54 protein-coding genes, 1 tRNA gene and 5 pseudogenes (1 of these 60 running past the window's edge) are annotated in these 57,671 nt (G+C 44.2%); 50 read left to right on the top strand and 10 right to left on the bottom strand.

Translation table 11 applies throughout. The features are described from left to right. Window positions 1–529, bottom strand: the 5' portion of a protein-coding gene (locus tag FC15_RS00730; protein WP_057822925.1) for an ABC transporter ATP-binding protein. 206 nt of this gene lie to the left of the window's left edge; only the first 529 of its 735 coding nucleotides appear in the window; its start codon is at window positions 527–529; its stop codon lies off the left edge, out of view. Window positions 530–697: 168 nt separating this feature from the next. Here FC15_RS00730 and lepA point away from each other — a divergent pair, with 168 nt between their 5' ends. The 4 genes from lepA to FC15_RS00710 all read left to right on the top strand — a co-directional run bounded on the left by lepA (window position 698) and on the right by FC15_RS00710 (window position 6,351). Continuing rightward, window positions 698–2,536, top strand: a complete 1,839-nt coding sequence (gene lepA, locus FC15_RS00725; protein WP_057822923.1) for a translation elongation factor 4 — start codon at window positions 698–700, stop codon at window positions 2,534–2,536. Window positions 2,537–2,622: 86 nt separating this feature from the next. Further along, entirely contained in the window at window positions 2,623–3,306 is a 684-nt protein-coding gene (locus FC15_RS00720) for a class A sortase (RefSeq protein WP_057822920.1), read from the top strand. A gap of 31 nt (window positions 3,307–3,337) precedes the next feature. Further along, on the top strand, window positions 3,338–5,812 hold the full coding sequence (gene recJ / locus FC15_RS00715; RefSeq protein WP_057822919.1) for a single-stranded-DNA-specific exonuclease RecJ: 2,475 nt from the start codon (window positions 3,338–3,340) through the stop codon (window positions 5,810–5,812). Between the two features lie 11 nt (window positions 5,813–5,823). Further along, on the top strand, window positions 5,824–6,351 hold the full coding sequence (locus tag FC15_RS00710; protein ID WP_057822917.1) for an adenine phosphoribosyltransferase: 528 nt from the start codon (window positions 5,824–5,826) through the stop codon (window positions 6,349–6,351). 115 nt (window positions 6,352–6,466) lie between these two features. Here the strand turns inward: FC15_RS00710 and FC15_RS00705 are convergent, their stop codons facing one another. Then, entirely contained in the window at window positions 6,467–6,877 is a 411-nt protein-coding gene (locus FC15_RS00705; RefSeq protein WP_057822915.1) for a hypothetical protein, read from the bottom strand. Window positions 6,878–7,011: 134 nt separating this feature from the next. Here FC15_RS00705 and FC15_RS00700 point away from each other — a divergent pair, with 134 nt between their 5' ends. The 13 genes and pseudogenes from FC15_RS00700 (at window position 7,012) to FC15_RS00640 (ending at window position 17,075) form a co-directional block, all read left to right on the top strand. Further along, entirely contained in the window at window positions 7,012–7,566 is a 555-nt protein-coding gene (locus FC15_RS00700; protein ID WP_057822913.1) for a P-loop NTPase family protein, read from the top strand. Window positions 7,567–7,578: 12 nt separating this feature from the next. Then, a complete protein-coding gene (locus FC15_RS00695) occupies window positions 7,579–7,782 on the top strand; it encodes a hypothetical protein (protein WP_057822911.1) in 204 nt (67 codons plus the stop codon). A 1,116-nt stretch (window positions 7,783–8,898) separates the two neighbouring features. Next, window positions 8,899–9,327: a GNAT family N-acetyltransferase gene (locus FC15_RS00685; RefSeq protein WP_057822908.1), complete on the top strand. Its 429-nt coding sequence runs from the start codon at window positions 8,899–8,901 to the stop codon at window positions 9,325–9,327. 226 nt (window positions 9,328–9,553) lie between these two features. Continuing rightward, window positions 9,554–10,030 carry an aminoacyl-tRNA deacylase gene (locus tag FC15_RS00680; RefSeq protein ID WP_057822906.1) on the top strand — a complete coding sequence of 159 codons (477 nt, stop codon included), beginning with the start codon at window positions 9,554–9,556 and terminating at the stop codon, window positions 10,028–10,030. A gap of 16 nt (window positions 10,031–10,046) precedes the next feature. Further along, window positions 10,047–10,361 (top strand): DUF960 family protein, encoded by a 315-nt coding sequence (locus FC15_RS00675; RefSeq protein ID WP_057822904.1) that lies wholly within the window; start codon window positions 10,047–10,049, stop codon window positions 10,359–10,361. Window positions 10,362–10,453: 92 nt separating this feature from the next. Further along, entirely contained in the window at window positions 10,454–11,320 is an 867-nt protein-coding gene (locus FC15_RS00670; protein WP_057822901.1) for a LysR family transcriptional regulator, read from the top strand. Between the two features lie 111 nt (window positions 11,321–11,431). Continuing rightward, a pseudogene (locus FC15_RS00665) lies at window positions 11,432–11,855 on the top strand (cupin domain-containing protein). Then, window positions 11,856–12,173 carry a carboxymuconolactone decarboxylase family protein gene (locus tag FC15_RS00660; protein ID WP_057822899.1) on the top strand — a complete coding sequence of 106 codons (318 nt, stop codon included), beginning with the start codon at window positions 11,856–11,858 and terminating at the stop codon, window positions 12,171–12,173. A 313-nt stretch (window positions 12,174–12,486) separates the two neighbouring features. Then, entirely contained in the window at window positions 12,487–12,633 is a 147-nt protein-coding gene (locus FC15_RS09080; RefSeq protein ID WP_157051233.1) for a hypothetical protein, read from the top strand. Window positions 12,634–12,672: 39 nt separating this feature from the next. After that, window positions 12,673–14,706, top strand: a complete 2,034-nt coding sequence (locus FC15_RS00655) for an HsdM family class I SAM-dependent methyltransferase (RefSeq protein WP_057822897.1) — start codon at window positions 12,673–12,675, stop codon at window positions 14,704–14,706. Continuing rightward, a complete protein-coding gene (locus tag FC15_RS00650; protein ID WP_057822895.1) occupies window positions 14,628–15,257 on the top strand; it encodes a restriction endonuclease subunit S in 630 nt (209 codons plus the stop codon). Before FC15_RS00655 ends, FC15_RS00650 begins: the two co-directional genes overlap by 79 nt. Window positions 15,258–15,396: 139 nt before the next feature. Next, entirely contained in the window at window positions 15,397–16,008 is a 612-nt protein-coding gene (locus FC15_RS00645) for a LemA family protein (RefSeq protein WP_057822893.1), read from the top strand. A 41-nt stretch (window positions 16,009–16,049) separates the two neighbouring features. Then, complete coding sequence (locus FC15_RS00640; protein ID WP_057822891.1) at window positions 16,050–17,075, top strand: M48 family metallopeptidase; 1,026 nt, start codon at window positions 16,050–16,052, stop codon at window positions 17,073–17,075. Window positions 17,076–17,203: 128 nt separating this feature from the next. Here the strand turns inward: FC15_RS00640 and lexA are convergent, their stop codons facing one another. Continuing rightward, entirely contained in the window at window positions 17,204–17,824 is a 621-nt protein-coding gene (gene lexA, locus FC15_RS00635; protein ID WP_057822889.1) for a transcriptional repressor LexA, read from the bottom strand. A 137-nt stretch (window positions 17,825–17,961) separates the two neighbouring features. On the opposite strand from lexA, the gene FC15_RS00630 reads away from it, so the two are divergent. The 4 genes from FC15_RS00630 to FC15_RS00615 all read left to right on the top strand — a co-directional run bounded on the left by FC15_RS00630 (window position 17,962) and on the right by FC15_RS00615 (window position 22,273). Then, complete coding sequence (locus FC15_RS00630; RefSeq protein ID WP_057822886.1) at window positions 17,962–18,210, top strand: DUF896 domain-containing protein; 249 nt, start codon at window positions 17,962–17,964, stop codon at window positions 18,208–18,210. Window positions 18,211–18,311: 101 nt separating this feature from the next. Then, a complete protein-coding gene (locus FC15_RS00625; RefSeq protein ID WP_057822885.1) occupies window positions 18,312–18,542 on the top strand; it encodes a YneF family protein in 231 nt (76 codons plus the stop codon). Between the two features lie 157 nt (window positions 18,543–18,699). Continuing rightward, window positions 18,700–20,466 (top strand): ABC transporter ATP-binding protein, encoded by a 1,767-nt coding sequence (locus FC15_RS00620; RefSeq protein WP_057822883.1) that lies wholly within the window; start codon window positions 18,700–18,702, stop codon window positions 20,464–20,466. Next, on the top strand, window positions 20,453–22,273 hold the full coding sequence (locus tag FC15_RS00615; protein WP_057822881.1) for an ABC transporter ATP-binding protein: 1,821 nt from the start codon (window positions 20,453–20,455) through the stop codon (window positions 22,271–22,273). Before FC15_RS00620 ends, FC15_RS00615 begins: the two co-directional genes overlap by 14 nt. Before the next feature lie 160 nt (window positions 22,274–22,433). Here the strand turns inward: FC15_RS00615 and FC15_RS00610 are convergent, their stop codons facing one another. Further along, entirely contained in the window at window positions 22,434–23,090 is a 657-nt protein-coding gene (locus FC15_RS00610; RefSeq protein ID WP_057822879.1) for a lysophospholipid acyltransferase family protein, read from the bottom strand. Between the two features lie 152 nt (window positions 23,091–23,242). Here FC15_RS00610 and FC15_RS00605 point away from each other — a divergent pair, with 152 nt between their 5' ends. From FC15_RS00605 to FC15_RS00490, 25 genes and pseudogenes are all read left to right on the top strand, one after another. Continuing rightward, window positions 23,243–23,977 carry a tRNA1(Val) (adenine(37)-N6)-methyltransferase gene (locus tag FC15_RS00605; protein ID WP_235803297.1) on the top strand — a complete coding sequence of 245 codons (735 nt, stop codon included), beginning with the start codon at window positions 23,243–23,245 and terminating at the stop codon, window positions 23,975–23,977. Continuing rightward, the gene (locus FC15_RS00600; RefSeq protein WP_057822875.1) at window positions 23,974–24,258 is read left to right on the top strand and encodes a GIY-YIG nuclease family protein; all 285 of its coding nucleotides are present in this window, start codon (window positions 23,974–23,976) and stop codon (window positions 24,256–24,258) included. Before FC15_RS00605 ends, FC15_RS00600 begins: the two co-directional genes overlap by 4 nt. Before the next feature lie 165 nt (window positions 24,259–24,423). Continuing rightward, the gene (rpsB, locus tag FC15_RS00595; protein ID WP_057822873.1) at window positions 24,424–25,215 is read left to right on the top strand and encodes a 30S ribosomal protein S2; all 792 of its coding nucleotides are present in this window, start codon (window positions 24,424–24,426) and stop codon (window positions 25,213–25,215) included. Between the two features lie 162 nt (window positions 25,216–25,377). Further along, window positions 25,378–26,256, top strand: coding sequence for a translation elongation factor Ts (gene tsf / locus FC15_RS00590; RefSeq protein WP_057822871.1), 879 nt, complete (start codon window positions 25,378–25,380; stop codon window positions 26,254–26,256). A 92-nt stretch (window positions 26,257–26,348) separates the two neighbouring features. Beyond that, entirely contained in the window at window positions 26,349–27,086 is a 738-nt protein-coding gene (gene pyrH, locus FC15_RS00585) for a UMP kinase (RefSeq protein ID WP_057822870.1), read from the top strand. Further along, window positions 27,076–27,636, top strand: coding sequence for a ribosome recycling factor (gene frr / locus FC15_RS00580; RefSeq protein ID WP_057822868.1), 561 nt, complete (start codon window positions 27,076–27,078; stop codon window positions 27,634–27,636). Before pyrH ends, frr begins: the two co-directional genes overlap by 11 nt. Before the next feature lie 67 nt (window positions 27,637–27,703). Then, window positions 27,704–28,429 carry an isoprenyl transferase gene (locus FC15_RS00575; RefSeq protein ID WP_057822866.1) on the top strand — a complete coding sequence of 242 codons (726 nt, stop codon included), beginning with the start codon at window positions 27,704–27,706 and terminating at the stop codon, window positions 28,427–28,429. Between the two features lie 25 nt (window positions 28,430–28,454). After that, the gene (locus FC15_RS00570) at window positions 28,455–29,249 is read left to right on the top strand and encodes a phosphatidate cytidylyltransferase (RefSeq protein ID WP_057822865.1); all 795 of its coding nucleotides are present in this window, start codon (window positions 28,455–28,457) and stop codon (window positions 29,247–29,249) included. Between the two features lie 74 nt (window positions 29,250–29,323). Then, window positions 29,324–30,592 (top strand): RIP metalloprotease RseP, encoded by a 1,269-nt coding sequence (gene rseP / locus FC15_RS00565; protein ID WP_057822863.1) that lies wholly within the window; start codon window positions 29,324–29,326, stop codon window positions 30,590–30,592. A gap of 28 nt (window positions 30,593–30,620) precedes the next feature. Continuing rightward, window positions 30,621–32,342: a proline--tRNA ligase gene (locus FC15_RS00560; protein ID WP_057822861.1), complete on the top strand. Its 1,722-nt coding sequence runs from the start codon at window positions 30,621–30,623 to the stop codon at window positions 32,340–32,342. Window positions 32,343–32,501: 159 nt separating this feature from the next. Continuing rightward, the gene (locus FC15_RS00555) at window positions 32,502–36,827 is read left to right on the top strand and encodes a PolC-type DNA polymerase III (RefSeq protein ID WP_083479011.1); all 4,326 of its coding nucleotides are present in this window, start codon (window positions 32,502–32,504) and stop codon (window positions 36,825–36,827) included. A gap of 141 nt (window positions 36,828–36,968) precedes the next feature. Beyond that, window positions 36,969–37,442: a ribosome maturation factor RimP gene (gene rimP, locus FC15_RS00550; protein ID WP_057822857.1), complete on the top strand. Its 474-nt coding sequence runs from the start codon at window positions 36,969–36,971 to the stop codon at window positions 37,440–37,442. 20 nt (window positions 37,443–37,462) lie between these two features. Then, window positions 37,463–38,617, top strand: coding sequence for a transcription termination factor NusA (nusA, locus tag FC15_RS00545; RefSeq protein ID WP_057822854.1), 1,155 nt, complete (start codon window positions 37,463–37,465; stop codon window positions 38,615–38,617). Window positions 38,618–38,640: 23 nt separating this feature from the next. Beyond that, window positions 38,641–38,940, top strand: coding sequence for an RNase P modulator RnpM (gene rnpM / locus FC15_RS00540; RefSeq protein ID WP_057823108.1), 300 nt, complete (start codon window positions 38,641–38,643; stop codon window positions 38,938–38,940). Then, on the top strand, window positions 38,937–39,251 hold the full coding sequence (locus FC15_RS00535) for a YlxQ-related RNA-binding protein (RefSeq protein WP_057822852.1): 315 nt from the start codon (window positions 38,937–38,939) through the stop codon (window positions 39,249–39,251). The genes rnpM and FC15_RS00535 overlap by 4 nt, the downstream gene beginning before the upstream one ends. Window positions 39,252–39,271: 20 nt before the next feature. Continuing rightward, window positions 39,272–39,364: pseudogene (locus FC15_RS09430) on the top strand (translation initiation factor IF-2 N-terminal domain-containing protein); the annotation flags it as partial. Window positions 39,365–40,330: 966 nt separating this feature from the next. Beyond that, window positions 40,331–42,130, top strand: a pseudogene (gene infB, locus FC15_RS09425) (translation initiation factor IF-2); the annotation flags it as partial. A gap of 18 nt (window positions 42,131–42,148) precedes the next feature. Continuing rightward, on the top strand, window positions 42,149–42,496 hold the full coding sequence (rbfA, locus tag FC15_RS00525; protein ID WP_057822848.1) for a 30S ribosome-binding factor RbfA: 348 nt from the start codon (window positions 42,149–42,151) through the stop codon (window positions 42,494–42,496). Window positions 42,497–42,647: 151 nt separating this feature from the next. Next, the gene (locus tag FC15_RS00520) at window positions 42,648–42,977 is read left to right on the top strand and encodes a PadR family transcriptional regulator (RefSeq protein ID WP_057822847.1); all 330 of its coding nucleotides are present in this window, start codon (window positions 42,648–42,650) and stop codon (window positions 42,975–42,977) included. Next, window positions 42,970–43,305, top strand: a complete 336-nt coding sequence (locus FC15_RS00515; RefSeq protein ID WP_057822845.1) for a DUF1048 domain-containing protein — start codon at window positions 42,970–42,972, stop codon at window positions 43,303–43,305. The genes FC15_RS00520 and FC15_RS00515 overlap by 8 nt, the downstream gene beginning before the upstream one ends. Then, window positions 43,302–44,228, top strand: coding sequence for an ABC transporter ATP-binding protein (locus FC15_RS00510; RefSeq protein WP_057822842.1), 927 nt, complete (start codon window positions 43,302–43,304; stop codon window positions 44,226–44,228). The genes FC15_RS00515 and FC15_RS00510 overlap by 4 nt, the downstream gene beginning before the upstream one ends. Then, window positions 44,225–45,085, top strand: a complete 861-nt coding sequence (locus FC15_RS00505) for an ABC transporter permease (RefSeq protein ID WP_083479010.1) — start codon at window positions 44,225–44,227, stop codon at window positions 45,083–45,085. The genes FC15_RS00510 and FC15_RS00505 overlap by 4 nt, the downstream gene beginning before the upstream one ends. A gap of 67 nt (window positions 45,086–45,152) precedes the next feature. Beyond that, entirely contained in the window at window positions 45,153–46,577 is a 1,425-nt protein-coding gene (locus FC15_RS00500) for an FAD-dependent oxidoreductase (RefSeq protein WP_057823106.1), read from the top strand. A 207-nt stretch (window positions 46,578–46,784) separates the two neighbouring features. Beyond that, a complete protein-coding gene (locus FC15_RS00495; protein WP_057822840.1) occupies window positions 46,785–47,411 on the top strand; it encodes a hypothetical protein in 627 nt (208 codons plus the stop codon). 34 nt (window positions 47,412–47,445) lie between these two features. Then, complete coding sequence (locus FC15_RS00490; protein ID WP_057822839.1) at window positions 47,446–48,147, top strand: hypothetical protein; 702 nt, start codon at window positions 47,446–47,448, stop codon at window positions 48,145–48,147. Window positions 48,148–48,654: 507 nt separating this feature from the next. Here the strand turns inward: FC15_RS00490 and FC15_RS00485 are convergent. The 3 genes from FC15_RS00485 to FC15_RS00475 all read right to left on the bottom strand — a co-directional run bounded on the left by FC15_RS00485 (window position 48,655) and on the right by FC15_RS00475 (window position 52,714). After that, window positions 48,655–49,335, bottom strand: a complete 681-nt coding sequence (locus FC15_RS00485; protein WP_057822837.1) for a polysaccharide deacetylase family protein — start codon at window positions 49,333–49,335, stop codon at window positions 48,655–48,657. A 234-nt stretch (window positions 49,336–49,569) separates the two neighbouring features. After that, a complete protein-coding gene (locus tag FC15_RS00480; protein WP_057822835.1) occupies window positions 49,570–52,125 on the bottom strand; it encodes a YhgE/Pip domain-containing protein in 2,556 nt (851 codons plus the stop codon). 22 nt (window positions 52,126–52,147) lie between these two features. Beyond that, window positions 52,148–52,714 carry a TetR/AcrR family transcriptional regulator gene (locus tag FC15_RS00475; protein WP_057822829.1) on the bottom strand — a complete coding sequence of 189 codons (567 nt, stop codon included), beginning with the start codon at window positions 52,712–52,714 and terminating at the stop codon, window positions 52,148–52,150. 238 nt (window positions 52,715–52,952) lie between these two features. Between FC15_RS00475 and FC15_RS09075 the strand changes: the two genes are divergently transcribed. Next, entirely contained in the window at window positions 52,953–53,222 is a 270-nt protein-coding gene (locus FC15_RS09075) for a hypothetical protein (RefSeq protein WP_146979092.1), read from the top strand. 600 nt (window positions 53,223–53,822) lie between these two features. Here FC15_RS09075 and FC15_RS00470 read toward each other — a convergent pair. Further along, complete coding sequence (locus tag FC15_RS00470; protein WP_057822824.1) at window positions 53,823–54,920, bottom strand: cysteine desulfurase family protein; 1,098 nt, start codon at window positions 54,918–54,920, stop codon at window positions 53,823–53,825. 53 nt (window positions 54,921–54,973) lie between these two features. Then, complete coding sequence (locus FC15_RS00465; protein ID WP_057822822.1) at window positions 54,974–55,744, bottom strand: quinolinate synthase; 771 nt, start codon at window positions 55,742–55,744, stop codon at window positions 54,974–54,976. On the opposite strand from FC15_RS00465, the pseudogene FC15_RS09285 reads away from it, so the two are divergent. From FC15_RS09285 to FC15_RS00455, 3 genes and pseudogenes are all read left to right on the top strand, one after another. Continuing rightward, window positions 55,743–56,012 (top strand): annotated as a pseudogene (locus tag FC15_RS09285) (peptidoglycan amidohydrolase family protein); the annotation flags it as partial. The gene FC15_RS00465 and the pseudogene FC15_RS09285 sit on opposite strands and share 2 nt — an antisense overlap. Window positions 56,013–56,036: 24 nt before the next feature. Continuing rightward, window positions 56,037–56,180 (top strand): annotated as a pseudogene (locus tag FC15_RS09280) (LysM peptidoglycan-binding domain-containing protein); the annotation flags it as partial. Between the two features lie 90 nt (window positions 56,181–56,270). Continuing rightward, a complete protein-coding gene (locus FC15_RS00455; RefSeq protein WP_057822817.1) occupies window positions 56,271–56,717 on the top strand; it encodes an AP2 domain-containing protein in 447 nt (148 codons plus the stop codon). Between the two features lie 230 nt (window positions 56,718–56,947). Here FC15_RS00455 and FC15_RS00450 read toward each other — a convergent pair. Next, a tRNA-Ser gene (locus FC15_RS00450) sits at window positions 56,948–57,033 on the bottom strand. Window positions 57,034–57,671 lie beyond the last annotated feature (638 nt).

Raw genomic sequence — 57,671 nt, 5'->3', positions numbered from 1 at the left:
GAATGAAGTCTTTCATTTGTTTGGCTGCGACGGGATCGAAGCTTGTGAGCGGCTCGTCTAACAATAAAACGGGAGGATTCACGATTAATGAAACTAGCATCTGGACCTTATTCTGCATACCCGTCGAATAATCTCGAAGCAAACGCGTTTGGGCTTTCTGATCGATACCCACCTGAGTTAAGTGGGCCTTCGCGGAAATGTCGGGGTCTCTTAGACGTTCGCGATTAACGGCCATAAAGTAGGTAATGAACTCCAAACCGGTTAGAAAACTAGGTAAATGTGGTGTTGCATAGACATAGCTAATGTCTAATGGATTGTAGTCGTGCCAATCTTGCTCGTTTTCACCCATCAAAATTTCACCATTGTTCCAAGTTAAGTCCTTGGCAATGCAATTAAACAAAGTTGTCTTGCCGGCACCATTGCGTCCGAGTAAGCCGTAAATTTTACCAGACTCGAAGGTATAGTTGACCCGATCAAGAACAACTTGATCATTGAATGCTTTTGTTAAATCTTTGACGACTAATTCCATCTGAATCCCTCCCACTGTTAAGCCTAGTATATCAAAGATGGCGCTTGCTGTGATACATCTGACAATATTGTAAGGTTACTCGGCTGCGGACAATGATAGTCGGTAATATTTCAGTTCTCGAAGAACTTTGTTATAATTAAGGCTGAAACTGATGGGTTAGGTGCAAATATGAATTTAAAAGAAATGCAAGATAGGCAACAGCACATTCGAAATTTCTCGATCGTGGCACATATCGATCATGGCAAGTCCACGATTGCAGATCGTATTTTAGAGATGACCGATACGGTAGCTAAACGCGAAATGCAAAATCAATTGTTAGATAACATGGATCTCGAACGCGAGCGAGGAATTACAATCAAGCTCAATGCAGTCGAGCTTCATTATCATGCCAAAGATGGCGAGACATATATTTTTCACTTAATCGACACACCAGGACACGTGGATTTCACCTATGAAGTTTCACGGTCATTAGCTGCCTGTGAAGGTGCGGTGTTAGTCGTCGATGCCGCTCAAGGTGTTGAAGCGCAGACTTTAGCCAACGTTTATTTAGCGTTAGATAATGATTTGGAAATTCTGCCGGTCATCAATAAAATCGACTTGCCATCTGCAGATCCAGATCGTGTGAAGTCTGAGATTGAAGAGATGATCGGGATCGATGCAAGCGATGCCGTTTTGACGAGTGCAAAAGTTGGTACGGGGATTCCTGAGTTGTTGGAGCGCATCGTAAGCGACGTGCCTGCGCCGACTGGTGACCTCGATGCGCCATTGAAGGCACTCATTTTCGATTCGGTCTACGATAGTTATCGTGGCGTCGTCTTGAGCGTGCGCGTATTTGACGGTACCGTTAAGCGTGGCGATAAAATTAAAATGATGAATCACGGCAATATCTATGAAGTGACGGAAGTTGGTGTGATGTCACCCCAGGCCATCCAGCGTGATATCTTGATGGCCGGCGATGTTGGCTACTTGACGGCATCAATCAAGTCGGTTCAGGAAACCGATGTTGGTGATACGATCACGAATGCCGAACAACCAACGGAAAAAGCCCTAGCAGGTTATCGGAAGATTCAGCCGATGGTCTATTCGGGTATGTACCCCGTCGATAATGCAAAGTATGTCGACTTGCGTGAGGCACTGGAAAAATTACGGTTAAATGATGCTGCCCTCGAGTTTGAACCCGAAACGTCACAAGCTTTAGGTTTTGGTTTTCGCTGCGGCTTCTTGGGCCTGTTACACATGGACGTGGTGCAAGAACGCTTGGAACGTGAATTCGATCTTGATTTGATTATGACTGCACCATCAGTTGATTATCATTTGGAGTTAATAGATGGTACTGAACAGATCATCGAGAATCCGGCGCAAATGCCAGATCCGTCCAATGTTCGCAAGATCCAAGAACCGTTTGTGAAGGCTGAAATCATGGTGCCAAATGAATATGTGGGGCCAGTGATGGAGTTGGCACAGCGTAAACGCGGTGAATTTGTCACGATGGATTATCTAGACGAGTATCGGGTCAATGTCATTTATCAGTTGCCACTCTCAGAGATTATTTATGATTTCTTCGACGACTTGAAGTCGAGTACCCGCGGTTATGCCTCACTTGATTATGAAATCAGTGGTTATCGAGCGAGCAACTTAGTTAAAATGGATATTCTTTTGAACGGCGAATCCGTAGATGCTTTGAGTTTCATTGTTCATCAGGATTTCGCGGCAGAACGTGGACGCTTGATTGTTTCAAAGCTTAAAGAAGTGATTCCACGTCAACAATTTGAAATTCCAATCCAAGCAGCCATTGGCAATAAGATTTTGGCTCGATCGACCATCAAGGCTTATCGGAAGAACGTCTTGGCCAAGTGTTATGGCGGTGATATTACCCGTAAGCGTAAGCTGCTCGAGAAACAAAAAGCAGGCAAGAAACGCATGAAGGCCATTGGCAACGTCGAAATACCTCAAGAAGCATTCATGACCGTTTTAAAAATCAACGATGACGACATTAAAGGTAAATAATCAGACGCGAGTCTAATCGGCATGTTATAATACGATGCAATTCAAAACGACACCGCTGCCGTTTGGTAAAAGAGGAATCAATTAAAATGAAAAAAACGGGTCGAAAAAAGACAACACATAAAGTTCTCAGTACAATTGGCATTGTGTTGCTATTCTTAGTGGGTTTGGCATTAGTATTTAACCAGCAAATCAAAGATCGTTTGGTGGCCTTTTCAACTCAAAATAAGATTGAACAGGTGACTACTGAACAAATTTCAAAGGCCAAGCATGCTAACGCCAGCTTTGACTTTGATTCGGTTCAAAGTGTAGACACGCAACAGATCGTCAAGGCGGCCACGAATAATGACGCCGCAGTCATGGGGAAAATTGCCATCCCCGCTGTTAACTTATCCTTGCCAATCGTCAAGGGAGTCAGCGAAACCGCGTTAGCGACTGGCGCCGGAACGATGAAGCCTAATCAAGTGATGGGCGAAGGCAACTATGCCTTAGCGGGCCATCATATGAATAATCCATATATTTTATTTTCACCCGTCACACGGACACAAATCGGACAATTGATCTACCTCACAGATCTTAAGAAGGTTTATGTCTACAAGATCGATCACAAACAGGTGATTCAGCCGACGCAAGTGAGTGTGATTGACGATCAGGCTGATAAAAAAAAGATCACATTGATTACCTGTGCCCAAAAAGGAACGCATCGTTGGGCGGTTCAAGGTCAATTACAACGCGTTGAAAAGGCAACAAAAGCAAATTTAGCGGTTTTCTAATCACAGATATTTAATAATTGGAGTTTTGAGTGTGCAGTATCCATGGCTTGAACCGAAAAAAATAGATCCAAATCGGGTTGCGCAAATCCAGAAATCGTTGGGTTTGCCAACTTTTGTTGTGCAAATTTTAATTCAGCGTGGTTATGATTCTACTGAGAAAATCGAACAGTTTTTGAATCTTGACCTGGCGGGATTAACGACGCCTGATCATTTCCACGATTTAGATAAGGCAGTTGCTCGTATTGAAGAAGCAATCGAGAACAATCAAAAAATTACAATTTATGGTGATTATGACGCAGATGGTGTCACGAGTACTTCAATTCTTGTCGAAGCCTTTGAGACGCTTGGTGTGGATGTGAACTATTATATTCCGAGTCGATTCAAAGATGGCTATGGCCCCAATCTGGCCCGTTACCAGGCGATTGTCGCTGATGGCACCGAATTGTTGATCACGGTCGACAATGGAATTTCCGGGCACGAGCCGATTGCCTATGCACAATCACATGGCGTCGATGTGATTGTGACCGATCACCATGATTTACCTGCTGAATTGCCTGCAGCTTACGCAATTGTCCATCCACGTCACCCGGAATCAACCTGTTCGTTTGGCTATTTTTCCGGCGCTGGAGTTGCGTTCTACGTAGCATGGGCGCTGTTGGGTGACTTGCCAGTCGAACTCTTAGATCTGGCGGCTATTGGGACGATTGCCGATGTGATGCCATTAACGGCGGACAATCGGTTACTCGTTGCCGCTGGGTTGAAACAGATGCAGACGGGCGAACGCCTCGGATTAACCGCGTTAGCCAAATCAGCAAAGTTAGATTTGAGTCAAGTGAATGCTCATGATGTTGGATTCATCATTGCGCCTCGCTTGAATTCACTTGGGCGAGTGAAGAGCGGGCGTCCAGCTGTCGTCTTATTGACGACGTTTGATCCAGATCAGGCAGCAGAAATCGCCCAAGACATTGAGGCGACCAATCAAGAGCGACAACAACTTGTTCAAGAAGTCGTCACTCAGGTTGCCGCAACCTTGGCCAATACGACGCAACCAACGGCATTGGTGGTTGCGGGGGAGAACTGGGCCGAGGGTGTCCTTGGCATCGTCGCGAGTCGGTTAGTTGATCAATATCAGTGTCCAACCCTCGTTTTGAGTATTAATCCTGAAACAGGGCTCGCCAAAGGATCCGGTCGCTCGCGGGGGAGTTTCAATTTGTTTGCCGCCTTAGACGATTTTCGTGAACAAATGGTCAACTTCGGTGGGCATGCAGGTGCAGTTGGATTGACAATCGCTGCAGATCAAATTGATGCCTTACGCGCACATTTGGTCGCGAACGCTGAGGAACACCAGGCCGAAGTTCATTCAACGACCGGAATTCAAGTTGATGTTGAACTAACGACCGATCAGATTCAGACGCTAACGCCAGAGTTAGTGGCGAGTATGACCGAAACGCTCGGGCCATTTGGAGAGCAAAACCCCGAGCCGGTCATCGAATTATCGCAACTGACTTGGCAAAGTTGGTCCGCAATTGGCAAGACGAAACAAACACTCAAGGGCGTTTTAAATGCACAGGTTGAGGCAATCGCCTTTCGAATGGGCGAGCTCGCCCCACAACTGTCCAGTCCGCTGCCAGTGACGCTAATCGGGTCGCTAGGGATGAATACTTGGAATAAGCAAACAAAAGTTCAGATTAACGTTTTGGATTTTGATTTATCTGCCAAAGAGCAGAACACGCTTCGAGACGTGACGCCGGTTACTATCGGTCCGGAAGTAACAACGGCGCGTGCAACTTTAACGACAAGTCAGCCATCCGCTAGCCAATCAGAGCCTCGACTGTCGCCGGATTCAGGTCAGTTAGCCACCACAGATAAAAAGGTTCAGTTACAGGTGGCTCAGCACGATGTGACGGTGATTGATTGGCGCCAAAAAGCATTTGATGAAGAGATTTGGTCGCAGCCACAAACTTATGTCTGTTTTAACCCTAAACTTGGTGCACAACTTCAAGCGCGTTTCACGAATTCAGTGCGTATCACTAACTTGCCACAACTTGAAGTTGCAGTGCAAGACTTATTATTTGTGGATCTCCCAACTGACATTCAGTTGTTCACACGCTATCTCAGTCATAGCCACGCCGCAAGAATCTATTTATTGTTCTACACGTCTCCGGCGATGAAAGAACGACTCCAGGTGCAGATTCCACAATTGCGTTACTTGTTAAAGGAGATTATCCAACAGCAGACGATCGAAGTTTCGCAGTTAACACTTTTTGCCCAGCATTGTCACTTGACAATGCAACAATTAAGTTTTGGATTAAGGGTGTTTTCTGAGTTAAATTTTGTTAAGATAGATAAGGAACGGATTCAAGCTCAGCCACAAGCACCGAAACGACCATTATCCGAATCGGCAACTTTCTTGCGCCAGCAAGCTTTGCAGAAGAGTTATCGAGAATTAGCTGTGGGCAGTCTCAAGCAGATCGAAACGTTCCTCAAATCAAGTCAGACTAGATAAGGATGTTAATTATGGCAGATACAAAAATAGATTTTAACGATTATATCGCTTCAATTCCTGATTTTCCAGAGCCTGGGATCATCTTCCGCGATATTTCACCATTGATGGCGAATGGTAAAGCCTATTCTGCAGCAACTGATCGCATTACCGCTTTCGCAAAAGCGCACGGCGCGGAAATGATCTGTGGACCGGAGGCTCGTGGATTCATCGTAGGTTGCCCCGTCGCCGATCGATTAGGCATTGGCTTCGCGCCGGCTCGCAAAAAGGGAAAGTTGCCTCGTGAAACTGTCTCCGTCAAATTTCAACTTGAATATGGGGAGACAGAATTATTCATGCACAAAGATGCGGTTCAACCTGGTCAGAAAGTCTTGATCGTTGACGATCTTCTGGCAACGGGTGGTACCGTCGCTGCAACGGCTAATCTGGTTGAGCAACTCGGCGGCATCGTTGTCGGGACTGCCTTCTTGATCGAATTGAAAGAGCTCCACGGTCGTGACAAAATCAAAGATTACGACTTATTCGCATTGATGGAATACTAAAATTGATAAGAGATACCTGAGACACGCTATTGTGGCGTGTCTTTTTTGCGATTTAAATCCTCAAAATAGTTAAAAAAACACTTGAGATCAATTCGGTCTCAAGTGTGGTTGATCCTTAAAATAATTTAAAATTCCGATCGACGTCATGGTCAATTTGACACGGATTGTAGCGCCGATTGAGTATTGGTTTCGAACGCGGCCGTTTAGTTGGACTGGAGTTACCATGTTTGAAAACGGCCCAGACGACCAACGGTTGCACAATCAGAAGAAGAAAGGCCGCTGAAATGGCGAGGATTGCGATGGTCCGAAGTTGTTCCTCTGTAAAGTGAGCAGAGAGTTGATCTTCTAAGTACTGTTCGAAAGCGTTGAGCTTATCTTCACCTGGCTCATGACGAACGAGTTGTTGTTGGTGCGTCTGAACTGAGATGAGTGGTTCGTCTGTCTTCGCGAGATAAACTGTCCCTAAGACAAGAATGAGTGAAAGGACAAAAATAAGATAAGTATGTCGTTGAATAAATGTTTTCAAAGTAAGCGCCTACAGTTTCATTTAATGATTCAATCATAATTGATTTCGAAACCGTTTTCAAGTCTTTTTGTCAAATGAAAGTGATATATTATAATAAAATTTACACTTGGCAGGTTGATGGGAGGTTTGAACCGTTGAAATTGATGATCATTGGTAGTCCTGGTAGTGGCAAATCCACCTTTGCTAGGCGTCTTGCCGAGCAATTGGACTATCCCATCTTCTATCTGGATCGCTATTGGCACCAGACAGATTACAGTGAGGCTGCGAAGCAACGTTTTATTCATGAACAGCAGACTTTTTTACAGTCGCATCTTGATTGTATTATTGATGGTAATTATGTCGGTTCGATGGCGATCCGAATGCAAGGCTCTGATGTGATCCTCTGGCTACAAGTTTCGCGTTGGCGTGCCGTCTGGCGGGTCATCAAACGGTCAATAGCGACACGATGTTTTCATGAGACGCGCCCCGATATGGCACCGAGCTTCCGTGAGCATTTTGATTGGGAGTATCTGAAGTTTCTCAAGTTTGTGTGGGATTATCCTCGAGCTAATCGCCAAGAAATCCCACGAATTCATCAACAGGTCGCATCAGGAAAGCCGTTGTTGATCATACGGAATGATACCGAAAAAGAAGCGTTTCTCACTAAGCTTGTCAACCAGACAAAGAAACCAGACAAAGAAAATAGATGAAGGAGATCGACGATGAAAAAATTACGTCTACTCGTTTTATTAGGATTATTGCTGACTGTGCTTTCGGGATGCAGTTACTACAAGTCAACCTATCAAGGGAAAGAAGCCTATGCTGTCGTTCCCGAGGCGGTCAAAATGAAATCAAAGAATAGTGATGGTTCAGATTACAAAAAAGATGGGCGTCAGTATTATTACTACAGCTATGATTTCAAATAGGTCCTAACCAACGGCACAACAAAATCGGTTAGCTGGCATAGTCAAGAGTCCGCAGATCCAAAACCTTTGATAGCAGGCAGCTATGTTTATGGTCAAGTTTCGGATAAGCGCGTCGTTGAAGGCCCTAATCCAATAGCGAAAGATAAAATTCCAAGCAAGGTTCTAGATAAAATTGAACCGTAGTTGGCAATTTAAAAAATAAAAAGCGGTTTTCTTTGACATTCGCAGCTATCACGCGTATGATAAATAACATTCGCTACCAAGACCGTTCAAGCAACATGAAACAAGAACGGAGGTTTTATCTATGAAATATCGTATTCAACTTAATACGAACACCCAAATTTTTACAGTGATCGATACTGAATCAAAGAAATCTGCAGAAGGTATCACGATTCAAGAAGCTGTTAAAAAAGTCCAATTCTAATTGACCACTAAATCTAAAATAGTTATCAATTGAAATTAAAGACACGACGGTAAGCACAAAATCCATTTTGGATTTTGTGCTTTTTTCAATCCCTGAAATCTCGTTAAAGATCAACCACTTATCCTTGATTGATCCGAATTTAAGTTTCGAAGGGAATTTGCATGAGCGCTATTTTGAAATTAATGGTTAATTGAACAGCGAGGGTATCCTATTGATGTAACCAGAATTTAGAGGATCCGCGAATGATCATATTGTTTGTTAAATTTCTTTAACCATGATTACTGGAGGTTTTTTTACGACGCTATTTCAGGCGGTTGTTGTTGGAATAATTGCCTACTCGTACGGTAACCAGGGCATGAGTCAAACTGCGGCGTCCAAGGCTATTGGGCAAGAAGTCGACGTAAAAACTGAAAAGCTGACTCTGAAAATTTTCAGTACTGTACAACTTGTCACCTTCGTTCTGAGCTTGATTTTTTATCTCACCTTTAACCACAATTTCGTGTGGGAATTAATGACTGTCTTTTCATTGTCAAGTTGGGGGGTATTTGCGATGATTCAAATCATAGCTGGTGTGACGTTGGCGATTAAGAAAAGTAAGTAACCGATTACATGACTCATGACTATTATAATTGTGAGTGGTATAATCAAGACTCCAGAATACAACAGTTAATTTAACGGGAGAGATGTTCGGTATGAATATTCGACTTGCAGTGCTTGAAGATGCTGAAGAAATTCAAAAGGTTAACACTGAAGAATTGCATTATGATTATCCGTTAGGGAAAACCAAAGAAATGTTGAAGTTAATTTTATCACTGGACTGGCAAGTGATTTATGTTGCTGAGATAGACGGGGAGTTTGCTGGCTATGTACAAGCACACAAATATTTAGGGACCTTTGGTGATTTGTTTGTTAATATCATGGCGCTTGCTGTTTCTAGTCAATTTCAAGGTCATGGTGTTGGAAAAGCACTTATGACAGCCGCGGAAACATGGGCAAAGGATATTGGTGCAGAAGGCGTACGCCTTAATTCGGGAGAAGAACGACCCGGTGCACATGTATTTTACGAAAAGATTGGCTACGAAAAGGCTAAATTTCAAGCAAAATTTCAAAAAGTGTTTTAACGATGATACAATCAGATCCTCCCAATTGCATTTCAAGCTTAAACTTGCTATCATGTCATTTGAAAGGGAGGTGATGTCTTTTGAGTAAATCTCGTAATTATCTGAAGGCATCAGCCTCTAATCTGATTGCCTAGTCGATCAGAGTGAGACTGATAGCCAAAGATTGGCCGCCTAAATTTTAATAGGCGGTCTTTTTATCGCTATCGATAAGTGAGGGTGTCCTGAATTGTCCAAGCGTAAAAGCAAACTTCAAAAAACATTAGTTGAAAAAATCTTAGATCGTGCCAAAATTGCCTATGAACAGGTTGAATTTGATCTTGAGGATCAAGCACACGAAACAGACCGCGAATTTGTGTTTAAGACCCTAGTCCTCAGCGGTGAGAAGACAGGGCCAGTGGTGGGGGTTGTGCCAATTGCCGAACATCTTGATGAGCGTAAGCTAGCCGAAGCGTCTGGAAATAAACGAGTTCGGATGGTGCCCTTGAAGGAACTAGCCGAAACGAGTGGCTACGTTCATGGCGCAAATACACCGATTGGGATCTACGAACAAGATCATTTCCCGATTTTTATTGACCAGACTGCACTGAAGATGCCTTACATGCTAGTTTCCTCTGGAAAATTAGGCCGTTCAGTCCGACTATTGCCTCAAGATCTCATTGACTTTGTTCACGCAGAAGTCGTTGATTTAATTGTGTCAGAATAAATAGGGAGTGAGAGAGATGTTTAAAACGCCCGCGAATCGGTTTGCTAGCTTCGGTGTGGTTGCCGTGTTGCCCGGTGAATTGATTGATCAGATTTGGCTGATTATCGATCGCCAATTGAAGGGACTTTTCCCACTGAATGAGCAAGTTTTGTCGTTCGAACTACGTGAGAACGATAAACAACAGGTCCAATATATTTATTATCTTGAAGACAACAATAACGCCATCGCTTTTGACACCGATTATGCCTTCCAGGAAGATTTTCCTGAAGCTTTGTTGGTCTACGATGATGGCAAGGCACAGACGATTTTGTTACCTTCCGAAGCCGATTAATGTCGGCTTTTTTTGATTGTGCCAAAGAGTCGAACGCAAAGATGTGGTGTACTCATTTGGCAATTCATTGATGAAAACGATCGGAGTTTATGATGGAAATTCGTTTATTGCGCTATTTTTTAACGATTGCCAATGCAGGGACGATATCGCAAGCTGCCCGCATTCTTCACGTTACCCAGCCGACATTAAGCCGTCAATTGAAAGCGTTGGAGCAGGAATTAGAGACCGAATTATTTAGTCGGGATAAGCAGCATTTGCAATTTACCGAGGCGGGGCGTTATCTTAAGAGTCGCGCGGAAGAAATTTTGGCGTTAACAGACGCGACGACGCAAGCATTCGCAGATCGACAACAAGAATTATTTAGCGGCCATTTGGCAATTGGTTGTGTAGAATCTGCTAATTCTGCGTTTGTTGCACAGAAGCTGGAGGAATTTATGGCGACTTATCCGCAAATCACTTTTGACCTCTACACACAGACGAGTGATGCGATCGTCGATCAACTTGATAAGGGATTATTGGATTTAGCCGTCTTGTTAGAACCCATCCAGACTGAAAAGTATCACACATGGCAACTGCCTCAAATCGAATGTTGGGGCTTGTTGGTTTCAAAGGATTCACCACTTGCTCGGCAAGAGGCCATCCTGCCTGAGCAAGTGACACAATTACCGCTGCTGATTTCCACACGTCCGGATGTTCAAGCCTTGATTGCCACTTGGTCCAAACATGCACTTAACGAGTTGCAAATCATCGGTAATTTCAACTTGAGTTACAATGTGATTCCTTTGGTTGCGCATCAAGTCGGAGTTGCTGTTAGAATTGAAGGGGCACCGATTGATCAAGAACAGCTTAAATTTGTACCATTTGAACCTGCATTGACCACTTGCGGTGTGTTAGTTTGGCGGCGTGATCGTGAGGTTTCGGCCGTTGCTCATCGATTTATTCAACTTTTTGCTGACTAGACGATCATCTATGCCTCTGACGCATGGATTGCTTTAAAATAAGCATTAGACAGTGAATTTGACGAGGCTTATAGTTGTGGTAAGACGATGTTGAATAAGGAATGAATACCGATGGTAAAACACGATTCGGTTGAAAATAGGGTAATATTTCCCCGCGGGCCGAAAAACGATGCGTATGCAAAGTATTTCGTAGGTCAAAGCTACTTGCAAGGTTTAGTTGCGGATCCAGAAGTGACTATTGGTGTGGGCAATGTGACCTTTGAGCTAGGTTGCCGCAATAATTGGCATATCCACCATGATGGGTACCAAATTCTGTTGGTGACGGGTGGCGAAGGCTGGATTAGGAGGCCGGTCAACCAGCACGTCATCTGGTCACCGGCGATGTTGTCGTCACGCATGATGGTGTAAAGCATTGGCATGGCGCGACGAAGGATAGCTGGTTTAGCCACGTCGCCATTACTGCTGGTGGCTAGAGCCTGTTAGTGAGGAACAATATGCAGCAGTTGAAACTGCATTTGAACAGGAGGACAAATAAGTGGTCAAAAAACAAACCGCTGGTCATGAACAACTGGGTGATTTTGCGCCGAAGTTTGCTGAATTGAACGATGACGTGCTCTTCGGTGAAGTCTGGTCACGAGAGTCGAAACTTTCCGCCCATGATCGGAGCCTGATCACGGTATCCAGTCTGTTGACACAGGGTGTCCCTCAATTAGAGGCACACCTCCAAATTGCAAAAGAAAACGGTGTGACCAAAGATGAAATCGTCGAGTTGATCACGCACTTAGCGTTTTACGCCGGTTGGCCGAAAGCATGGTCAGCATTTGCACTTGCTAAAAAGATCTACACAGATTGATCGAACTGTTTTGTTTTGAATCACTGATCTGGAGGCCTCTTTCGAAAGTTAATCTTTCGTTAGAAGCCTTTTTTGTCTCTTGTCGTCCGTTGACAGGTGGTAGTCTGAGTTGCGAAACACTTATGATTGTGTGCGATGCCTTGGTAGGTCGCGATCATCTCAGGATGTTTCATAAGTACGGCTAGTGGAATTGCTTAACCGCCCCCAATCCACTTGCTGATCAACGACTGATATTTGTCCGACCCGTTCGCTGTTAAATGATTCACGTCACTGTTATAATTATTTTTAACATCAACGAGTGGGGGATTTATGCATGAAAAAAGCAAAATCAAATGATGTGGATGTGACGGGATGGGTGCTCAATCAAATCGTTCAGCTTGGTTGGCATCAGCTTGCTTCCGAACAACTGAAACACCAGACTTGGTTAAATAAATCTTTACAACAGTTGCCTCCCATATAAGGCGCTGCTAAGAGTCGTTTAGCAACTCGATCATTTATCATGAACGATGGCGAGACAGTCTTGCCAGTTTTAATTGCGTCTCAAAGCCACGTCAAGCGGCTAGTTAAGAAAGATAATCAGGGCCTTGTGATCTTGCGTAATCTTCATGGAAAATTTCATTTTGAAAAAGTAATCTCCAAGTACGCGGTTAATACTGCGGCGTATGCGGCGAATTGCGTTGTTCAAGAGTTTGATTATCACGAAGTCTTGGCTATCGGCGTCAATAGTTGGCCTGAAACATCTGGTCAGTGGCGTCATGAGATCGCCGCGTATCTATTGACGACGGAAAATCCGGAATTACCGCTTTTTATCACGGAAGCCACAGACTTATCATTCTTGAAGCGCGAGAATGTGCGGCCATTTTTTCAAAAAATCAATGAAGTTCTTGAGGCACCTGAAGAGCTACATCGTCGTGCGATTCGCGACGAAACGCGATTGGATATGGTGCTCAAACATCTGAATCAGACTTTGCACGATCAGAATGGCATTTTACCACGCTATCGTATTTTTGTTGTTTCGGCGTCATTGCTAGCTTCCATTGGCGTGCAGCATCGCGGCAGTGATGACGAAGTGCCACCTTTGGATCCACAAGAATTAACGGGTGAATGTGCACCAGGTCAAACTGATGGCGATAAGATTTTCAAGAAAGTCCAGGCAGCGTTACATGCTTGTCATTTACCAGACGCCAAGATCAAGCAAATTATGTCGGTGCTGGAAGGTACACTTGTCAGCAACAATTTAAATACTAAAGAAACGGATGGGATGACCGCCGTTGCCAAAATCTATTGTGAAATTTATGATGAATTACGACCTACCTACCTGACGGCCGATATCTCTGACTTTACCGGCTGCCTTTTTAATGTCATGAATTCTTGGGTGGACGTTCCAGATGGTGGGGCCAATGACGTTGTGTTGACGCCGCGTTACATTACTGATTTGATGGCACGCATTTGTACCGTCGATATGAATAGCTATGTCTGGGACTGGGCGTTGGGTTCTTGTGGCTTTCTGATCTCTGCCATGCATTTGATGCTGAGAGATGCGCACGCGCAATTGAAAAATGATCCAGAAGCTTATCAACGTAAAATCTCTGAGATCAAGACGAGCCAGTTACTCGGTGTTGAGTTATTACCCGATATCTACATGCTGGCTGTTTTGAATATGATTTTAGTTGGTGATGGGTCGACAAATATCGTCAATGCCGATGCAATTAATGGTTACGACGCAACTTATGCCTATGATAAAAGTAAAAAATTCAAGGCGAACGTTTTCTTATTAAATCCACCATACAGTGCAGAAGGTAATGGGTTGATCTTTGTTCAAAAGGCGTTTGAGCAGATGAGCTCAGGTATGGGTGCAGTGATTATTCAAGACTCTGCCGGCGCAGGGCGTGCGATGGCAATCAGTCAGCGGATCTTGAAGCATAATCGTTTGGTGGCTTCAATTCGGATGCCAAACGACTTATTCAAAGCGAGTGTTCAGACATCAATTTATGTTTTTAAGGTCGGAGAACCGCATCAAGCTAACGATCAAGTCCGGTTCGTCGATTTTTCGAATGACGGTTATCTGCGGACGCATCGCAAAAAGCCATTTCTAACCTACGAGATGTTGATCACGCTCACGAACGCTACCAGGAACTCGTGGGAATCATCCAAGGAAAAGTTGCTGAACCCGAGTATTATCCACTTGGTGAAACGTATTTTATTGATACGATCGATCCGAGTGCCGGGAACGACTGGAATTATGCACAACATAAGAAAAACGTGGCCGTCCCCAAGACGTCGGACTTTAAGTCGGCGGTTTATGAGCATCTTGCCTGGGAAGTTGCCAGTGCACTCAAGTCACAAGCAAAGTCGACAGCGGCCATTCGATCGACGGACGAACAATTGCAACAACTGGCTCGGACGTTCCAAGTCGCCCGCCAAGAATTTAAGATCGAAGAGTTATTCGAGAAGGTGCCAACGAAAAAACTGCCTTATAAGGCGCAGGATCTCAAGGGCAAACACGATGATGTTTATTGCCTACCTGCGCTGACAGCTGGTATCGAAAACCAAGGGCTGGCCTATTATGTCCCACGTCAAGGTGCGACCATTCTGAAGCGAGTGATTTCGGTTTCAGCGAATGGTGCGAATACGGGGGCGATGTTCTATCAGCCGAACGAATTCACGGTGCTGCAAGATAGCTACAGTATTCGTTACAAACACCAAGAACTAACGGATAATCAATATCTCTATTTTGTCGCCGTTCTGCAAAAATCAATCCGTGGTAATTATGATTGGTCCCACAAGGCTAATTGGGAACGCATTAAATCAGAGACCGTCAATATTCCGGTGGCTGAGGGTCAAGTCGCCTTGAATTATATTGAAGCGTATATGGCAATGATTGTGCGCGCCGGTATGAATCGAATCAGCCAATTTATGTTACAGCATGGCTATTCACAATCAACAATCGTCCAAGAAACGCCGCCCAGTCTGGATAAACGTTCATTTTCCGCCCAGGCGTGTGAACCTGGGAGCCAAGAACAGTCTGCAATCATTCGCGAACTAGACGATCATGATCGTCATTATTTCAAAAACGTCGATTAGTGGTGAGGTGACTGCAAACGATCGAGCGAGGTTAACAATCGTGGTGCATTCAAACAGGTCGTTAGCCGAATTAAGGGCTTATTTCTGCGAACCATGGTAAAATAAGCTTAACTAAATTTAATTGAAAGAAGGAATTATCATGACTGCAGGTATTGTTATCATTATTGTCGTTGTTATCTTAGCAATCATTATTGCCGCCTTATATAATGGCATGGTCAAGGCTCGAAATTTAACAGACGAGGCAGAAAGTCAGATCGGCGTTCAATTGAAACGCCGTGCAGACTTGATTCCAAACTTGGTCAACACGGTCAAAGGTTATGCGAAACACGAGCATGATACCTTGATGGATGCCATCCAGGCGCGTGGTGTTGCCAATGGCCAATCGCAGGCAGATCCACTCTCTGATTTGCAGAAGCAGGCAGATGTGATGGGGGATGACCGTCAACCAATCGCAAAGCGTGCTCAAGCGGATAGTCAAGCGACTCAAGTTTTAGGGCATTTGTTCGCGGTTTCTGAGAATTATCCAAATTTGAAGGCGGCACAAAACTTCAGTCAGCTGCAAGAAGAGTTGACAACTACGGAGAATCGGGTAGCGGCGTCAAGAACAAACTATAATCGAACCATTCGCGATTACAACAACAAGATCGAAGTCTTTCCGACGAATATCTTTGCTGGCATGTTTCATTTTACCAAGAAGGAGCAATTGCCTATTGAAGAGTCAACGAAGACTGCGCCAGAAGTTAAGTTTTAATTGGATCGATGCAATGGTGAACAGAAGGTGTGTGATCAGTTATGCGTAATCACTTAGATACACTGGAGGCACAGGTTCAATCCAATAAGAAACGCTCATTGTGGGCGATTATTGCTTTTTTTGCTTTGATCAACGTGATTTTTGTTGCCTTAGTTTTGATTTTTGGCGGAACCCAATCAAGTGCGACTGAAACCAATCAGCAGCCCTGGTTCTGGTTGATCATTCTGGAAATCATCTTAATTGTTTATATAGGTTTTCAGTATTGGCAAAATGGTCGAAACATTCTGAGTATGAACAAAGGTCAAGAAATCACCGAATCTACAACTGACCCTGACCAGAAGCGTGTTTACAATATTGTCACCGAGATGAGCTTAGCCGCCGGGCTACCCATGCCCAAGGTTTATTTGGTTCCAGATCCGTCACCTAATGCATTTGCGACAGGGATGCGTCCAGATAAGGCGAGTATTGCGGTAACTCAGGGTTTGATCGATCTGATGGATCGTGAAGAACTGGAAGGTGTCATCGGCCATGAGATGAGTCACATCAAGAACTATGATATTCGAGTCACAACACTTTCAATCGCTTTGGTCGGGTTTATCACGATTCTTGGCTATGGCTTGCTCCGATTTGGTCGTGTGATTGTTTATAGTAGTGGTGGTCGCCGTTCACGTGATGATAAAGATAATAATTCAACGCAACTAATTGGATTGGCCATGTTATTAGTGGGAAGTTTGATTATTCTGATTGGCATCCCGTTGAGTTATCTGCTTCAGAAGTTCTTATCACGCAAACGCGAAGCACTTGCAGATGTTTCCGGTGCAGAGTTAACTGGCAACCCTTGGGGACTCATCAAGGCGTTTCGGAAGCTTCAGGAGCCTCAGCCGGCAGCCAAAGTGCTCTCGCCTAATACAGCACAATTATGTTTAGTAGAACCACTTTTTGGTAAAGCCAAAAAACGTTCATGGTGGTCGCGAATGATGGATGATCATCCACCGCTAGATGAGCGAATCAAGAATTTACAATTAGTACTGGGGGAACAACCTGAACCTGGGTCAGATCCCGAATAAAACATGCTGAGAAGCATGTTTTTTTGCACGCGCGATTTCGATTCAAAGGAATAAAAAAACGTCCAAGCAAAAACGCAGGTTGCGTAGTTGCTCGGACGTTAAGAAACTCAGTAGGTCAGTTGCCGTGATTAGATGTGTGCACGATAAAGACTAATAACTTTACCGAGAATAGTGACGTCTGACAGAATAATAGGCGCCATTGTGTCATTTTCAGGTTGAAGCCGAATGTGATCTTTCTCTTTGAAGAATCGTTTGCAGGTTGCTTCATCTTGATCAGTCATGGCAATCACAATATCGCCATTCTTGGCTTCGCGTTGTTGGCGCACGATGACTTGATCACCACTAAGGATGCCAGCGTTGATCATACTTTCACCGCGAATCGTGAGCATGAACAGGTTATTATCATCGAGATCGAGTTCAGGTGGCAATGGAAAATAGTCAGTTGCTTCCTCGACGGCCAGAATTGGTTCCCCGGCGGTCACAACACCGAGCAAAGGAATCTCTTTCTTGGAGATTCCCAGCTCGTTGAGTCCGTTATCAGTGACCTCGATTGCTCGAGGTTTTGTCGGATCGCGTTGAATGAGGCCTTTCTTCTCAAGCCGGGAAAGGTGTCCATGCACCGTCGAGGTCGACGAAAGGTTCACCGCCGCACCAATCTCGCGCACTGTTGGTGGATAACCGCGGTCAGTGGCCGTATCATATATGTATTGTAGGACTTCGAGTTGTTTCGCGCTAATTGTCTTTGTCATGTCAGGCACCCCGATAATATGTTAATATAAACATAACATAGAAGCTAGCGAAAATCAAACTTATGTTCGTGTTTTTCATGCTGATAAACAGTGGCGTCTCGCCATCGTCATTGATCAATGATAAAGGAGTGTTTGTGATGTCAGCAATCGATCCAGAATTAATTGCGCGAATCAATGCCTTAGCGGCTAAAGCCAAAATCGAAGCATTAACCGAGGAGGAAGTCGCTGAACGGGCGCGACTTCGTCAGCAGTACTTGAAGGAGTTCCGTGCTGGTTTTCGCACGCAGGTTGAAGATTTACGTGTCTTCAATACAGATGGCAAAGAAGTGACGCCAGCTAAGGTTCGTCGTATCCAACGTGAGAAGGGTTTACGGGATGATGAGTAAATTTTAAAAATTCTCATTTAATTATCAACTGATAAGCTTGCATATTGATAGGTAAATTGGGTAGAATGGTAGAAGAATTCATTATTAAGGAGTTTTTTTAGATGAGCACAGGATTAGCAATTGTTTTAATTATTTTAGCTTTGATCTTGGGTGCGGTCGCTGGTTTCTTCGGTGCACGTGCTTATATGAAGAAGTATTTCCGGGACAATCCGCCTGTCAATGAAGACATGATGCGGACGATGATGGTTCAAATGGGCCAGAAGCCGTCAGAAAAGAAATTACATCAGATGATGACTGCCATGAAAGCTCAGCAACAAAAGAGTGGCAAATAGCTTTGATCTGTGCAGTTCTTTTGCAGGCGTCTTGACGCCTGCTTCTTTTTGTCTTAAGGACAATAAGATGACGCTTTCAGAAGACGCTCGGTGGTTTTACTCAACGAAGTAAAACGCTGAAATCAACACGTCTCCTGAAGAATAATGCGAGGTTTTTATGGGAATTTTTAAGAAATTAGGTTGGTTTTTTAAACAACAAAAGAAACGCTATATTGCGGGTATTTTATTCTTGCTTCTAGTTGACTTGGCCGGCGTTGTACCACCTCGTGTCATCGGCATCTTAGCTGACTTGATGAACGAGCGTCGATTGACCACACGTCTCTTGTTCATGTGGGTAGGGCTGCTACTGATTGCGGCAATTTTTCAATATCTGAGCCGTTATGGCTGGCGAAATATGATTTGGGGTGGCGCGGCCACACTGGAGCGTGAACTGCGAACGAATTTATTCAGTCACTTTTTAAAAATGGACGAAACTTTCTTCCAGCGTCACCGAACCGGTGATTTGATGGCCCACGCGACCAATGATTTAAATGCCATTCAAAATGTTGCTGGATCCGGTATTTTAACTTTTGCGGACTCAATTTTGACGGGCGGAACCACGATTATTGCCATGATCGTATTCGTCGACTGGCGCTTAACCTTGGTTGCCCTGATTCCAATGCCGTTACTTGCAATTTCTGCACGAATCTTAGGCAGTCGTTTACATCAAGCCTACGGTGAATCTCAGGCGGCTTTCTCACGATTGAATGATAAAACGCAGGAATCAATCAGTGGTATTAAGGTGATCAAGACATTCGGTCAGGCCAAAGAAGATATTGATGATTTTGAAGGCATTGTTGATAGAACAATCGATATCAACCGTAAAGTTTATCGAATCGACTCGTTATTTGGGCCAGTGACTTCCATGATTATTGGCTTAACTTATGCAGTCACGATTATGTATGGCGGCTGGTTGGTCACCACACATATGATTACATTAGGGCAACTTATTTCCTTCGTCAGTTATATTGGTACGTTGGTTTGGCCGATGTTTGCAATTGGTCGCCTCTTCAATGTCATTGAGCGTGGAAATGCCAGTTATGATCGCGTCTATCAACTTTTGGATGAGAAGAGCTTGATCAAAGAACGTTCTCACGCGACCGAACATTTGGTGGCAGGCGATATTAGTTATCACGTTGCCGCGTTCACTTATCCAGATGATGAAGAAGTCTCTCTGCAAAACATTGATTTCGACCTACCTGCTGGTGGCACATTAGGGATAGTCGGCCGTGTTGGTGCGGGTAAGACGACGATTATCAAGTTGCTGTTGCGACAATTCGATAATTACGAGGGTGAAATCAAAATTGGTGGTAAAAATATCAAGGATTACACCTTGGAGGGTCTCCTGTCATCCATCGGGTATGTCCCACAGGATAACTTCTTATTCTCAACCAGTATTCGTAATAATATTCGTTTTGCAGCGATGGATAAAACTCAAGATGAAGTCGAATCTGCTGCTCGTCAGAGTGCGATTCATGATGATATTCTGAACTTTAGTCGTCAGTATGATACTTTAGTCGGTGAAAAGGGTGTCTCGCTTTCCGGTGGTCAAAAGCAGCGTCTCGCAATTTCACGAGCACTGATCACGCTGCCGGAAATCTTGATCTTAGATGATGCGCTGTCAGCCGTTGATGCGAAAACTGAAGCAGCGATTTTGACCAGTCTGAAAGAGGACCGTTCAAGAAAAACGACGATTATTTCGTCACATCGTTTAAGTGGTGTGATGAATGCGGATCAGATTCTTGTGGTAGATGATGGCCGTGTTGTCGAACGAGGGACACATGATGAACTATTGGCGTTAAATGGTTGGTACGCCGAGATGTGGCGTCGTCAACAATTAGCCGCACAATTAGGCGTAGGAGGTGCTGAAGATGGCGCAAAATAATGATAGTAATCAAGAAGAAGGCTACCAGTCTGCATGGTCGAGAAGTATTACGACCAAGGAGCAGTTCAAGATCATTAAACGCATGATGCATTTTGCAATGCCGTTTAAGTGGCTCTTTATCGTTGCGCTTGTTTTTTCGGCACTTTTGGCAACGGTGAATATTTTATTGCCGCGCTTGCTCCAATATTTTATGGATCATTATTTGAACAAGGGCAACACCGCGTTTAAAATTATTTTAGGATTTGCGGCACTTTACTTTATGGGAACCATCTTAAAAGCAATCATGCAGTTTTTCAGCAACTTTCTGTATTCGATGGGCTCTGAGAAATCGTTAGAGGACGTTCGGCGGGCACTATTTCGTAAACTGCATACGTTAGGTATGCGTTATTTCGATTTAACGCCTGCGGGATCGATCGTCTCACGGGTGACGAACGATACCATGTCACTGATGGATTTCTTACAAGTATTCGCCTCGCTGATAACGGGACTATTTGCTGTTGTGACGGCCTTCATCGCGATGTATAGTACCAATGCTGTTTCCGCGTGGATCGTTTTGGCTTTCTTGCCGATTCTGGTTGTGTCGATTTGGTATTACTCGCATTATAGCTCGAAGGTTTATCGACACATGCGCGAAAAATTAAGTGAGTTAAATGTAAAGTTGAATGAATCAATCGAAGGAATTTCAATCATTCAGGAATTTCGCCAGGAACATCGTATTGGCCGGGAATTCGAGCAAACGAACCAAGATTACTTGGACGCGCGCAAGGCGATGATTCGGACAAACTCACTGCTTTTATCGACATTGATCGATTTGCTATACGCGGTTGCCATCGTTGTTGTGTTGACGCATTTTGGCTTGTTAGCACAGCATCAATTCGTCGAAGCTGGTGTGATCTACGCGTTTACAACGTATGTATCTAACTTCTTCAATCCAATGGATGACATGATGGATTCATTGTCTGCGTTGCAAGATGGTGTTGTTGCAGGCAGCCGTATTTTGAGAATTCTTGATGATCAAACCACTGCGCCGGCACAAAATGAGGGGGCACACGGCGAGATCACGACTGGTAAAATTGAGTTCCGCCACGTCTCATTTTCCTATGATGGGAAGGATAAAGTTCTCGACGATATTTCATTCGTTGCGAATCCTGGTGAAACAATCGGAATCGTCGGACATACCGGTTCTGGTAAGAGTTCTATTATCAATGTGATGATGCGGTTCTATGAATTTTATGAGGGTAAGATCTTAATTGATGATCGAGATATCAAAGATTATCCGATGGCCGAGATTCGTCGACGGATCGGGTTGGTTTTGCAAGATTCATTCATGTTTTACGGCGATATTTCGTCTAATATTCGTTTGTTCAATGATAAAATCACGGATCAACAAGTTGAAGACGCCGCAAAGTTTGTACAAGCGGACCATTTCATTGAAAAATTGCCAGGCAAATATCATGCGCGCGTGATCGAAGGTGGCGCTAAGTTTTCAAGTGGTGAGCGACAATTAATCTCATTCGCACGGACTGTTGTGACTAATCCGAAGATTCTTGTTCTGGACGAGGCCACTGCAAACATTGATACGGAAACAGAAACGTTGATTCAAGAGGGACTCCAACGGATTCGACGCGGCCGTACGACCATCGCAATTGCCCATCGTTTATCGACGATTAGGGACGCTGAACAGATCATTGTCTTGGATGCAGGCAAGATTGTTGAGCACGGCACGCATGACGAATTGTTGGCACAGAAGGGTCATTATTATCAGCTCTATGAATTGCAGCGGGGAAAGAACGTTGATCCCGCTTAATGTTGTGTGGCAATTAAAAATAGCCAACTGACAACCTTTTCTAGAATTAATCGATTGATGCCATCAAAAAAGCTTGGTCAAGAAAGTTTTACTTTCAAGATCAAGCTTTTGTTTTGGCTGCGAACATCGATGTGGAAATTCGTTTAAGCATTGGTACCGGCTATTTGAGCTTATTGGCTGCTTTCTCTTGATCCAGTTTTTTAGGATCTGGTTGGTAGACGAAGCTGGGATCAATTTGTCGATCCAGCTTTTGCCAAGCCGCTTCCATCTGCTCGTTAATGAGCGCCAACCCAGCTTCATTCAGTTTTTGCTTGCGATCAATGAGAATGGGATCACCAAAGCCGACCGTGACTCGACGTCGTTTGCAGAAGTCCTTGAAAGTTGTCGGACCCTGGTAGACAGCCGGAAGCAGGGGCACCTTCGCCATTTTGGCAATCAATGCAGCACCTCCCTTTAACTCAGAGGAATAGCGTGTTCCTGAAGGAAAAATAATCAGTGAGAGCTTGCCTTCTTTCAAGATGCGCACCGGAATTTTGACGGCAGATGGTCCTGGATTGAACCGGTCGACCGGAAAGGCGTGAGCGTGACGTAAAATCCAGCCAAGAATTGGGTTATGGAATAACTCCTTCTTAGCCATGAAGGAAAATTCACGTGGACTAGCCGCCAATGCAAAGATAATTGGTTCCCACCAGGTTCGATGCGGTGCGACTAAAATGTAGGGACCGTCGATCAAATTCTCTGGATTTGTCAGATGAGGACGTCCGTTTAACACCCAGACGATGAAACGGGCGATGGGACGAATAAATTTATAAAACATCATTTCACCTATTTTCATGGATTCAAAAAAATTATATCAGAAAAAAGAAGTTTTGGTATAATAATCAAGATACAATGTCATTTCCTGGTCAGTTATCATGCGAGATATCTGACCAGAATGACTGATTAAACCAGTCGATAAGGAGTGAGAATGTGACTGAACGAATCGATCAATTATATAATGGCGCGGTCAAAATCATTCAAAGTGATGATGTCTTCTCATTCTCGTTGGATGCGGTGTTACTGGCTGATTTTACCCGTTTGGGACCGCGTTATCAAGTCGTTGACCTTTGTGCAGGCAATGGTGCGGTCGGTCTATTTTTATCGCGGAAGACTAAAGGACCAATTACGCTTGTTGAAATTCAGCAGAAATTAGCGGAGATGGCACAGCGGTCGGTGGTACTCAACCATTTATCAGACCAAGTTCAAGTCGCCAACATTGACTTAAAAGAAGCACCGCAAATCTTAGGGAGTGATCAGGCAGATGCCGTCACCTGCAACCCACCTTACTTCGCAGATCACGAACTAAGCTTGAAAAATCCGAATCCTTACTACGCAATGGCGCGTCATGAAATTTCGACAAGTTTAAATGAAGTGCTTGCGGTGAGTGCTAAGTTGCTCAAGACGAACGGTCATTTCTTCATGGTGCACCGTCCGGAACGACTCGATGAGATCATGGTCAAGTTGCAGGCAAATCGATTGGCACCGAAACGTTTGCGGTTCGTTTATCCTAAAGCCGATCGAGAAGCTAATATGGTTTTGATCGAAGCAATCAAAGATGGCCGACCCAATGGTGTTCGTATCCAGCCACCACTAACTGTCTATCGTGAAGATAATACCTATACAGATGCTGTCAGCCAAATTTTGTATGGTACAGAAGAAAGGTGAGTCTCATTTATTATTGTTATGTGGTAAAGTGTGCCGACCAGACGCTCTATACGGGGACTAGTAATGATGTTGCCAAGCGGATTGCCACGCATAATGCTGGCAAAGGCGCGAAGTACACACGCACTCGGCGACCGGTCAGATTGCTCTACGTGGAAGCTTTTGCGGATAAATCGAGCGCCCTCAGATTTGAATTGCAATTTAAAAAGAAGTCGCGTGCTCAAAAAGAAGTTTATATTTCGACCCATCAATCCGCCATTTTACCCGATCAAGAATCAGATTAACTTTCAACTGAAAATTTCTTGCATTAGGTCGTGATTTCAGCTATAATAATTAGCGGTGTTATCACCAAATTCACACATTCTGTGATCGTGCCTGTGTTGCCAGTCCTGCTGGTGCAGGCACGAATCGAGCAGAATGGCGGAATAAAAACTAGGAGGATTTACATTATGGCAGTATTATCAATGAAACAATTGCTCGAAGCCGGTGTTCACTTTGGTCATCAAACTCGTCGCTGGAATCCAAAGATGAAACCATTCATCTTTACAGAACGTAACGGAATCTACATCATCGACTTACAAAAGACAGTTAAGATGGTTGACGATGCTTACAATTACGTTAAAGCTGTTTCTGAAGACGGCGGTGTCTTCTTGTTCGTTGGGACTAAGAAACAAGCACAAGATGCAATTGCTGAAGAAGCAACTCGTGCAGGCCAATACTACGTTAACCATCGTTGGTTAGGTGGTACATTGACGAACTGGAATACCATCCAGAGCCGTATCAAACGTTTGAAAGATATTAAGAAAATGGCAACTGATGGCACATTTGATGTGCTTCCTAAGAAAGAAGTCGCTTTATTGCTGAAGGAACAAGGCAAGCTTGAGAAGTTCTTGGGCGGTATCGAAGACATGCCTCGTATCCCAGATGTGATGTTCATTGTTGATCCTCGTAAGGAACGTATTGCAGTTAAAGAAGCTCAAAAATTAAATATTCCTATCGTTGCCATGGTCGATACAAACACTGATCCAGATGACATTGATGTGATTATCCCTTCAAATGACGATGCAATTCGTGCCGTTCGTTTGATTACTGCTAAGATGGCTGACGCTGTGATCGAAGGTCATCAAGGTGAAGATGATGTTGCTGCTGAAGAACAACAACCAGCTGCTGCAGAATCAGGCGACGAATCAATCGAAGAAATCGCTGAAAAAGTTGAACAATCAACATCAGATGCTGAATAATTAGTGAATGACAATCAGAGAGTTTGTCGCAAAACTTGGTTTTGTCACAAACTCTTTCTTTGTATGGTAAACTGAATTTACGGATGGCACTCAACCATCTCATATTCGAATTTAACCGTGATGTTTTATCACTTACTTTTAAATTTCTAGGAGGTTTCACTCATGGCAAAAATTACTGCAGCTCAAGTTAAGGAATTACGCGAAAAAACTAGTGTTGGTATGATGGATGCTAAAAAAGCATTGGTAGCTGCTGATGGCGACATGGAAAAAGCTATCGATGTCTTGCGCGAAAAGGGAATTGCAAAAGCCGCTAAGAAGAATGATCGCGTCGCTGCCGAAGGGTTAGCACAAATTGCGATTGATGGTAATGAAGCTGCTGTTGTTGAGGTTAACTCTGAGACTGACTTCGTTGCTTCAAATGATAAGTTCACGTCATTAGTTGACGAGATTGCAAAGGCTGTTGCTGCTAACAAACCTGCTAATAACGACGATGTTTTGGCCTTAAGTGTTGATGGTCAGACTTTACAAGAAAAGATCACTGCTTTAACGGCTGTGATCGGTGAGAAGATCAGCTTCCGTCGTTTCCAAATTTTGGCAAAGACTGATAGCCAAGCATTCGGTTCATACTTGCATAATGGTGGCGCAATTGCCGCACTTGTTTTACTTGAGGGTGCCGATGAAGAGACGGCTCGTGACGTTGCAATGCACGTTGCTGCCATCAACCCTAAGTATGTCTCACGTGAAAACGTGCCATCTGAAGTTCTTGATCACGAACGTGAAGTACTCACCGAAGAGACTAAGAATGAAGGCAAACCTGAAAAAATCGTACCAAAAATTGTTGAAGGTCGTTTAAACAAGTTCTTATCTGAGATTAGTCTCGAAGATCAAGAGTTTGTCAAAGATCCTGACCAAACGGTTGGCCAATACGTCGCAAGCAAGGGTGGCAAGCTTGTCAACTTTGTACGCTTCGAAGTCGGTGAAGGTATTGAAAAACAAGCCGATAATTTCGTTGAAGAAGTTATGAGCCAAATCAAAGATTAAATTTATAAAAGGGTCAGTTATGACCCTTTTTTTATGCAACGAAATTCAAACATATGGTAGAATGGAACTTAGCAAATAACGGAGGAACGATTATGTCAGAAATCAAATATCATCGTGTTGTGCTTAAACTAAGTGGGGAGGCACTCGCCGGCGAAACTGGCTTCGGCATTCATCCACCAGTCATCAAACAAATCTCAGAGCAGATCAAACAGGTTCATGATTTAGGCGTTCAGGTTGGTATTGTTGTCGGTGGCGGTAATATTTGGCGTGGCGAAACTGGTGCAGAGCTGGGAATGGATCGCGCACAGGCTGACTCCATGGGGATGTTGGCAACAATTATGAATGGCTTAGCATTGCAAGATGGTTTGGAGCATTTGGGCGTTGAAGTGCGTGTTCAGACGTCCATTGAGATGCGTCAAGTTGCTGAACCTTACATTCGTCGTCGTGCCATCCATCATCTTGAAAAAGGCCGTGTGGTTATTTTCGCAGGTGGAACTGGTAATCCCTACTTCTCAACAGATTCAGCCGCTGCATTGCGTGCTGCTGAAATCGACGCCGACGTGATCTTGATGGCGAAGAATAATGTCGACGGTGTTTATAACGCAGATCCTAATAAAGATCCTAATGCAGAGAAGTTCGATGAGTTAACACAGTTAGATATCATCAACAAGGGCTTGAAGGTCATGGACTCGACAGCTAGCAGCTTATCGATGGACAATGATATTCCATTCGTCGTTTTCAACATGCAGGAGCGCGGCAATATTGAGCGCGTTGTGAAAGGTGAAAAAATCGGTACCACGATTCGTGGAGGAAAAAATAATGACAAATAATGAAATTATCAATAAAGCAGAAGAAACGATGGTCAAGTCGGCTGATTCACTCAAACGTGATCTGGCTAACATTCGTGCCGGTCGCGCGAATGCAAGTCTGCTTAACCGGATTAACGTGAGTTACTATGGTGCACCTACGCCTCTGAATCAATTGGCGGCGATCAATGTACCAGAACCACGTGTCTTGATGATCAAACCATATGACAAGGGTTCATTGAATGATATTGAGAAAGCTATCTTGGCTTCCGACTTAGGCTTAAATCCAGCTAATGATGGTGATATTATTCGCTTAGTGATTCCGCAATTAACAGGTGAGCGTCGTCAAGAGTTGGCTAAAGAAGTTGGCAAAGACGCCGAGAATGCAAAGATTGCAATTCGCAATATTCGTCGTGATGCATTAGACGCAATTCGTAAACAACAGAAGAATGCTGAAATTTCTGAAGATGAAATGCATGATTTAGAGAACGAATTGCAAAAAGTTACGGATGCGGCCATCAAGAATATCGATGAGATTGCCAAGAACAAAGAAACAGAAATCACTGAAGGCTAGTCCGACAATCAATGATTGATAGGTGGTTTCCATTATCGCTCGATTCTACTGAAAAGGAAGTTTTTGTGTGACAGATCCAGAACGTACGATTCCGCAGCACATTGCAATCATCATGGATGGCAATGGCCGCTGGGCAAAGGCACATCACCGACCCCGTGCTTTTGGTCATAAGGAAGGCATGAATAACGTCAAAACCATTACAAAGGTTGCTAGCCACTTGGGCGTCAAAGTTTTGACACTCTATGCATTCTCGACCGAAAATTGGCGACGTCCGACCGAAGAAGTTAACTACTTGATGCAGTTACCAATTGACTTCTTCAATACGTTCATTCCGGAGCTGATGGCTCAGAATGTTAAAGTCAATGTGATGGGCTTCCTGGATCAATTACCAGAAAAAACGTTAACAGTCACGAAGCAAGCCATGGCAGATACTGCTAATAATACGGGCATGATTTTAAATTTTGCGCTAAATTATGGGGGACGAGCTGAGATCACGGCTGGCGTTAAATCAATTGCTGCTGAGGTTGCAGCAGGTGAAATCAGGCCCGATCAGATCAATGATGAATTGATCCAGTCGCATTTAATGACGGCACCCTTAGGTGAACTTGCTGATCCAGATCTGTTGATTCGTACGAGTGGTGAATTACGGCTTTCCAACTTTTTATTGTGGCAATTAGCCTACAGTGAGTTCTATTTTACGGAAGTTCATTGGCCAGACTTCTCAGCGACAGAATTAAACGCGGCGATTGATGCCTATAATCACCGCGTACGTCGATATGGTGGGCTAAAATAACACAGTAGAAAGTTGAGGTACAGTGATGAAACAACGTGTAATCACAGCAGTTGTTGCTTTAATAATTTTTATTCCCATTATCTTGTTGGGAGGTTACTGGATTGATGTTGCCGCAATTTTGCTGGCAATTATCGGTCTCTCAGAAATGTTTATTATGCGTAAACGCATCATCGTTTCGCCTGATTTTATTATTTCTTGTTTAGGAATCACGACATTGGTTTTGCCCGATGGTTTTTTCTCTAATTTACCTTCGTATCTCTCACGCTTTGACATTTTTGCAATCACAGTGGCGTTGTTGCTGCTGGTAACCGTTACGACAAAAAACAAAACAAATGTGGATGACATCGGCATCAACACATTGGCAATGGTTTATATTGGCAATGGGTTCCACTCATTGGTGGCTGTTCGTGGCGCCGAAAACGGACTTGAATTATTAGGTTACATTCTTGTCGTTATTTGGGCGACAGATATTGGTGCTTATTCATTTGGACGTAAAATTGGTAAGCATAAACTCTGGCCTGCGATCAGTCCCAATAAGACTTGGGAAGGCAGTATTGCCGGGACGTTATGCGCGTTAGTATTCGCAGCGATTTACCTCTATTTCTTCCCAGTGGGTTACAATCACAAAGTCTGGATGCTTTTAGCCACGCTGATTTTCTCAGTTTGTGGTCAACTTGGCGACTTGGTGGAATCTGCTTATAAGCGTTATTATGGGGTTAAAGACTCTGGTAAAATCTTGCCAGGTCACGGCGGTATTCTAGATCGTTTCGACAGCTTATTGTTTGTTTTACCAATGCTACACTGGTTTGCCTTAATTTAATTAAGGTTGCCCTTCTTCAATCATGGTTGAACTGAATTTTAGCGCTTCTCAAGAAGCGGATAAGGAGTAACCATTTGAAAACAGTCATCTCTTTTTTGATTATCTTTAGTATCCTAGTTGTTTTCCATGAATATGGTCATTTCATTGCGGCACGTAAGTCGGGTATTTTAGTACGCGAATTTGCCATCGGTTTTGGACCAAAGATGGTTAGTTGGCGTCAAAATCACACAACATTTACGATTCGTTGGCTGCCTATTGGTGGCTACGTGCGCATGGCGGGTGCCGGTGATGATGATTCGACGATTGAGCCTGGTACGATGGGCACGTTGCAAGTTAATGAGGCTGGTATCGTCACTAAAATCGATATCAGCGAGCAAAATTCGACACTATCAGGTATTCCGATTCAAATTGCGGCGGCCGATCTTGTCGACGATTTGACGATTAAGGGTAATGAAAATGCCGATCCTGATCAGCCGCGGACGTTTCATGTTGATCATGATGCCCTGATTATCGAATCGGATGGCACAGAAGTTCAGATCGCACCACGTGATGTTCAATTTCAGTCCGTGTCTGTTTGGAAACGAATGATGACTAATTTTGCTGGACCGTTCAATAACTTTTTATTGGCAATCGTTGGTTTCGCCGTAGTTGCTTTTCTGCAGGGTGGTGTTCTGTCCACACAGAACTTTGTGGGCGAAATTAAAGCTAATTCTGTCGCCGAAGCGGCTGGCTTGAAAACGAGTGATCAGATTCTGAAAGTTGATCAAGTTAAGACGCCCACTTGGGTGAAATTAGTGACCGAGATTCAGAATAAACCTAATCAGCCTGTGACACTGACCGTTAAACGTGACCAGAAGAACTTGAAAATCAAGTTGACGCCAAATGCGGTCAAGTTGTCCGGTAAAAGTTATGGTCAAATTGGAATCATGAACCGAATCGATCGCAGTTTTGGTGCAAAAGTGAAGTATGGGTTTACGACCACCATTGCCACCGGCCGACAAATTTTAACCGTTTTGGGTTCGTTCTTTACCGGCGGTTTTAGTTTGAACAAACTTTCTGGTCCAGTTGGTATTTTCAAAGGAACGTCCCAAGTGGTTAATGCTGGTTTCACCAATATCGTTTGGTTCTTAGCGATGCTGTCGATCAATCTAGGATTAGTCAATCTGGTTCCAATTCCGGGCCTTGATGGCGGTAAAATCTTACTTAATCTCATTGAAGTCATCCGGCGGAAACCAATTCCAGCCGAAAAAGAGGGTATGATCACTCTGATTGGTGCCGGGTTGATTTTAGTGTTATTTATTGCGGTCACTTGGAATGATATTGCGCGCTACTTTATTAAATAAGATCGTGTTTTTTTGGAGGAGTAATTTAATGAAACAATCTCGAATGTATATTCCCACGTTGAAAGAGACGCCAGCAGACGCAGACGCGCGTAGTCATCAATTAATGTTGCGTGCCGGCTATATTCGTCAAACTTCGGCAGGGGTGTATTCTTATTTACCACTGGCCGTTCGTGTGTTGCAAAAAATTGAAGGCATTATTCGCGAAGAAATGGATAAAATTGATGTCGTCGAAGTTTCTTTACCAGAGCTGATTCCAGCGGATCTTTGGAAAGAAAGTGGCCGTTACCCAACTTATGGCGATAACTTGTTCAAATTTAAGGATCGTCATGATCGCGATTTTGTGCTCGGACCTACTCATGAAGAGACAATCACAGATTTAGTCCGTCACGAATTAAAGTCTTACAAGAAATTACCAATCACTTTATACCAGATCAAAACGAAGTTCCGTGATGAAGACCGTCCACGTTATGGATTGTTGCGTGGGCGCGAATTTATCATGAAAGATGGGTACTCTTTCTCTGCAAACGAGGATCAGCTCGATGAAATTTTTCATGAGATGGAAACTGCCTATCGGAATGTTTTTGATCGTCTCAATCTGAATTATCGAACCATTGTCGGAGATGCTGGTGCGATGGGTGGTAAGGATTCGCGTGAGTTTTCTGCGATTGCGGATATCGGTGAAGATACAATTGCCTATACGGACAATGATGATTATGCAGCAAACCTCGAAATGGCGAAAAACGTTGATAATTATATTCAGGTCCAAGAACAAATCGATGAGCTTAAGAAAATTGCCACACCAGGCGTCGGTTCAATCGATTCCATCACTGATTTCTTAAAGATCGTCCCTCAAAAGTTAATCAAGAGTATCTTATTCATCGCAGACGATCAACCTGTTCTTGTGCTGGTTCGTGGAGATTATGAGGTCAATGATGTCAAATTGACCAACTTCCTGCATGCGGATTTCTTATCGTTAGCAACAGATCAACAAGTGCAGGAAATTTTCAATGCACCAGTTGGTTCAATTGGTCCTGTCAATGCACCGTCATCCGTTCGAATTTTAGCCGATGAAACTGTGATGAAATTGATCAATGCGGTGACCGGTGCTAACGAAGCCGGCTATCATTTCTTAAATGTTAACCCTGACCGTGATTTCAAGGTTGCTTCTGAAGATGTCGGTGACTTCCGCGTGGCGCGTGTGGGGGATTTGGCGCCCGATGGTAAGAGCCCACTCAGATTCACGCGTGGGATCGAGATTGGCCATATCTTCAAGCTTGGAACGCGCTATACGAAGATGTTTGGTGCCAACTTCCTGGATGAAAATGGACGTGAACAGCCTCTGATCATGGGCAGTTATGGTATTGGCGTTTCTCGTTTGTTGTCGGCAATCATCGAGCAGCATTCTGATGAGAATGGGATCATCTGGCCAACAGCGGTCGCCCCATTTGACGTTCATGTGGTACCTATTAATTTAAAGAATGAAGAACAAGCAAATTTGACCAAAGAAGTTGAGGCAATTTTGGTGGAAAGTCAATTGAACGTTTTGACGGATGATCGAAATGAGCGTGCTGGGGTTAAATTTGCAGACTCCGATTTGATTGGTTTACCAATTCGAGTGACAATTGGTAAGAAGGCTGCAGAAGATATTGTCGAGGTTCAATTACGAATCACTGGCGAGAAACTTGAGGTCAAGAAAGATGAATTATTGAATGTGATTCATATCTTGCTTTCAAAGACCGCCAATATCTAAGCAGGCATGTGTGTGATCGGCTTAAAACTTTTTGAAGAATAACGAAAAAATCCGAATGATGCTGATCGAGCTCATTCGGATTTTCAAATCATCGATTTTTGAGGAGTTATGGGTCGTGAACTTACTGGACAAGGTTGAACTCGTTATAGGAGAGGTATTTTGGCAGAAGAAAATTTAATTCAAAAGTTATTAGAACAGATTCAGTGGCCAGCAGCCGATGCGGCCTATTTCGACCACGCCGAATTATCACAGCTCGTCGTTCATGAGGTCTCGAAGCGATGGACATTTAAAATCAAAATTGCGAAGATTTTGCCCTTCCAAATTTATCAAACGTTCAGCCAGAAACTGGCACATGCGTTTGAAGGTATTGCAGCCGTTGATCTTGAATTAACGACCGCTGATCCAGCATTTACCGAGGAAGATCTCCAAACCTATTGGCGTTACGTCGTTCAACAAATTGGCCTCAACTCACCAATGATTTCTGAGGTTTGCAATAATCAGATGCCTGAGTTCAAAGACGGCTTGATTTTCTTGAATGTAGATAACGAGATCGTTAAAAGTTTCATGGTCAAACAAGCGATGGGTACCATTGAAGAGGGCTATCAGCGCGTCGGGTTTTCGAAGCTGATGTTTCGCATCAACGTTGACGAATCGAAAACACAAGAAAAAATCAAAGACTTGAAGAGTCAACAAGAGAAGCGTAATCAAGAATTTGCTGCGGCGGCCGCTAAAAAGCAGGCGGAAATGCAGCAGCAACAACAAGAAGCGGCGATTCCTGATGGTCCCGTATCCATCGGAGGTCAATTGAATCCGAAGACTGATCTGATTACCTTAGACCAAATCGAACAAGAGGAGCGTAGTGTCTATGTTCAGGGGTACGTTTTTGATACCGAAGTCAAGACGTTCAATTCTGGACGCTCATTGCTGACGTTGAAGATCACCGATTACACTTCCTCAATCATCATCAAGCGCTTTTCACGAAAAAACGGCGAAGATATGCCATTGTTCGAGCAATTCCACAAGGGAATGTGGGTCTATGCTCAGGGTAGCGTTCAAAACGATACCTTCACCCACGAACTTGTGTTAAATGCTAACGAAATCCAAGAATTTAAACATCCCGAACCTCAGGATTCATACAGCGGCGATCAAAAGCGCGTTGAGCTACATTTGCACACCAATATGAGTCAAATGGATGCGACAAATTCGATTGGTGATTTCGCGAAACGCGCCAAATCTTGGGGTGAAACAGCTTTAGCATTAACTGACCATGTCGGCGCCCAATCTTTTCCTGATGCCCATGCTGCCAGCAAAAAATTCGATTTAAAACTGATCTATGGTGTCGAAGTAAATCTTGTGGATGACGGCAATCAAGTTGCTTATAACTTGCGTGATCAAGAGGCTGCGACTGCGGAGTACGTGATTTTTGACGTGGAGACCACTGGATTATCTGCCGTTTATGACACCATCATCGAACTTGGGGCAGTTAAGATGAAGGACGGCCAAGTTCAGGCACGTTTCGACGAATTCATCAATCCTGGTCATCCACTTTCGGCGACAACAATTAATCTGACGAATATTACGGATGAAATGGTTCAAGCAGGTGGAACCGAAGCAGAAATTATCTCGAAGTTCATGGATTTTGTGGGCGATGCCGCCATAGTTGGACACAATGTGACCTTTGATATTGGCTTCTTGAATGCCGCGTTGCGTCGGTTGTCACGACCGGCTGTACACGCGCCGGTGATTGATACACTGGAAATGTCGCGGTTGTTGCATCCAGAGAATTCCAATCATAAGCTTGACACCTTAGCTAAGCGTTACAATATCTCTTTGGAACACCATCACCGCGCCGACGCCGATGCTGAAGCGACTGGCTTACTCTATTATGCGTTGCTGAATGAATTTAACGAGACTTACCAGTTGACGAATATTTCTGAATTGAATGATCATGTCGGTGGCGGCAACGCTTATCGATTAGCGCGGCCACATCACGCCGTTCTATTGGCTCAAACACAGGCTGGTTTGAAGAATCTCTTCAAGGTGATCTCGGGTTCAATGGTGGATTATTTCTACCGGGTCGCTCGAGTGCCGCGCTCGTTATTGAATCAGTATCGTGAGGGCATCTTAGTTGGATCCGCGTGTTCATCCGGCGAAGTCTTCACCGCAATGATGCAGAAGGGTTATGAGGAAGCGCGTCAGAAGGCACAATACTATGATTACCTTGAAGTGATGCCGCCAGCGATTTATCAGCCATTGATTCAACGCGAATTGATCAACAATGATGAAGCCTTAGAAGAAATTATTAAAAATATCATCAAATTGGGAGACGATCTCAATAAACCAGTTGTGGCAACGGGAGATGTCCATTATCTCGATCCACATGATGCCATTTATCGAGAAATTTTGATTCGTGCGGATAAAGGGAATCCTTTGAATAGACAAGTCTTGCCAGACGCACATTTCCGATCAACTGGCGAAATGTTGCAAGATTTTGCCTTCTTAGGTGAAGATTTGGCGAAAAAAATCGTGATCGACAATACCAACCAAATTGCCGATTCAATCGATGAGGGAATCACACCTGTCAAGGATCGTCTGTATACACCTGAAATGCCGGGGGCAGAAGACGAAATTCGTTCGCTTGCGATGAACAAGGCTTACTCGTTGTATGGCAATCCGTTGCCAAAGTTGGTCGATGATCGATTACAAAAAGAACTCAAGTCGATTATTGGTAACGGGTTCTCCGTCATTTATTTGATCGCCCAAAAGCTGGTTTTCAAGAGTAATAAAGACGGTTATTTGGTTGGTTCTCGTGGGTCGGTCGGCTCAAGTTTTGTCGCGACGATGACTGGGATCACCGAAGTTAATCCACTCCCGCCGCATTATCGCTGTCCAGATTGCAAATATAGCGAATTCTTTACTAAAGGCGAATATGGTTCCGGTTTTGATTTACCCGATAAGAAGTGTCCAAAGTGCGGCGCAGATCTCGTCAAAGACGGCCATGATATTCCATTTGAGACTTTCTTAGGGTTCAAGGGTGATAAGGTGCCCGATATTGATTTGAACTTTTCCGGAGATTATCAGCCAATTGGACACAACTACACGAAAGTGCTGTTCGGCGAAAAAAACGTTTTTCGTGCCGGAACGATTGGAACGGTTGCCGATCGAACGGCGTATGGCTATGTCATGCATTATGAAGAAGTCAATGATAAACATTTGCGCGGCGCCGAAGTCGATCGTTTAGCTGCTGGTGCTACGGGCGTTAAGCGCACGACAGGGCAACATCCAGCGGGCATCATCGTTGTTCCAGATAATATGGACATCTATGACTTTACGCCGATTCAATATCCTGCTGATAAAACTGATTCCGCGTGGAAAACGACACACTTTGATTTCCATTCGATTCACGATAATATTTTGAAACTCGATATTCTTGGACATGATGATCCGACGATGATTCGAATGTTGCAAGATCTTTCCGGCATCGATCCGGTCACGATTCCAACGGACGATCCCGGTGTGATGGCGCTATTCTCTGGCACTAAATCACTGGGTGTGACCCCTGAACAGATTCATTCTAAGATGGGAACGCTAGGTGTACCTGAATTCGGGACCGCGTTTGTTCGTGGCATGTTGGAGGAAACTCATCCCAGCACCTTTGCCGAATTACTGCAGATTTCGGGGCTTTCGCACGGGACTGACGTTTGGCTGGGAAATGCTGAAGAGCTGATCAACCAGGGTGTTGTTACTTTGAAAGATGTTATTGGTTGTCGTGACAACATCATGATGGACTTGATTCATTGGGGCGTTGATTCGCAGCTGAGTTTTCAGGTGATGGAAAGTGTTCGTAAGGGGAAAGGAATCCGAGATGAGTGGCAAGAAGTTCTCCGTCAAAATGAGAACGTGCCTGACTGGTATATCGATTCCTGCTTGAAGATCAAATACATGTTTCCGAAGGCTCATGCCACGGCTTATATTTTGATGGCCTTGCGGATTGCCTACTTTAAGGTTTATTTCCCAATTATTTATTACACCGCATATTTCAGCGTGCGCGCAGATGATTTTGATTTGGTCGCGATGGCTCATGGCAAACAAGCTGTTAAGGCGCGGATGCAGGAGTTGACGGACGAGATCAATGAAAAAGGTAAGGGACGCGCGGTCAAGCAAGCAAACCTGCTGACAGTGATGGAACTCGCCAATGAATGTTTGGAGCGTGGCATCGAGATCAAGATGGTTGATATCGAGAAGTCGGATTCCGATGATTTCCAAATCTTGGATGACCATACCATCTTGGCGCCGTTCAATGCCGTGCCTGGATTAGGTGCCAATGTTGCCAAGCAAATCGTTGCAGCCCGTGCTGAAAAGCCATTCTTATCGAAAGAAGATTTGGCAACGCGTGGTAAGGTCTCGAAGACGATTATCGATTATCTGACTGAAAACGGGGTCTTAGATGAGTTACCCGATGAGAATCAATTGTCATTATTTTAGGCCGAAATAGTGCCGGGTTAGTCCCTATCGTGCCACTTGGCAAATGGGGTAAATCATGCTATAATAGTGTCAAGAATTGGTTCGAGTGAGCAGAAATGCTCACTCTTTTTATTGGCCGATTTACTGAAGGGAGGTTTGGTTTTGAGTTCAGTCATAGAAACCGTTCGAACGTTAGTTATGCCGATTCTCAATACTAACCATTTTCAACTCGTTGATTTGGAATATGTCAAAGAAGGGTCCAGCTGGTTCTTACGTGTTTACATCGACAAACCAGGTGGCATTAATATCGAAGAATGTGCATTGGTCAGTGATTTGCTAGGTGAACAACTAGATGCTGCTGATCCTGATCCCATCCCTCAAGCTTATGTCTTAGAGGTATCCTCGCCCGGAGCTGAGCGACCATTAAAAAACGAAGCTGATTATCAGGCCGCCATTGGTGAATATGTCCATTTTTCACTCTATGCGGCAATCAATAAGCGCAAAGCCTACGAAGGTTTTCTACAGCAGGTGACGGCGACCGAAGTAACGCTTGATTATAAGGAAAAAGGCCGTCCAAAAACAATCACCATTCCGCGCGATCAAATCGCTAAGGCCAGATTGGCTATCGAATTCTAGGATTGAGAAGGGAAAGTATTATGAATGAAGAGTTATTAGGCGCATTAGATGCGCTCGAGAAGGAAAAAGGGATCAAAAAAGAAGTCGTGATCGATGCGATTCAAGCGGCTTTAGTTTCTGCCTATAAGCGTAACTACAATCAAGCACAAAACGTTGAAGTCGATTTTGATCAGAATTCCGGTAACATTCACGTTTATGCCGTCAAAAAGGTTGTCGAAGAGGTTGCGGATCCGCGTCTTGAAGTGAGTTTGAAAGATGCCTTGGAGAAAAATCGAGCTTACGAACTCGATGATGACTTCAAAGTTGAAGTGACGCCAAGTAACTTCGGTCGAATTTCTGCCCAGACGGCGAAGCAAGTTATCATGCAACGCCTACGTGAAGCCGAACGTTCACAAATCTTTAACGAATATACGCAGTATGAACATGAAATTATTCAAGGGACGGTTTTGCGTCGCGACAATAAATTCATTTATGTTGATCTCGGTGATATTGAAGCGGTCATGAGTAAGCAGGATCAAATTCCTAATGAAGCGTATCAAACCCATGATCGAATCAAAGTGTTCGTCAGCAAAGTTGAAAACACCACAAAAGGACCTCAAGTTTTCGTTTCCAGAACGAATCCTGAACTAGTCAAGCGTTTATTTGAGCAGGAAATTCCAGAAGTTTACGATGGCACCGTTGAAATCGTGTCGATTGCACGCGAAGCAGGTGATCGTTCGAAAGTTGCCGTTCGCTCGACCAATCCAAACGTTGATCCTGTCGGCACATGTGTTGGGCCTAAAGGGCAACGCGTTCAAATGATCGTGAATGAATTAAACGGTGAGAACATGGATATCGTGAAGTGGGAAGAAGATCCGTCTGACTACATCGCCAATGCGCTGAATCCTGCGCAGGTGATCGCCGTTCAGTTTGATGAAGCGCAACATGAATGCATGGTGGTTGTGCCTGATTATCAACTTTCACTGGCAATTGGTAAACGTGGTCAAAATGCGCGTTTAGCTGCTAAGTTAACTGGATTTAAGATCGATATCAAGCCTGAATCAGAAGTCGAATTTGTCGACGACGAGGGTGATGAAGCTGGTGTTGATGCCGAAATGCCGGTCGAAGATTCAGCAGCAGTTTCTGAAGATACAGAAACACCAACAACAGAGGAATCGACTGACTCTGAAGACTAGTTTGTAGATGGTGGGTGATCATGATGAAGAAGAGAAAGATTCCAATGCGTCGTGATGTCTTGACTGAAGAAATGTTACCCAAGAAGCAATTGGTGCGCATCGTGCGTGATCAAGAAGGGACGATCAGCATCGATCCAACTGGGAAGAAGTCAGGCAGAGGCGCATACGTTTCGTTAGATCCAGCAGCGGTTCAAGCTGCAAAAGGCAAACGTGTTTTAGATAAAGTTTTCGATCAAAAAATTGCACCAGAATTTTATGATGAATTGTTTGCCTATGTGGATCATCAAAAAGCACGGCAAGAATTATTTGGTCAACAGCAATGAAGTCACAACAAAAAGATCCCCAAAAGATTTTGCAATTATTGGGACTCGCGCAACGTGCCAGACGCCTGACGACGGGCGAAGAACTCGTGCTTAAGGCAATCAGCGCACATCAAGTTCACGTTGTTTTTCTAGCGAGCGATACCGGTATTAATACATCGAAGCGGATCAAAGATAAATCGAATTTTAATCATATTCCCGTGATTGAAATTTTTAGCACCCAACAATTAACTCAGGCAATTGGACAACCGCGTAAGGTCATTGGTGTTAACGACCCAGGTTTTGCCAAAGGTATGGTGAGTTTAATGGATTAAACAATTAAGGAGTGTGAAATATGGGGAAAAAGCGTGTTTACGAATTAGCAAAAGAATTAAACGTCGCAAGCAAGGACTTAATTACTAAGGCTAATGAGGCCGGCTACGATGTTAAAAACCATATGTCGACACTTGATGAGGCGCAAGTCAATCATTTAAGTCAGTCATTTAAGCAAGGTGCACCAAAAACTACGAAAAAAGAAGTTGAGCAGAAAACGACGACTAATCAAAAATCGACATCAAACCAACCTGCACCAAAAGTAACCACACATCAGAATGAGGCAACTCATGCGACGAAGTCAACGTCAGAAACTGGTGCCAAAAAATCGACAGAAAATGCCGACCATACAACGCAGGGTGGCAAGACTAAAATTAAGGTGACAGCAATCAGACGTAACCGTCCGAACGAATCGTCGACGCCTAATACGCATCACGCGCGCCCAGCTCACGATCAACAACGCTCGACAACGACTGGCGAGCATCGTCAATCTCAACGTCCTGCACAGACAACTGGTAATCAGCGCCCTAGCTCGCAAAATCGCGAGGCACGTTCGGGTAACAACGATCGTCCGTCATCGAGTCGTCGTCCTCAAGGCCAACGCAATAATGCAGCTGGCAATCAAGGTCAACGCTCAAACAATTTCCGCAATAATAATCAGCGTCCTTCAGCACCAACGCCACGTGCAGGAAATGCTGGTTTACGCCATCTAGAACAATACAAGGAACAGGCTGCACAAACTCAAGTTGACATTCAACAACAACGCGAGCACGAACGCAAGCGTCGTCAGGAGAAACGTCGTCAAGAGCAGAAAACAGTGGCCAAGACTGCCGAAACCAGAACCACTCATTCAGCGCGTCCTACACAAAGTCACGCACCAAAATCTGAAGTGAAGATTCCTAAGACACCCGAAACGGTTGTTGCACAACAAGAAGTCGCTAAGAAGACGACAGAGACTCATAAAGAAGATCATCGTAATAATAACCAACGCCGCGAACGCAACTTTGGTCCAGACGCAACGCCATTCAAGCCAGGTGCACGTAAGAAGAATAAGCGTAAGCAAAAGGCACAACAACGTCATCAAGTGAAGAAAGAAATGCCTAAGCGTAAGGATCGGCCATTGCCAGAAACCTTGGTCTACACTGAAGGCATGAACGCACAAGATTTAGGTAAGTTGTTGCACCGCGAACCTGCCGAAATCGTTAAGAAACTCTTCATGTTAGGCGTCATGGTCAACCAAAATCAATCACTCGATAACGACACGATTGAATTGATCGCGACCGATTATGGTATTGAATCACAACAAAAAATTGAAGAAGACGTTTCAGATATTGATACGATCTTCAACGAAGAGAATGCCAATAAAGAAACACAATCACCACGTCCACCTGTTGTAACCATCATGGGACACGTCGATCATGGTAAGACAACCTTACTTGACCGTCTCCGTCATACTCATGTGACTGCCGGTGAAGCTGGCGGAATCACGCAGCATATTGGTGCCTATCAGGTTAAACTTGATGGTCGTGTGATCACTTTCTTGGATACACCAGGACATGCCGCATTTACTAACATGCGTGCGCGTGGTGCAGATGTGACCGATATTATCGTCTTAGTTGTTGCTGCCGATGACGGCGTGATGCCACAGACGATCGAGGCCATCAACCATGCGAAAGCTGCTAATGCGCCAATTATCGTCGCAGTTAACAAGATTGATAAGCCGGGTGCTAATCCTAACCATGTGATGGAACAATTGACCGAGTACGGTTTGATTCCTGAATCATGGGGTGGCGATACGATCTTTGTTGAGATCTCAGCGAAGATGGGGACGAACATCGATGAGTTACTCGAAATGATCTTGCTGGAAGCCGACGTCTTGGAACTGAAAGCTAACCCTGATCAAAAGGGTGTCGGGACGGTTCTTGAAGCTCGTTTGGATAAGGGTAAGGGTCCAGTGGCCTCACTCTTGGTTCAACAAGGAACGTTGCGGACAGGTGATCCAATTGTTGTCGGTAATACCTTTGGTCGTGTGCGTGTGATGACTAACGACCGTGGCCGCCGTGTCAAGGAAGCTTATCCTTCAGAACCAGTTGAAATTACCGGTCTGAATGATGTTCCTGATGCAGCCGATCACTTTGCTGTATTTGAAGATGAAAAGACGGCCCGCGCTGCTGGTGAAGAGCGTGCTAAACGTGCCCAATTAGCTGAGCGTAACAAGTCGCATCGTGTCACTCTCGATAACCTCTTCGAAACAATGAAAGAGGGCGAGTTGAAGGAAGTTGACGTTATCATCAAGGCCGACGTACAGGGATCAGCCGAAGCTTTGGCTGGTAGCTTGCAAAAAATCGACGTTGAAGGTGTACGTGTCAACATTATCCATCAAGCCGTTGGTGCAATTAACGAAAGTGATGTCACACTTGCCTCCGCAAGTAATGCCATCATCATTGGATTCAACGTTCGTCCAACCCCTCAGGCCAAGTCACAAGCAGATTCCGAAGACGTCGATATTCGATTACACAATGTCATTTATCGTGCCATTGATGAGATCGAATCGGCAATGAAGGGCTTACTGGAACCAACCTATGAAGAAAAAGTTATCGGTAATTTGACCGTTCGTGAACTCTACAAGGTGACGAAGTTAGGGACAATTGCAGGCTGCTTTGTCAACACAGGTTCGATCCAACGCGACTCTGGTGTTCGTTTGATTCGTCAAGGCATTGTGATCTATGATGGCAAGCTCTCATCACTGAAACGCTTCAAAGATGACGTCAAGGAAGTTCGCGCCGGCTTTGAATGTGGTTTGATGATTGAGAACTACAATGATATTAAAGTGGATGACGAAATCGAAGCTTATGTGATGGAAAAAGTTCCTGTTCAATAGCATTGGAGGTTTTGAACAATGAAACATCGTATCGGACGCGTTGAACAAGAAGTGCAACGCGAAGTCAATGACATCCTACTTAAAAAAGTACGTGATCCTCGGGTCACTGGTGTCACCATCACTGGAGTCGACTTAACAGGCGATCTACAGCATGCTAAAGTTTATTACAGTATCTTGTCCAACAAGGCTCACGACGTCGAGAAGGCGCAAGCAGGGCTGGATAAAGCGAGTGGATTGATTCGTAAGGAGTTGGCAGCTCGTATCAAGATCTACAAGATTCCAGAATTAGAATTTTTACAGGATGATTCAGTTCGTTACGGCGAACATATTGATGAACTGATTCGCCAGATGAACGCAAAGAATTAGCTTTTCTCAAAGGGAGCCTACCTGATCAACATTGTTGATGAGATAGGCTCTTTTTTGTGTCAATATCGGTCGATGGTCCGACTTAACGGATCAACTACTACGTTATAAAATGTACCAGTACTTAGTTGTAAAGAGTAGTGGAGGCGAATCCATGATAATTACCACAGAATTGCTGAAAGGTGTGCTCGAAGGAATCGTGCTACAGCGCATCAGTATTGGCGAGACGTATGGCTATGAAATCACGAAGGATTTAAACCGAGTCGGTTTTGAAGATGTGGCAGAAGGAACGGTATACACGATTTTAATTCGTTTGGAGAAGCAATCGCTAGTAACGGTTACTCGCAAGAAATCATCGCTGGGACCCATGCGCAAATTTTATCAACTCAATGATGCTGGCCGACAACGGCTGGAAAACTTTTGGCAGCAGTGGCAATTCCTAGCATCAGTGATGACGACGATCAAGGAGGACGATCATGCATAATCTTATCAAGAAGTTAATTGGTGACAAGCGCGAGTGGAACGAGCATCAAGCACGTGTTGAAAAGTTACCGCCAGATTTTCGACGTGCGATGATGGCTATTCAAAAGTATTTGTTCAATTGGGCGAAAGGCGCCGGCATGATGGGTGTCGTCAAAGAAGTGCTCGAAATGTTCGAAGAAGCAGCTGCTGAAGGCGCGACGGTTGAATCAGTTGTCGGCGAAGACATCGCGGAATTCGCGGATGAACTTTTACGTGAATACCCGGAAGAAACTTGGATTGATAAGCAGCGGCGGCAATTGCGTGAGGAAGCGAGAGGAGATCAGAATTGACCACAATCATTAAGATTGACCAAATCAAGAAAAGATTTGGCAAGCAACAAGTTTTGAATCACGTCAGCTTGTCTGTTGAGCAAGGAACGATCTATAGCCTCTTGGGTGCTAACGGTGCAGGTAAGAGCACGTTACTCAAGATCATGACAGGATTGCTACCAGCAGATGGAGGTGATGTTGAGATTGAACACCATCACCTGCCTAAAGACTTGTTAACCATTCAGCGACGTTTTTCGTATAGTGGTCAACAATCAAGTATCGATGATGTTTTAACTGGGATGGAAAATTTGACGCTGGTTGCCAAACTACGTCATTTACCGCAATCAAAAGTAGTGGCGCAAGACTTGCTCGCACGATTTAGTTTAACCGATGCCGCCAATAAAGCAGCGGGCTCATACTCCGGTGGGATGGCTCGACGACTTGATTTGGCGATGAGTTTGGTTGGAGATCCAGAGATTATTTTCTTAGATGAACCGACGACTGGCCTCGATCCGGCAAGCCGCAATGATTTGTGGACGATGATTCGCGAACTGAAGGCGAAAGGTAAGACGATTTTTCTGACCACACAGTATATAGAAGAAGCAGACCAGCTGGCGGATCGCATCGGTTTCTTGCGGGATGGTGAGATTATCGCGACGGGAACGCCGGCCGAGATGAAGCAGCTTGCTGGGGCAGAGAAGTTGAAGTTAATTTTTAAGAATGATGCTGATTCACTCGTCGCACAAAAAATTCTTGAAACAGCACAAGTGACAGTTCTCGATCCAGTGACACTCGTTGTCACGTTATCGGCGGGTAACCACCAGTCATTGGCCATTCTGAAACAGCTAGCCGATGCCGAGGTTCCAATCGACAACTTCGGACTTGTTAGCCCAACGTTGGACGATGTCTTCATGAAATTAACCAAAGGAGTGACTCAAGGATGATCAATTATTTGAAAGATACCCTCACGCTGGCGAATCGCCTGATTAAGCATAATCTGCGGTCAATCGATACGATCATCACGGTGGTGGCGATGCCAATTGCGATGTTGCTGATGTTCATTTATATTCTGGGTGGGTCGATGCAGCTGCCTGGTGTTAGTCATCGCGAGTACGTCAATTATATTTTACCCGGCATCCTTTTCATGACATTGGCGACTGGCTCGGCCTACACCGCGTTGCGCGTCTTCATGGACAAGTCGAGTGGCATGTTTGATCGGTTTAAATCGATGCCGATTGCAAAGAGCGCGGTTCTTAACGGGCAGGTCGTTTCGTCGGTGTTGTTCTTAATGTTCTCAACAATTGTGGTTTTATTGGTCAGTCTGTTGACTGGATTTCGCTCAAACGCAAATTTAGGTCAATGGTTACTGACGTTTGTATTACTATTCGGTTTTGCAGTGATGGTGACCTGGCTATCGATGCCTTTAGGTTTGATGGCGAAGAGTATTGATACCGCCAGCGCATTCTCATATCTGCTATTATTGCTGTTATTCGTTAGCTCTGCCTTTGCTTCGGTCAAGGGGATGCCGACAGCTGTTCGTTTGTTTGCAGAGCATCAACCAATGACGACCATGATCACAGCAACACGCGAATTATTAGCTGGTCAAGAGCCTAGCGCGTCCTTTTGGCAGTCGTTAGCCTGGATGATTGGTATCAGCGGCCTGTCCTTCGTTTGGAGCAAGCGTATCGGTCGCGCACGTCAATTTATTTTGAATGAATCAGCAAGACTGGGAGTTTTACCAGAATTGCTGATTTTTTTGTGTAGATTGGCTTGCTTAAAAAGGCAAGATGACGGAAAATAAATTGATCTTACTAAATAAATTGAGCCGATGCTTTGAAATGAATTCGAATGATTGGGATGTGGCTAGAATGACAGCAGCACGACGATTATTAATTATCGGTGGTAGCGACGCGGGGATCTCTGCTGGGTTGCAAGCAAAGTCGCTAGACCCGGAACTAGAAGTGCATCTTTTGTTGGCGGATGAATTCCCTAACTTATCGATTTGTGGCCTGCCTTATGCCATTGGTGGCGAGGTGACGCAATGGCAGTCATTAGCACATCGCCAGTTGAGCGATCTCGAGGCAACTGGCATCATCTTTGAAATGTCGACGATTGCCGACAAAATTGATCCGATCAAGCAACAAGTTTTCGCCGCAACGACTCGTGGACGACGGCGTGTGTTCGATTACGACGAACTCATTGTTGCAACGGGCGCGCGGCCGCGGTTAGCCGAGTTAACCAATTTAGACTTATCACAATTGGCACAGCCTCATTCAAGAGTTCATGTCCTGCACACGATGGCGGATTATTTTGGATTAGCACATCAGCTTCAAAACCTGTCGCTGACGCGAGTTGCGATTGTTGGGGCCGGCTACATTGGTTTAGAAATGGCGGAGGCTTTAGCTCGTCGCAACTTACAAGTCACAATTTTTCAACGTGGGACCGAAGTACTCTCGACCGTCACAGCGGACTTCGGACAGCTAGTTCACCAACAACTTCTTGAACATCAAATTGAAGTGGTGACACACACGACAGTCCGCCGGGTTGACGAGCACATCGATGGCGTAAGACTCGAAACGGTTGACGAGAATGCCGTGTCCTCTGTATCTACGCAACGACGCGTCTTCGATCTGGTTCTGATCGTCGTCGGTGTTGAACCCAATTCTGAACTGCTAAAGAATGCTGGTGCGACAATTGGCCAAGCCGGCGCTGTTAAGGTGGATGAATACATGCAGACGACGCTACCCCACGTGTTCGCCGCCGGTGATCTGGTCGAAACGCGCCACCATTTATTAGGAATGACCTACTTGCCATTAGGAACGACTGCGCACAAGCAGGGACGGGTCGCGGGCACCAACGCGGCAGGATTTCAGCGCACATTTAAAGGCGTTGTTGGCACACAGGTCGTGAAAATTTTCAATTCAGTGATTGCGCGAACGGGACTTTTACCAGAACAAGCTCGCCATGCCGGCTTTGAACCATTGGTCATCACAACTGACGCCGATGATCACAAGGCTTATCTTCCTGGTGCCCAGCCAATCAAAATTCAAATCGTTGGTGACCGAGTCACTGGCCGGCTATTAGGCGCGACACTGTTCGGACGATATGGGAGTGAGGTTGCAAAACGAAATGATATTTTTGCAGTCGCTATTGCCCAGAATCTAACCGTTGCGGAGATCAGCGACTTGGATCTATCATATTCACCACCGGTGGGCTCACCGTGGGATGCCATTCAAATTGCCACCCAAAATTGGGAACGCGCGCAACGAATTCAATCATCACATCACGACTGAATGGTAGGTATCATAGATTAATCAAGACATTAAGAATCTTGGGGGAGATCATGAAATGAGATTATTTAAAACGGTGACAAATCAGGTTGTCATGAAAAATGCAGCTGAATTACAAAAGTGTGAGGTCAGATTTCAACAGCACACTGAGCTTGGAAAGTTAGCGTCAGTTTTGAGAGACGACTGTCGCGTACTGGCGGTGGTTTGCCAATGAAAGTAATTCGTCGAAAACAAGAAACGATCAAAACCATAGCAACAACTGAATCGACAGAAATGATCGAATCACAACAATTACCTCGTATTCCTGCCAATGCAAAGTTACCGACTAGTCGATTGGTCACCTTATTTTTCTGGATTTGTTTGGGCGCCTGGCTTTTAGCGGCGAATGCACTGACTGATCGGCTATTGTTCGGGCAGCAAATCGTTTGGTATACGGGCGTATTTTTTATTTTCTTTTATCTTGGGTACTCAGGTTTACTGGCAATCTTTCGAGCAATCGGCTATCATCCTAAACCAGAACCACTCGAGGTGGGAAGCTGGGGGCATTCAATTGCATTGCCGGTGTACACACCACTTCCTGCCGACTTTAGGGCGTTAGTTCGGCAGCGTTCCTTGCATGCAAGAAAAATCCAGTTGTCATTTCAGATGATCAAGTTTGTGCTATTACTGATATTGGCAATTCTTTTCGAGTTTAGCTTAGCCTTCAATCTATACGTGGCGATTTTCGTCGCAGTTCTTTTCTGTCTGGTTAATATGACGCTCACGTGGAGTTATGTTGATCTATTTAAGTTTAAGATTGTTGCCAAAGAATATAATCGGCCATTCTTTGAAATCTAGTCAACCATTTGACTCATGATACAAGGGGGAAATCATGAAACAGAGCATCTATCGTGGTATCGCGATGGTCGCAGGTGTATTAGTTTTGGTGGCCGTCGGTTTATTTTTTTATCACAATCAGCAGCAGGATCGTGTCAGTGCGGCCTTCGTACGTGAAAACCTTGTCCGAAATATCGATAAAAATTCGGTCAATAACAAGTATACGATGACATTTGTTAAGCCCACGACCGTGAAAGTTGATGATCAACGGGCGAACAATCTGACCTTCAACATCAATTTCGTCATCCCCAAAATAGGGCATCATTTTTTTGTCTTCAGAGATCAAGATTCTGATGATGGCTATAATTTTGAAATTGAGATCACACCCGCGACGCACCGGATCATACTTTCTTATTGGGAAGCGAATCTAGACGATCCCGGTCGTCCACAAGCTGAGGCGAGCTTTAAAAGTGAGTATCATTTTAGCCAGCTGAGCAATAAGATCAGACTAATCAGGACTAAATTTAACTTTCCAAAAGGGTTCAGTGTCGCCGAGGCACAACGCATCAAACAAACACAGAAAATGGATGAACGCGCGCTTAGGCAACTTCTGACCACGCAATTTAAACCGGTTTTCTTGGCTGCACTCGAAAACTATCTGAGTCGCCATTTACCTGGTTGGTCTAATCCAGCTTCACGCTCTGACAAGGCACACGCGAAATCTGTCAAACAACAGAATCACACCGTTAAATCTTAATTTCTGAAGAAAACTTTCAAGCCCTGGTATTCGGATGCAGTTTGGCGCACAGCCATCAGGCAACGGGCCAGTTTTCTAGGCATTAAAGTCGCTGAAATCACGATTGCACCACTGACTGAGAATGAAACAAGTAACTATCGTGCTGAACAAACCGCGCAAGTAGAAATTCAAGATGGCGTTGGTTCGATTCGCGACACGCAAGGCCAGTATGATTACCCAGAACGCTATTATCACATCAAGGATTAGTCCGGCGTCACATATTTAGTGTTGCTACCATTACGTTTATACAAGGAACAGGATTTGAAAGCAGACGACTACTTTAAGACCGTGCACACACTCACTTATCTACCGGCACCTTCCGTTTATCCAGCGTTTGATCAGATGGTTCTGTCGGATCGCACGCCGACAGCGGAGGAAATTAGCCAAAATATCACCATATGAAGACCAGTATAAAAAAAGCTTAATATCAACGATAAACATCGTGACATCAAGCTTTGTAAAACTATTTTAAGGAGAGTATATCCAAGTAACACCTAATTGTTTGAGTTGGGCGTCAGCTGGTGCCAGATTCCGCCAAGACATGTGACCACCAGGATACCGCCAAACTTTTGTCGTGAAGTCATTGCCGAGAATCTGGGTCATGAGCATATTAGTTTGTTGATACTCTCGAACGATTGCGGCGGCGTTAGCAACGCGATTAGGATAGAGCAGGTTGTAATTATGATCATAGCTATGAACGGCAATTCCGTGACCAGCCTGATACTCCTGCTGCAGCATATTCTGATTGGCAGCGTTGGTCAGCGTGTTGCCAACTACGAAGAAGGTGGCGTGGACTTGTTGTTCAGCTAGGGTTTGCAGAACTCGCGGCGTCATCGTTTGATTAACGCCATCATCGAACGTTAAGAAAACAGTCGGTTGGGTAATCGTTGTGGGTTGGCCAGTCATCGCCGTTTGCACCTCGGCGGCTGAATAAGCATAACTATCCGCACTGACAATATGATTGGTAGCCGCGCGATTTTCAGTAACGTTTGTTGGTGAATTGTCTTGGGTTTGCGCATCAACATCAGTGCTGGAACTGCTAGCAGCTGTTGCCTGACTGCTACTAGTTGCGCTGTTGCCTGAACTGGACTCACTACTAGTTGTTGCCGTTGTTTTTTTGGATTTTTGCGTACTAGTGGTCGAGCTCACATTAGCTGATCCTTGGACGGTTGGCTTTTTCGGTGACTGGCAACCGCTCAGAATCATTAAAGTGCTAAGACTGAGTATTAGTAGTAGTCTAGATTTCTTCAATTTTTTGGTTCCTCTCCCTCGATGTTACTTTCAGTTTAACTAATCTAGACAAGTTAGTAAAGCTCTATCTTTTAGTCAAAAGCGAGCTGCAAAAAAACGACCTCATTTTGTGAGGTCGTTTTCGTTTAAAAACTATTTTTCAACAGCTTGTAATTTTTGATTGTCATCTAATTGGGAGATACCCATAAGTCCCTTCTTTTGCAAACGATGCATGACTAACCAGAGTAAGCCTAAGGAAATTACGGCAACAAGGATCATGTAGAAGATACCATAACCAACAGTACCACTAGCAATCCCACTAGTAATTGCCTGACGGAAACCAAGGATTGAATGCGTCATTGGTAAGAATGGATGAATGACATTGTAGAAGTGGTTGGTAATTTCCATTGGGAAGGTACCACCAGAACCACCTAATTGCAACATCAAGAGTACCATGGCGATGAAACGACCTGGGTTATCCAGCCACATTGACAAGAACATGACGAGATACATCGAGGTCATCGCGAACAACCAAGCGATGAAGTAGAAGAGGGCCACATGTTCAACATGCAAACCGCCGACCATGATCAAGGTTGCTTCTACAACAGCCATCCCAGTGGCAACAATCGCACCAATAGTAATCTTACTGAAGAACCATTGTGTTGGTGTGCCATCGCGACGAGAAACTTTACGAATTGGATAAGCAAAGTTGAAGACCAAAGCACCGACATACAATGCTAATGACAAGACGTAAGGAGCTAAAGCATGACCATAATTGGTTACTTTACTGTAATAAGTGTGCTTTGTCTTAGTAGGAGCAGCAAACATATCAGCAGTCGCACTAGTTAATTTGATGCCGTTAACTTCTTTAGCACCACTAACTAATGATTTCGCTAACGTCTTAGAACCGCCCTTAAGCTTGCTAGCACCACCAGTTAATTCCTTGTTGTTATCAGTTAACTGCGTCGTCCCATCAAGTAATTGTTGGACACCACTAGTTAAGGCAGGTAATTGACTGTTCATGGTTGTCAAACCACCAGCAACTTGGCTAGCACCACTAGTTAACGCACTACCATTAGCAGCTAATTGCTGACCACCAGCATTTAATTGACTAACACCAGAAACTAATTGGGCTGTACCGTTGTTTAATGAAGCGTTGTTAGCAGTTAATTGGTTGGCACCTGATTGAAGTTGGCTAACGCCGGAAATTAATGCGGGAACACTACCATTTAATTGAACTAAACCAGCGTTAAGTGTTTTGGCACCAGTGGTTAACTTAGTGTTGTTAGCTGTTAATTCTTTACCACCAGCATTAAGTTGGTTTAAAGCAGCCGATAAAGTCTCCATCTGTTCAGCAGATTGTTGAGTAACACCTGTTGATAATTCATTAATTTTGCTTTCCAAAATATTAAGAGACTCAGTAATTGCTGCAGTAGTTGCTTTTGCTTGTGTAGAAGCAGCAGTTTGGTAAGTTTCATTCAAAGCCTTCAAAGCCTTCAAAGCTGTAGCAGCATCTGCACCAGCCTGGCTCTGAGCCAAACCGGCAGCAATAGTTTGGTTATATTCTGCAATTTTTGCAGCGACGGCTGCTTGTTGTGCTTGTTGTTCTTCTGTTAATGTTGGATTTGCCAAACCAGCTTTGATTTGATCTATTCCAGCGTTAACTTTGGCTAAGTTAGTGGTAATTGTTGTGGTACTTTGTGGTAATGAAGTTTTTAATGTATCAGATAATTGAGAAACACCGCCAACAATTTTAGTTGCACCAGTAACGTAATCACTGACACCATTATTTAAAGTTGTGCTACCCGCGGCTAATTGCGCAACACCATCTTTTAACGTACCGGTCTGACTACCCATTTGGTTCAAACCACTAGCCAATTGAGAAACGCCACCAGTATAAGTTCGGACACCACTTTGCAAAGTGCCGACAGAACCGTTCAAAGTACTGATCCCAGAAGCAACTTGGTTAGTCCCAGCAACATAAGTACCAACACCACTGCTCAACTGGTTGGCACCAGTGGTTAATTGTTGCACGCCACTGGATAATGGGCTAACCTTTAAGCTCATCGTTTGGATACCATCATGGACGGTTGAGACACCGACAGTATAAGTGTTGATCCCATCATCCAAGGTTACTAAACCATTGTTGATTTGGGTAGCACCTTTACCAGCGGTCTTCATGCCTTTACCAACAACCTTAACTTGTTCGAATAAGGCGCTAGCATAGGCGTTGGTTACATTAGCACGAATTTCTTTATCTAAGGTATCCACACCAATTCCGGAGATAACTTGACTTAAGTAGTTCAACGAATCGTTGGTCTTGTAAGTCAATTGCATCTTCTTAGGGTGTGAACTGAGAACAGTAGCCGCATTCTTCGAAAAATCCTTGGGAATAGTTACCACTGTGTAGTATTGGTTGTTTTTCAAACCGTCAGCAGCTTTCTTAGCACTGACGAATTTCCAACCTAATTGTTTATTCTTCTTTAATTTATCAACTGTTTGTTGGCCGACATTCATTGAAGTACCATTGTAGGTAACGGCCTTATCCTCGTTTACGACTGCGACGGGCAGATCTTGTGTATCACCATAAGGATCCCAAACTGATTTTAAGAAGAAAATCGAATATAGGAACGGGATAATCATAATAACTAGTACTGATAACAAAATTAATTTGTTTTTCTTAATAAAACCAAATTCATCCTTAATCATAAAACCTAAACACTTCCTCCACTTACTCTAAAACTTCTCCTAAATATAAATCGACCAATTGCTGGAACGATTGTTGCTGCTTAGCCTGAACCTTAGTCAGAAAGCCCATGATTTCCAGCACGGTGTAACCGAGCACGCTACTGATAAAGGCTTCTTCGTAAGCATCGTTGGTCATCTTCTTGAGCTTGATATGTTGGGTTACTCGCCGCAAAAGATTTAACACCCGACCTGTTTCCAAGACGAAAGGACTGTCTTCAGGATAACGGTGAACGTAATAAATCAATTGGACCAGTTGCCCTTGTGATTCAAAATAGGCATGAGCAATATCTGCGTAACCACGTAACGCTTCTTTGCCAGAAATACCGGTCAAATTCTCGGCCATTTTCAAATACAAGGTCTTCATAAAGTTAGTCCCAATATCTTCAATCACGGCATCAACATTCGCATAATAGTTATAGAGCGACTGTGAACGGACATCCAACGTCTTAGCCAAACTACCAAAAGTTAGTTGGGGAAAGCCTTGATTGCCGATGATTTCTTGAGCTGTGGCCATAATTTTCTCTTTACTTAGATCGTGCTGTTTACCCATATTGTTATCACCCACCTTCAAATCCCATGTGCCACTTTTTGACTACGTTGAGAAATTATATTACGACAACTATCATTAGTCAACCTACAACTTGTATTTTTTTACCTGCTAAACGTTCGCAAACGAAAATAATTCTTATCATGATCAGAACTTACAATGATTGCGGTCTAGACAGGTGCCGTGGTTATTATTATGACAGCGCTCTCTACTTGCTGGCAAAATTCTTGCTTGCGTGTTAATGGACAATAAAAATAGTTTATATTTTTTTAGAAATAAGCAACTGATGACGGTCAAGTTTGTTGATTTAAATTTAGTTTTAGACGGAATTAGCGGATTAAATCTAAAGTTAGTTTGGGGCAAAATAACAGACAACTCCGTTACGGCCGGCGGGTTGTGGAACGTAAATAGTGCCAAGTCTTCCTCAATTTGTGGAGGTGGTTGCTGGGCGATTTTTAGGGCGTGGAACGGCGTGGGCGTTGATTTAAGCTTTTTCTACGAAAAATCTTAAATACAAGCCTTATTCTAAACGGTAAACCGTTAAGAATAATTTCACTGCTTCTCGCAAAATCGCTCGTACGCAAAGAAAGCCCCTTACCTGACGCCAATCGCCCAGCAACCAACAGATAAAACTAACAGAACTGAGCACCAATGTAAGAAAACCAGATTGCAGTGACCAACAAAGCCTGTGTGACAATCTTTCGAGATGGAATTGAAAGATATCATACAGGCTATTTTTTTATCGTACTATTCAATTATTGCTGCTGAGTGAATTAAGTTGCTCAATCTTGCTGCAACTGCCTTAATCACTAACAGGGTAAAGGTCACTAACTCAACTCCAGACAGAATGGAGGGACCGGGTTGTCAGCCAATGGTTTTTATTTGCGCCCGAGCTTGCGAGTAGCAGCCAAATTTGTCTTACTGCTTTAGCAGTTAGACAAAGGGTTGTATTTGAGATTGTTGCGTAGCAATAAGCTCAAATCAATCCCGGCCGCGTTCCACAACCCGCAGCCCGGAATGCAGTCAGAACCAATTCAGTTTCAAAAACTTCACTAGGTTTTAGTGCTTTTGAACTTGGGTCTGTAATTGGCATCAATCAATGTCGGCCGACTCAACAGTACTGATTTAGTGCTGCTACAACTTGATCGACCTCAGCCAAAGTGTTTTCTGGACCAAAAGATAAGCGCAAGTAGCGCTCACTTTCGGCGGCGGTCAATCCTAAAGCAGTTAAAGTAGGATCAGGGCGGGGGTCCTTAATGCTACAGGCACTGACTGTTGATAAACAAATCCCTTGCTGACCAAGACGTGTGGCTACTTCTTGGCCAGTTAAGTGGGGTAGTAGTAAACCGCAGATTCCAGGATAATCACTGTCGCGGCCAATGCGACGGCAGCTAGTTGCCAGCCCTTGATACAATCGCTTTCTCAGCAGTTGTAGTTGTTGCAATGTCTGGGGCATGTTGGCCAGACTATCCGTTAGCGCTGTTAACATACTGATAATTCCGGGGGTGTCCAGTGTGCCGGGGAGGAATCCTTGCTGTTGGAAAACATTTTGAAATTCAGGTGTTGTCGGATAAGTTGGTGCTAAATAAAGAAAACCATTATTTTTAGGGCCATTAAATTTATGAGCACTAGCACTAAAACCAGCGACTTGGCTTAGGTTCAATGGTATTTTACCGATTCCCTGCACGGCGTCAACAAATAAAGGCAATTGTCGATTTGCCGCCACTGCTTGTAAGCTGGCAATTGGTTGCCGGACGCCCACAATTGGATTTACGGCCTGAATGACAATCAAACCAGTATTTTCGGTGATGGCAGCTGTCAGTATTGCTGGGGTCACTTGGCCCTGTTGATCAACGGGCAACTTTTTGATTTGGTAGTGTTCCTGTTGGGCTAATTTTGGCAAAATCTGATAAACCGAGGCGTGTTCTAAGGGACTTACTAGAATTTCTCGCTGCCGCATGCCTTGAGCCAATGCCGCAATGCCAAGCTGATTAGCTGCAGTACCACCGCTAGTGAAAATAATCCCCTCTGGATTTAGCTGAAATCTAGCTGCCAACTTGGTGCGTGCTTCTTGAATTAATTGACCAGCAGCATTGCCGGCCTGATGGAGACTTTCGCTATTAGCAAAAAAGTTTCTGGCTACTGCTTGATAAACTTGTAAAGCTGCCGAACTCATTTTAGTTGTGGCAGCATGATCGAAATAAATCATTGTACGCCTTCTTTCAAGACAACTTAACTACTATGATTCGAAATTAGGGTTAATTAGCTTAAGGACAACATTCGGTCAAGGGCCTTTTTAGCACCACTGGCGATTTCGGGATTGACGGTAATCACGTTTCCTGGTTGGCCACTGGCTAATTGGTCCAGCGCCCATGCTAAATGTGGCAAATCAATCCGATTCATAAGAATACAGGAACAGGAGAACGGGTTGAGAAACATCAGCTGTTTCTCGGGATACTGCTTAATCAGGCGACCAACCAGGTTGTTATCAGTGCCAATCGCAATTCGGGCGCCACGAGGAGCTTGTTGAACATAATCAATAATTGCAGCAGTTGAACCAACTTCATCAGCCGCCGCGACGACTTCGTGAGCACATTCGGGATGGACGATGACTTTGATTTCGGGATATTGCGCGCGCAAAGCCGCTATTTGTGCAACCTTGAATTGTTGATGGACTGAGCAGTAGCCGTCCCAAAGAATGACACGCAACGCGGCCGGGTTGGTGGCTTGCAAGCGATTAGCGCGGGCTTGCCAGAGGCCAATATTTGCTGGCGTTAAACCTAAAGCTAGCGCGGTGTTACGTCCTAAATGCTGATCTGGTAAAAATAGCAGCCGTTTTGCACGCTGTAACGCCCAACTAACAATTTTTTTAGCATTGCTGGAAGTGACGACCACACCCCCATGATCGCCAACAAACGATTTAATGGCAGCGGTCGAATTCACGTAAGTAATTGGTAAAATGTCATCATCAAATTGACTGGTTAGCAGTGACCACGCCTGAGTCAGCTGAAACGAGTTGGCCATATCTGCCATGGAACAGCCAGCATACAGCACTGCTGGTAAAACGATTGATCAGATGGCCAATGATGTTCTTGCTGGCAAAGTTGGTTCTGGTGAGACGCGTGCTAAATTGCTTGGAAAATTCAACACATCAGTTCAAGCTGTGGTCAATGCCAAACTTGGAGCAATCACGGTCGATTCGTTGAACAACACATTAGCCAATGAAGTGAAAAAAGGTGTGTTCGGAACTGGTGATACGCGAAAGACGCTGCTGGCTACTCACTACAATGCAGTGCAAGCAGTCATCAATAAAACAACAGCAAGGCACACATACTACACGGTGAAGGCTGGTGATTCTTGGTGGTTGATTGCTAATAAGTACAAGATTAATATGAACACACTCGCCAGACAAAACGGTAAAACAATCAAATCAGTTATCCACCCCGGCCAGAAATTGTTGATCAGATAAAATATTAAGCCTATCTCTTAATTGAGGTAGGCTTATTTTTGTGCAATAATTATCTCAAACGCAACATATGGTTTGATAGGTAGAAACGATATGAAGTCAAAAGATTTAACTGGCCAGCAGTTTGGACATTTAACGGTAATCGGTCGAGTTGCCAATCGTAATGGCAGGCCAATGTGGCTATGTCAATGCGATTGTGGCAAACAGAAAGAAATAGCTGGCAAGCACTTATTAAATGGACACACAATAAGTTGTGGCCACATCAAGAGAGATCGTAACAACAGTATTGCACCAGGATATGAAGCAAATAAAGTTGATGGTATTGCTGTTTTTCTGCTAGACGACAAGCGAAAAATCAGAACCGACAATACAACTGGAGTTACTGGCGTTAAAAGGGTTAGGTATCGCAATGGATCCATTCATTACGCTGCCGCAATTACGATAGCAGGAAAGCGATATCACATTGGGACATATGACACTATAGAGCAGGCAGCAAAAGCACGAAAAGAAGCGGCCGATAAATTGATACCTAAAAAATAACCGTCACTCGTAAAGGGATGGAGGTTATTTTATACTAGACCAATTTAAAATGGTAATCGGTAAAAAACAGCCAATCCTAAATGGAAAGGCTGTTTTATTTTGTCCAAAATTTGACCAAAATATTTTTGTTTTCTAGTGCTTTTTAGTGTTAAAAACAAAAAAAGAACCTTGACAAATGCTGATTTATCAAGGCTTCTCTTTCCTTAAAATGTTTCTTATTTAATATTTTAAGGAGAGTACAGGAATTGAACCTGCGCGCCCGGTTAAGGGTTCGACGGATTTCGAGTCCGTTGCATTACCACTCTGCCAACTCTCCAGAACACTGTATATTATAACAAAAGTGCTTCTGAATGCAAAGTGTTTTTTTATGGCAGTCCGAAAATCAGTGGCCGATAGAGTCGCTATGCCAACCTAAAACTGGTTCGTTTATGGTGATACACCGCTGTTCAAACAGATTTGAACCGCCAAGCTGGTTTGCGATTAAATGCCCAGGTGCCAAAACTTGACCAGAGTAGAATTGATGGCTCGTGAACAAGCTGGCCACTGCAGATAAATTTGAAGATGTCGCATGGGTGCTTCAAGACCCAATTATCAATTTCAGTCAGCATGTTGTTGATCAATCAATTGAGGAAAACTGCAGGTTTCAAGCAAAAGCAGGATTAAGCCCAAAGATAACTCGGAGACTGTCTGGACGAGCTTGCAAATGGTGTATAAATTTAGCTGGATTCTATGATTACTTTGATAAACCAGACGATATTTATCGGCGTCATGAAAATTGTAGATGTACAGTTGAGTATTATCCTGGTGATGGGCGAAAGGCGCAGAATTCGCACACTAAGAAATGGCGTGAAATCAAGAATAATGCTAAGATGGAATTAAGAAAGTCATTGAACAAAGAGTGCTCCTATCCTAGTATTTGGTACATAAATTTCTGAACAGTTGTGCCATAATTAA

Origin of the sequence: Lapidilactobacillus concavus DSM 17758 (assembly GCF_001435835.1) — a bacterium.
GTDB classification, from domain to species: domain Bacteria; phylum Bacillota; class Bacilli; order Lactobacillales; family Lactobacillaceae; genus Lapidilactobacillus; species Lapidilactobacillus concavus.
Note: the sequence above shows the minus strand (reverse complement) of the source record. Positions and strands in the feature narration are given on the sequence as shown.

Excerpts from the sequence above, each read along its gene's own strand:
- lepA (WP_057822923.1), top strand. The coding sequence starts at position 698 with ATGAATTTAAAAGAAATGCAAGATAGGCAACAGCACATTCGAAATTTC.
- FC15_RS00720 (WP_057822920.1), top strand. The coding sequence starts at position 2,623 with ATGAAAAAAACGGGTCGAAAAAAGACAACACATAAAGTTCTCAGTACA.
- FC15_RS00710 (WP_057822917.1), top strand. The coding sequence starts at position 5,824 with ATGGCAGATACAAAAATAGATTTTAACGATTATATCGCTTCAATTCCT.
- FC15_RS00695 (WP_057822911.1), top strand. The coding sequence starts at position 7,579 with ATGAAAAAATTACGTCTACTCGTTTTATTAGGATTATTGCTGACTGTG.
- FC15_RS00685 (WP_057822908.1), top strand. The coding sequence starts at position 8,899 with ATGAATATTCGACTTGCAGTGCTTGAAGATGCTGAAGAAATTCAAAAG.
- FC15_RS00675 (WP_057822904.1), top strand. The coding sequence starts at position 10,047 with ATGTTTAAAACGCCCGCGAATCGGTTTGCTAGCTTCGGTGTGGTTGCC.
- FC15_RS00670 (WP_057822901.1), top strand. The coding sequence starts at position 10,454 with ATGGAAATTCGTTTATTGCGCTATTTTTTAACGATTGCCAATGCAGGG.
- FC15_RS09080 (WP_157051233.1), top strand. The coding sequence starts at position 12,487 with ATGAAAAAAGCAAAATCAAATGATGTGGATGTGACGGGATGGGTGCTC.
- FC15_RS00655 (WP_057822897.1), top strand. The coding sequence starts at position 12,673 with ATGAACGATGGCGAGACAGTCTTGCCAGTTTTAATTGCGTCTCAAAGC.
- FC15_RS00645 (WP_057822893.1), top strand. The coding sequence starts at position 15,397 with ATGACTGCAGGTATTGTTATCATTATTGTCGTTGTTATCTTAGCAATC.
- FC15_RS00640 (WP_057822891.1), top strand. The coding sequence starts at position 16,050 with ATGCGTAATCACTTAGATACACTGGAGGCACAGGTTCAATCCAATAAG.
- lexA (WP_057822889.1), bottom strand. The coding sequence starts at position 17,824 with ATGACAAAGACAATTAGCGCGAAACAACTCGAAGTCCTACAATACATA.
- FC15_RS00630 (WP_057822886.1), top strand. The coding sequence starts at position 17,962 with ATGTCAGCAATCGATCCAGAATTAATTGCGCGAATCAATGCCTTAGCG.
- FC15_RS00625 (WP_057822885.1), top strand. The coding sequence starts at position 18,312 with ATGAGCACAGGATTAGCAATTGTTTTAATTATTTTAGCTTTGATCTTG.
- FC15_RS00620 (WP_057822883.1), top strand. The coding sequence starts at position 18,700 with ATGGGAATTTTTAAGAAATTAGGTTGGTTTTTTAAACAACAAAAGAAA.
- FC15_RS00615 (WP_057822881.1), top strand. The coding sequence starts at position 20,453 with ATGGCGCAAAATAATGATAGTAATCAAGAAGAAGGCTACCAGTCTGCA.
- FC15_RS00610 (WP_057822879.1), bottom strand. The coding sequence starts at position 23,090 with ATGTTTTATAAATTTATTCGTCCCATCGCCCGTTTCATCGTCTGGGTG.
- rpsB (WP_057822873.1), top strand. The coding sequence starts at position 24,424 with ATGGCAGTATTATCAATGAAACAATTGCTCGAAGCCGGTGTTCACTTT.
- tsf (WP_057822871.1), top strand. The coding sequence starts at position 25,378 with ATGGCAAAAATTACTGCAGCTCAAGTTAAGGAATTACGCGAAAAAACT.
- pyrH (WP_057822870.1), top strand. The coding sequence starts at position 26,349 with ATGTCAGAAATCAAATATCATCGTGTTGTGCTTAAACTAAGTGGGGAG.
- frr (WP_057822868.1), top strand. The coding sequence starts at position 27,076 with ATGACAAATAATGAAATTATCAATAAAGCAGAAGAAACGATGGTCAAG.
- FC15_RS00570 (WP_057822865.1), top strand. The coding sequence starts at position 28,455 with ATGAAACAACGTGTAATCACAGCAGTTGTTGCTTTAATAATTTTTATT.
- FC15_RS00560 (WP_057822861.1), top strand. The coding sequence starts at position 30,621 with ATGAAACAATCTCGAATGTATATTCCCACGTTGAAAGAGACGCCAGCA.
- nusA (WP_057822854.1), top strand. The coding sequence starts at position 37,463 with ATGAATGAAGAGTTATTAGGCGCATTAGATGCGCTCGAGAAGGAAAAA.
- rnpM (WP_057823108.1), top strand. The coding sequence starts at position 38,641 with ATGAAGAAGAGAAAGATTCCAATGCGTCGTGATGTCTTGACTGAAGAA.
- FC15_RS00535 (WP_057822852.1), top strand. The coding sequence starts at position 38,937 with ATGAAGTCACAACAAAAAGATCCCCAAAAGATTTTGCAATTATTGGGA.
- rbfA (WP_057822848.1), top strand. The coding sequence starts at position 42,149 with ATGAAACATCGTATCGGACGCGTTGAACAAGAAGTGCAACGCGAAGTC.
- FC15_RS00520 (WP_057822847.1), top strand. The coding sequence starts at position 42,648 with ATGATAATTACCACAGAATTGCTGAAAGGTGTGCTCGAAGGAATCGTG.
- FC15_RS00515 (WP_057822845.1), top strand. The coding sequence starts at position 42,970 with ATGCATAATCTTATCAAGAAGTTAATTGGTGACAAGCGCGAGTGGAAC.
- FC15_RS00505 (WP_083479010.1), top strand. The coding sequence starts at position 44,225 with ATGATCAATTATTTGAAAGATACCCTCACGCTGGCGAATCGCCTGATT.
- FC15_RS00500 (WP_057823106.1), top strand. The coding sequence starts at position 45,153 with ATGACAGCAGCACGACGATTATTAATTATCGGTGGTAGCGACGCGGGG.
- FC15_RS00495 (WP_057822840.1), top strand. The coding sequence starts at position 46,785 with ATGAAAGTAATTCGTCGAAAACAAGAAACGATCAAAACCATAGCAACA.
- FC15_RS00490 (WP_057822839.1), top strand. The coding sequence starts at position 47,446 with ATGAAACAGAGCATCTATCGTGGTATCGCGATGGTCGCAGGTGTATTA.
- FC15_RS00480 (WP_057822835.1), bottom strand. The coding sequence starts at position 52,125 with ATGATTAAGGATGAATTTGGTTTTATTAAGAAAAACAAATTAATTTTG.
- FC15_RS00475 (WP_057822829.1), bottom strand. The coding sequence starts at position 52,714 with ATGGGTAAACAGCACGATCTAAGTAAAGAGAAAATTATGGCCACAGCT.
- FC15_RS09075 (WP_146979092.1), top strand. The coding sequence starts at position 52,953 with ATGGACAATAAAAATAGTTTATATTTTTTTAGAAATAAGCAACTGATG.
- FC15_RS00470 (WP_057822824.1), bottom strand. The coding sequence starts at position 54,920 with ATGATTTATTTCGATCATGCTGCCACAACTAAAATGAGTTCGGCAGCT.
- FC15_RS00465 (WP_057822822.1), bottom strand. The coding sequence starts at position 55,744 with ATGGCAGATATGGCCAACTCGTTTCAGCTGACTCAGGCGTGGTCACTG.
- FC15_RS00455 (WP_057822817.1), top strand. The coding sequence starts at position 56,271 with ATGAAGTCAAAAGATTTAACTGGCCAGCAGTTTGGACATTTAACGGTA.